The organism is Nocardioides sp. JCM 18998 (assembly GCF_055391535.1).
The window spans coordinates 3,392,338-3,450,008 of sequence record NZ_AP043886.1; the positions used below are offsets into that span (position 1 = coordinate 3,392,338).

Sequence of the window (57,671 nt, forward strand, 5' to 3'; positions counted from 1 at the left end):
CTTCGGCGCGGCGACCTCGCCCTCGCCCGTACGGCCGGAGAGTCGCGTCGAGACGCCGATCAGCACGAACGCGATCGCGGCGAGCACCAGGCCCAGCCAGACCATCGGGTTCCAGACGAAGCCGGTGGCCCAGTCCGAGATCGCGGTGCCGATCCGGCCGAGCAGGCGCAGGGTGTGGGTGAAGTACGCGGCGAGCGGCAGCAGCGTGATCCCGCTCCAGCGGGCCAGCGAGGCCGCACCCTTCGCGCGTGCGCGCGTCCACGTGTAGAGGCCCGACAAGATGGTGAGGGCCAGCGCCAGTGCGCCCCAGGCGACATCGTCCATGCCGCCATCCTCCCACCCGATGGCTGGGCGCGGCTTGATTGAATGGCTGTGTGGAACACCCCGATGCGCGACCGGACGCGAAGCGGCTCCAGGCCCCGGCCTTCCCCGAAGACGACGGCACCACCTCGACGCAGGTCGCGGCTGCACTCGAGGCCTACGGTGCCGACCGCGCCGCGTACCCCCTGGTGCTCGGCGCCCTGCTCGAGAGCCGCCTCCTGGTGCCGGTCGTCGCGGTGCTCGGCGAGGTGGAGTACGACGCGCAGGGTCTCGCGCACGACAAGACCAGCGACATGGCCACCGTCCTGCTCACCGGGGACGACGGCCGCCAGGCGCTGCTGGCCTTCACCTCGATGGAGACGATGGCCGCCTGGCGCCCCGACGCCCGCCCGGTGCCGGTGCCCGCACGCGACGCCGCCCGGGCCGCCGTGCAGGAGCAGGCCGCAGCCGTGGTCGTCGACGTCGCCGGCCCGGTCACCGCCGTGATCGAGGGCGACGACCTCCAGGCGATGTCGCGGGGCTGGCAGCTCACCCGCGTCGGCGACCAGACCGCCTGGATCGCCCCCGCCTGACCGGACGTCGAGCCTGTCGAGACGCACCGACCGCACCCATCGGACGTCGAGCCCGTCGAGAGGCACCGACCGCACGCATCGGACGTCGAGCCTGTCGAGAGGCACCGACCGCACGCATCGGACGTCGAGCCTGTCGAGACGCACCGACCGCACCCATCGGACGTCGAGCCTGTCGAGACGCACCGACCGCACCCATGGGACGTCGAGCCTGTCGAGACGCACCGACCGCACCCATCGGACGTCGAGCCTGTCGAGACGCACCGACCGCACCCATCGGACGTCGAGCCCGTCGAGAGGCACCGACCGCACCCATCGGACGTCGAGCCTGTCGAGACGCACCGACCGCACCCATCGGACGTCGAGCCTGTCGAGACGCACCGACCGCACCCATGGGACGTCGAGCCCGTCGAGACGCACCGACCGCACCCGTTGATTGGGCGCCGGGGGAATGGTCGGGTAGTCTCTCGTGTTGACCGATCAGTCGACATCCGTCGGCTGATCCACAAGCGGAGACAGCAACACCGTTTCCCACCCGCATCGACCAAGGCAACACGGGTCGTCGGGTCCGGTCCAGAAGCAGGATCTCGGAGAGTGTCTGAGTCCTGTCTTCCGGTGTGAGCCGTGGCATTTCAGGTGCGGCTCACAGTGACTGGCTTCCGCTTGGACAAGCGGAAGCCTTTTCTGTTGTCGGGCCAGTGTGCACATGGTCCGAAGACGCCGAGGCCTCCGGACTGACAAACACTGGAGGACACATCAGCACCGAGCTTCGTATCAACGACCGGATCCGGGTACCCGAGGTCCGCCTCGTTGGTCCCAACGGCGAGACCGTCGGCATCGTGCCGACCGGCGACGCACTGCGCCTTGCCCAGGAGGCGGACCTCGACCTCGTCGAGATCGCCCCGATGGGCAAGCCCCCGGTCTGCAAGCTCATGGACTACGGCAAGTTCAAGTACGAGAACGCGCAGAAGGCGCGCGACGCTCGCCGTAACCAGACGAATGTCGTCATCAAGGAGATGAAGCTTCGTCCCAAGATCGACCAGCACGACTATGACACCAAGAAGGGTCACGTCGAGCGGTTCCTCAAGGCTGGCGACAAGGTCAAGATCACGATCATGTTCCGTGGTCGCGAGCAGCACCGCCCCGAGCTGGGCTTCCGCCTCCTGCAGAAGCTCGCCGAGGACGTGCAGGAGATCGGCTTCGTCGAGTCGTCCCCGAAGCAGGACGGCCGCAACATGATCATGGTGCTCGGCCCGCACATCAAGAAGGCTGACGCCAAGGTCGAGCACAACGAGGCCAAGGAGGCGAAGGCCGCCGAGCGCGCCGCCGACGCCGCTCTGGAGCAGGCCGAGCGCGACGCGTCCAAGGCCGGTCGGCCGGTCGCGCAGAAGAAGGAGAAGCGCCGCAACGAGGCGCTCGATCCCGACATCGACCTCTGATACACCCCGAGAACTTCGAGCCCGCACCTCGGGCTTGATCGAGCAAGAAAGAAGAACGAGATGCCGAAGAACAAGTCGCACTCCGGTGCGGGCAAGCGCTTCAAGGTGACCGGCTCCGGCAAGATCCTTCGCGAGAAGGCCGGCAAGCGCCACAACCTTGAGAAGAAGGCCTCCAAGGTCACCCGTCGCATGACCGGCACCGTCGAGGTTGCCGCGAACGACGTCCCGCGCGCCAAGAAGCTGCTGGGTCTCTGATCTTTCCCCCGGGCTGAGGCCCACCAAGTTTTTTTCACGCAAGGAGTACGAAATGGCACGCGTCAAGCGCGCAGTAAACGCCGCCAAGAAGCGCCGCGTCACCCTCGAGCGGGCCTCCGGCTACCGCGGTCAGCGCTCGCGCCTCTACCGCAAGGCCAAGGAGCAGGTCACCCACTCGCTGGTCTACGCCTACAACGACCGCCGGAAGAAGAAGGGCAACTTCCGCTCGCTGTGGATCCAGCGCATCAACGCCGCCGCGCGTGAGCAGGGCCTGACCTACAACCGCTTCATCCAGGGCCTCGGCCTGGCCGGCGTCGAGGTCGACCGCAAGATCCTGGCCGAGCTCGCCGTCAACGACGTGGCCGCGTTCAACGCGCTCGTCGAGGTCGCCAAGAACGCCCTCCCGGCCGACGTCAACGCTCCGGTCAACGCCTGAGTCGTATGACGTCCGTGCCCCTCGCCCCGAGCAACGCTCGGGTGAAGGAGCTCCGGAAGCTGAGCCGCCGCTCGGAGAGATCCGAGCGGCGGCTTTTCCTTGCCGACGGCCCGAAGGCCGTCGAAGGCGCCATCCGTGCTGACGTGTGGCGGGAGCTCTTCGCCACCCCCACCGCCGTGGGGACCTACGCCGACCTGATCGGCGAGCGGGCGGTGACGCTGGTCAGCGACCAGGCGATGGCTGCCATCTCCGACGCCGTCTCGCCCGCGGGCATCACCGCCCTGTGCGACTTCTTCGACGTCGACTGGTCGGTTGTCGCCGGTCCACAGGTCACTTCTCGCGGGTCGAGTGGTCCCCGCCTGGTCGCGATCTGCGCCGACGTGCGCGACCCCGGCAACGCCGGCACCGTGATCCGCTGCGCCGATGCGGCGGGCGCAGATGCGGTCGTGCTGGCCGGCGACGCCGTCGACCTCTACAACCCGAAGACGATCCGTGCGTCGGTGGGCTCGGCCTTCCACCTGCCGATCATCATCGAGCGCGACCCGGCGCAGGCCGTACGGGCGGCGAAGGCCGCCGGTCTGAGCGTGCTCGCGGCCGACATGGACGGCGAGGCGACGATCTTCGACGCGGACGCGCTGCTCGCAAAGCCGACCGCGTGGCTGCTCGGGAACGAGGCCTGGGGACTTCCCGCCGACCTCGCCACCCGGGCCGATCATGTGGTCTCCATCCCGATCTTCGGGCGGGCGGAGAGCCTCAACCTCTCCACCGCAGCCGCCCTCTGCCTCTACGCCAGCGCTCGGGCGCAGCGCGCCTGACCTCCGCGGCCGGGCCGGGTAGGTTGGCGGCATGGACCCGCTGGACGCCCTGCCCGACGGAGTCGTGATCGCCGACGGCGAGGGCCGCGTGCAGGTGGTCAACGAGACAGCACGCCGCATGCTCGGCATCAGCGACGACCCGGTCGGCGCTCGGCTCGACGACGTGCTGGCGCTGCGCGACCAGCGGGACTGCTCCTGGGTCGGCACCAACGATCCGTACGGCGGACTCGGCTCGCGCACCGGTGTGCCGGAGCAGTCCTGGCTGCTGCCCGACGGCACCGAGGTCCTGGTCACCGCCCGGATCAGCCGCGACAAGCAGATCGGTATCGCGATCCGCAGCGGCCGCGGCCGGGCCCGGCTCGACCGGGAGCGCTCGGACCTCGTCGCCACCGTCGCGCACGAGCTGCGCAGCCCCCTGACCGGGGTCAAGGGCTTCGTGCAGGCGCTGCTCAACCGGTGGGACAAGCTCAACGACGAGCAGAAGAAGCTGATGCTCGCCACCGTCCATGCGGACTCCGACCGGCTCTCGCGGCTGATCGCCGAGCTGCTCGACGTGGCCCGGATCGACACCGGCCGGCTGCAGCTCTACCCGCGTCCCAGCGACGCGGAGGCGCTGGTGCACCGGGTCGTCGACTCGGTCCGCGCCAGCACCGCCCGGCCGATCGAATTCACCGTCATCTTGCCGGGCAGCGCGACCGAGATCTTCGTAGACCCCGACAAGTTCACCCAGGTCGTCACGAACCTCGTCGAGAACGCCGTCCGGCACGGCGACGGCATCGTCCGCGTCCAGCTCAAAACCGGCGCGGAGGGGACTGTCCTGCTCATCGTCGACGACGAGGGCGCCGGCATCGCACCCGAGCTGCGCAAGCGGGTCTTCACCAAGTTCTGGAAGGGCGGTGCTCGGGGCGGCTCCGGGCTCGGGCTCTACCTCGTGGGCGGCCTCACCAAGGCGCACGGCGGCACCGTCACCATCGACGACGCACCGGGCGGCGGCGCCAGGATCATCACCGAGTGGCCGACCGAGGACAGGAGACCGGCATGACCGACAAGGACCCGCAGGCGATCCAGAAGTACCTCGCCGACGTCGAGCCCGCCAAGCGCGCCCTGATCGAGCACTACTACGCCCGGCTGGTCGCGATCGTCCCGGACGCGGAGGTCGGCACCAGCTACGCGATGGCCTGCTACCTCTACCAGGGCAAGGGACTCCTGAGCGTGATGGCGACCAACGCCGGGCTCTCCGTGATCCCGTACAGCGGCAACGTCGGGCAGGTGCTGCGTGCCGCGCACGGTGAAGCCGACCTCGATCTCTCCGCGAAGGGCGGCACCATCAAGATCACCGTCGAGCGGCCGTTGCCCGACGAGCTCTTCGACGAGGTCGTCAGGCTACGGGTCGCCGAGCTCGACGCCAAGGCGAAGCCCGACGCCTGAGGTACGCCCGCAGCGGGCCGCGAGCATCGGGCCGCGGCCATCGGCCGCACCGCCTTCTGAGGCTGTCCACCGGCGCAGATTCCGGGCGAAGATGCGCCGGGTCGGCGATCGGGTGCGGGCGGTGGGCGGCAACCGGTTCGCGGCGGACGGCCGCCGCTTCCTAGACTGAGCGCCATGTCCGGCCCGAACTCCGATTACGACCCCGTGGAGGTCACTCCCTTGAAGGCCGAGGAGGTCGAGGGCGCGCGCGATGCCGCTCTGGCCGCGATCGCTGCCGCTGCCGATCTCGAGCAGCTCAAGACCGTCCGTCTCGACCACGTGGGCGACCGCTCCCCGCTGGCCCTGGCCAACCGGGAGATCGGCGCGCTGCCGCCGGCCGCCCGCAAGGAGGCCGGTGCCCGCGTCGGCCAGGCCCGCGGCGCGGTCAACAAGGCGCTCGCCGAGCGTCAGCTGGTGCTCGAGGCCGAGCACGAGGCGCGCATCCTGGTCGAGGAGGCGGTCGACGTGACCCTGCCGACCGACCGGCGCCCGGCCGGCGGCCGGCACCCGCTGACCACCGGCGCCGAGCTAATCGCCGACATCTTCGTCGCGATGGGCTGGGAGGTCGCCGAGGGCCCGGTCATCGAGGCCGAGTGGCTCAACTTCGACGCCCTCAACCTGGGCCCGGACCACCCGGCCCGCACCATGCAGGACACGTTCTGGACCGAGCCGGCCGAGAACCACGTCGTCCTGCGTACGCACACCTCGCCGGTCCAGGCGCGCACCATGCTGACGCGCGGCGTCACCGAGGACGCCCCGATCTACGTGGTCTGCCCCGGTCGCGTCTTCCGCACCGACGAGTACGACGCCACCCACAGCCCGATGTTCCACCAGGTCGAGGGCCTCGCCATCGACGAGGGCATCACGATGGCCCACCTCAAGGGCACCCTGGACCACTTCGCCGGCCAGATGTTCGGCGAGGGCATCACCACCCGGTTCCGCCCGTCGTACTTCCCCTTCACCGAGCCCAGCGCCGAGGTCGACCTGGTCTGCTTCGTCTGCCGCGGGATCGAATCCGAGCACTGCCGCACCTGTCGCGGCGAGGGCTGGATCGAGTGGGGCGGCTGCGGCATGGTCAACCCGCGCGTCCTGCGCGCCTGCGGCATCGACGCCGACCGGTTCTCCGGCTTCGCGTTCGGCATGGGCATCGAGCGGACGCTGATGTTCCGCCACGGCCTGGAGGACCTGCGCACGCTCTTCGAGGGCGATGTCCGTTTCACCACTGCTTTCGGATCGGAGCTCTGAGCGATGAAGGCCCCCGTCTCCTGGATCAAGGAGTACGTCGACCTCCCCGCCGAGGTCACCACCGAGACCCTCACCGACCGGCTCACCGCGCTCGGCCTCAAGCTCGAGGCGATCGAGGCCGCCGGCTCCGGGATCACCGGCCCGCTCGTGATCGGCCGCGTGCTGACCCAGGAGAAGGAGCCGCAGAAGAACGGCAAGGTGATCAACTGGTGCACCGTCGACGTCGGTCCGGAGTTGAACGCCGTCCACGGCACCGGTGAGGCTGATCACGGGGTGGGCATCATCTGCGGCGCGCACAACTTCGGCCCCGGCGACAAGGTCGTCGTGATCCTGCCGGGCGGCGTGTTGCCGGGGAACTTCCAGATCAGTGCGCGCAAGACCTACGGCCACGTGTCCGCCGGCATGATCTGCTCTGCCGCCGAGCTCGGCCTGCCCGACGACCCTTCGACAGGCTCAGGGCACGCCCACGGCATCGTCGTCGTGCCCGAGGACGGGCCGGAGCCGGGCACGGACGCCCGCGACTTCCTCGGCTTCGGCGAGGAGGTCATCGAGTTCGAGATCAACCCGGACCGCGCGTACGCGCTCTCGCTGCGTGGCATCGCCCGCGAGGCGGCCCTCGGATTCGACGGCACGACGTACCGCGACCCCGCGCTGCGCGAGACCCCCGCCGCGAACGCCGACGGCTACCCGGTCGTCGTCGACGACGCGGTCGGTTGCCCCGTCTTCGTCGCCCGTACGGTCACCGGCTTCGACGCCTCTGCGCCGACCCCGGAGTTCATGGCGAAGCGGCTCGAGCAGGCCGGCATGCGCTCGATCTCGCTCGCCGTCGACATCACCAACTACGTGATGCTCGAGACCGGTCGCCCGATCCACGGCTACGACCGCGACAAGCTCCAGGGCGCGATCCGCGTCCGCCGCGCCGCCCCGGGCGAGCAGATGATCACGCTCGACGGTGCCAAGCGCACGCTCTCGACCGAGGACCTGGTCGTCACCGACGACTCCGGCATCATCGGCCTCGGCGGCGTGATGGGCGGCGAGACCACCGAGATGTCGGAGACGACGACCTCGGTGCTGATCGAGGCGGCCCACTGGGAGCCGGTCGCGATGTTCCGCACCGGCAAGCGCCACAAGATCGGCTCGGAGGCCGGCAAGCGCAACGAGCGCGGCGTCGACCCGACGATCTGCGAGGCCGCCGCCGACCGCGTCGTCGAGCTCCTCGTCGAGTTCGGCGGTGCCACGGCCGACGCCGGCGTGACGGTGGTCGGCACCGCACCCGTGCGCCCGTCGATCACCATCGACGCGACCCTGCCCGCCCGACTCAGCGGCATCGACATCCCGGCCGAGCGGGCGATCGAGCACCTGCGCGCCATCGGCGCCGAGGTGGTCGAGTCCTCGGGGGGCGAGCCCACGATCACGGTCACGGCCCCGGCCTGGCGCCCCGACATCAACGACCCGTACGACCTGGTCGAGGAGGTCGTCCGCATCGTCGGCTACGACCAGGTTCCGTCGGTCCTGCCGCGTCGAGCGACCGGTCGCGGCCTGACCCGCAGCCAGGCGCTGCGCCGTCGGGTCGGCCGCACCCTGGCCGGCGGCGGGCTCGTCGAGGTCGTCAGCTTCCCGTTCGTCGGCGACGCCGCCTGGGAGCAGCTCGGCCTGGCCGAGGACGACCCGCGCCGCAACACGGTCAAGCTCGCCAACCCGCTCTCGGCGGAGGCTCCGGCGTACACCACCACGGTGCTGCACGGCCTGCTCGAGGCGGCCGGCCGCAACCTCGGTCGCGGTGCCAACGGCGTCGCGCTCTTCGAGACCCAGATCGTCGCCAAGCCGTCCGAGGCAGGCGCCGCGCCGATCTACGGCGTCGAGCGTCGACCCACCGACGACGAGCTGGCCGCCCTGCTGGCCGCCGTGCCGACCCAGTGGACCGAGCTGGGGGTCGTTCTCGCCGGCGAGTACGAGCGTGGTGGCTGGTGGGGTCAGGGCCGCAACGCCGGCTGGGAGGACGCGCTCGCAACCGTGCGGCGCCTCACCGACGAGCTCGGCGTCGAGATCGCCGTCGAGTCGGCCGCCGTGATGCCGTGGCACCCGGGCCGCTGCGCCACGATCTCCGCGCAGGGCCACCCGACGCCGATCGCTCTGGGGTTCGCCGGTGAGCTGCACCCCAACGTGTGCAAGGCGTACGGCCTGCCCGCGCGCAGCGCCGCCGTCGCGATCGACCTCGACACGCTGATCTCGCTCGCCCCGGCCCGTACGCCCGGACCCGTCTTCTCGACGATGCCGCAGGCGAAGGAGGACGTCGCTCTGCTGGTCGACGCCTCCGTCACCGTCGCCGCCGTCGAGGCAGCGCTGCGCGAGGGCGCCGGCGAGCTGCTGGAGTCGGTCCGGCTCTTCGACGTCTACACCAGCGACCAGCTCGGTGCGGACAAGAAGTCGCTGGCCTTCGCGCTCCGCTTCCGGGCCGCGGACCGCACGCTCACCGCCGAGGAGACGGCCGCCGCCCGCGACGCCGCGGTCGCCCGCGCGACCGAGCTGACCGGCGCCACCCAGCGCGCCTGAGGCCCGGGTCTCGATACGCTCGCTGGCGCTCGCTACTCGACCAACGGACCATCGCTACTCGACCAACGGACCATCCGTGGCCGAGTAGCGAGCGTGAGGAACGAGCGTGGGCGTATCGAGACCTTCGCGCCCGAACTGGCATGATCTCTCCGTGGTTCGGCTGCGTGTCCTCGACGAGGTGACCTGGGACGACCGGTCGGTACCGGGGGAGCGCACCCATGTCCTGCTGCGGGCCCTGGCTGACGCCGGGGCCCGCGGGCTGGGCGAGCAGAGCCTGATCGAGGAGATCTGGCCGGACGAGCAGCCGGCCAACCCGACCAAGGCGCTTCAGGTGGTCGTCTCCCGGGCCCGCTCCGCGACGGCTCCCGAGGCCATCGAGCGGACCGCCACCGGCTACCGGCTGTCCCTGGCGCAGGGCGAGGTGGACGCGTGGGCGCTGCGCCCGGACGCCCTGCGGCTCGCGGCCGAGGGACGGTACGCCGAAGCGCTCCCGCTCCTTCGCGAGCTCGACGCGCCCGACGACGACGCGGTGGAGGCGACGATCCGCGCGATCGCGGCCGTCGAGGGGACCCCCGCCGCGCTCGAGGCCTTCGAGGCTTACCGCGAGCGGCTCGCCGACCGGCTCGGCATCGATCCCGCACCGCGACTCCAGCAGCTCCACCAGGAGCTGCTCGCCCGTGATGCCCCGGTGCGGGCGGGGCTGCGGTTCGACGCCGACGAGATGATCGGCCGCGAGGCCGACGTCGCGGCACTCAGCACCCTGGTCCGCAGCCACCGGGTCGTCTCGATCGTCGGCGCCGGCGGGCTCGGCAAGACCCGGCTCGCCCACCTGATGGGCCGCCTGGCCGAGCAGCCGGTCGTGCACTTCGTCGAGCTGGTCTCGGTCACGAGCAACAGCGGTGTCCCGGTCGAGGTCGCCGACGCGCTCGGCGCGCGCGAGGCGGTCGCCACCCGGCGCGGGCAGATCACCGGCCAGCGCAACGACCCGGTCAGCCGCATCGCCGACCTCATCGGCACGGTGCCGACCCTGCTCATCCTGGACAACTGCGAGCAGGTCGTGGAGGGCGTGGCGGACCTGGTGTCGGCGCTGCTCGCCCGTACGCCCGCCCTCACCGTCCTCACCACCACCCGCATCCCGCTCGGCCTCGCCGCGGAGCGGACCTACCTCCTCCCGGAGCTCAGCACCGCCGACGCCGCCGCGCTGTTCTGCGAGCGCGCCGAGGCGGCGCGGCCCGGTGCCGTGCTCGACCCGGAGCGCGTGACCGCGCTGGTCGGCCGTCTCGACGGCCTGCCGCTCGCCGTCGAGCTCGCCGCGGCGAAGGTCCGGGTGATGAGCGTGCCCGAGATCGAGCGCCGCCTGGAGAACCGGTTCGCGCTGCTGCGCGGCGGTGCCCGCGATGCGCCGGAGCGACACCAGACGCTGCTCGCCGTGATCGACTGGTCCTGGAACCTCCTCACCGAGCCCGAGCGCCTCGCCCTGCGCCGGCTCAGCGTCTTCCGGGACGGCTTCTCCCTCGACGGCGCGAGCGCGATCCTCGCCTCGGGTGATGAGCGCGCCGACTCGCTGGACGCGCTCGACGTCCTCACCGCCCTCATCGACCAGTCGCTGGTGGTCGTGACCGAGGGGGAGACGCTGCGCTACCGGCTCCTGGAGACGGTTCGCGAGTTCGGCCGGATGCAGCTGGTCGACGCCGGCGACGACGTCGAGGCCGGCGAGCACCTGCGGCGGTGGGCGATCACCCTGTGCGCGGGGGCCCGGGCGGCGCTCTTCAGTCCGGCCCAGGTTTCGACGATGGCGCTGCTGCGCTCCGAGGAGGGCAACCTCGTCGAGGGGCTGCGGCACGCTGCCGACATCGCCGACGCCGAGGCGGCCTCGACGATCCTGTCCGCCCTGATCGGCTTCTGGTCGGTCGAGGGCAGCCACCTCAAGGTGCTCAACCTGGCCGTGCCGGTGCTGCCCCTGCTGGCCAAGGGCGAGGTGCCGCCCGAGGCCGAGGACGGCCTGCGCGCCGCGCTGGCCAGCATCCTGTTCACCGGCCGGATTTTCGGCGGCGTCTCGGGTGCCTCGGCCATGGCCGCCGGCCTCGACCGGCTGCGCGAGCTCGGACCGGACTCCGCGGAGGCCCGTACGCGCGCCGTCGTCACCGGCGTGCTCGCCCTGAGCGACGTACCCGAGGACAAGCAGCTGGACGCCCTCGAGGAGATGGCAACGTCGCCGGACCGGCAGCTCGCCCAGTGGGCGGCGATCCTGTCGAGCCAGGCGGCGGAGAACCTCGGCTCGCTGCGCCGGGCGGTCACGATGGCCGAGCGCGCGCTCACCCTCTGCGACGCGGCCGACGGCCCGTGGTCCGAGGGACTGGTCCATGCCCACCTCGCCGGGCTCCTGCTCCAGCAGGGGGAGCGCAGCAGAGCCAAGGCGTACGCCCGCGCGGCGGTCCCCGTGATGGTCGAGCTCGGCGCCATCGAGGACTGGATGCAGACCCAGGCGGCGATCGCGCTGATCGCGATGACCGAAGGCGAGCTTGACGAGGCCGAGAGGATCCTCGACGAGCTGGCCGGCGACGAGCGCTCGGAGTCCGTCTTCGGCGGAGCGATCAGCCAGCTCTGCGGGCGCGCCGAGCTGCTGTTGGCCCAGGGCCGGATCGACGAGGGCCTCGCGGCCTACCGGCATGCCGTACGGCGCCTCTCGGATCGCCCGCTCCCGGGACTGGAGCTGGAGCTGGACGGATTCGAGCCGTGGATCCTCTTCCCACGGGCGGCCTCGCTCGCGGCGCAGTGCCGCTACGGCCACCACGACGAGGCCACGGCCGACCGCGACGCGCTGCTGACCAAGCTCAGCGACCTCATCGGCGGCGACAGCACGCTCGACCATCCGCTCGTCGGGTCGGCGCTCTTCGCACTCGCGGCCTGGGACGCGACCGGGGGTGCCCAGGAACGCGCGGAGCGGATCCTCGCGCTCGCCGCGGAGTTCAGCTTCAACCAGATGCTGCCGAGCCTCACGCCCGACTGGCTGCGTCCGATGCTTACCCGGCCCATCCCGTACGACATCGAGCCCCGCCCCGCGCACGTGCTGCGGGACGAGGCTCGTGCCTTGCTCGGGTCGCTCTGAGGAGCGAGTGCCTCAGACCTTGCGGCTGTAGGACCGGATCGCCAGCGGCGCGAAGACGGCCACGATGGCGACGCAGCCCAGCAGCGCCCAGGCGACGTTGGCGGTGACCTGGCCGTCGTTGATCAGGTCACGCAGCGCGTGGATGACCAGGGTCACCGGGTTGACCGCGACGAAGTGCTGCAGCCAGTCGGGCATGGTGTCCTTCGGCGTGAACGCGTCGGAGAGGAACGTCAGCGGGAACATGATCATCATCCCGATGCCCTGCACCGCCTGCGCCGAGCGGGCGATGGTGCCCAGCCAGGCGAAGATCCACGACAGGGACCAACCCGCGAAGACCACGAGCAACCAGCCGAGCACCACGCCGGTGAAGCCGCCGCCGGGGCGGTAGCCCATCGCGAAGCCGGTGGCGAGCGTCAGGGTCGCCGCGATGCCGTAGCGCAGCACATCGGCCAGCATCGGTCCGGCGAGTGGAGCGATCCGCGACATGGGCAGGGATCGGAAGCGGTCGAAGACCCCCTTCTCCATGTCCTCGCGCATCTGGGTGCCGGTCGCCATGCAGGCCGTCAACGCCGTCTGGGCGAGGATGCCGGGGATCACGATCGGCAGGTAGCTCTTGACCCCACCGGCGACCGCGCCGCCGAAGATGTAGGTGAACATCGCCGTGAACAACAGCGGCTGGATGATCACATCGAAGAACTGCTCGGGGTTGCGGCGCATCTTCTTCAGCGCACGCCACGCCATCGTGAGGCTCTGCGACACCGTCTCGCCGAGGGTGGGGCGTACGGTCAGGTGCTCCTTGGCGACGGCGATGCTGCGCTGGGCGGTCAGGGAGCTCATCGGAGGACCTCCTCGGTCTCGGACTGGTTGTCGGAGGACTGGCCGGTGTCGTGCCCGGTGAGGGCGAGGAACACCTCGTCCAGCGTGGGCTGCTGCACCGAGGCGGAGGTGATGGACACCTTCGCCTCCCGCAGTGCGATCAGCACGTCGGCCGCTTGGTTGGCGTCGGGCAGCGGGACGTTGAGGCCCCCGGCCTCCGGGGTGAGGACCGCGTCGCTGCCCGTCACCCGCTTGACGAGCAGGCCGGCGTCCGCGATCAGGGACTTGTCGGAGAGCCGCAGCTGCAGCGTCGACTCGCCCACGCTGGTCTTGAGGTCCGAAGGCGTGCCCTCGGCGACCTTGCGGCCGCGGTCGATCACAGCGATCCGATCGGCGAGCTGGTCGGCCTCGTCGAGGTACTGAGTGGTGAGCAGGATCGTCGAGCCCTGCGCCACCAGATCGCGGATCGTGTCCCACATCTGGCTGCGGGTGCGCGGGTCGAGACCGGTGGTCGGCTCGTCGAGGAAGATCAGCGGGGGAGAGCTGATCAGCGAGGCGGCCAGGTCGAGGCGGCGGCGCATGCCGCCGGAGTAGTCCTTGATCTGCTTGCCCGCGGCCTCGGTGAGTCCGAAGCGCTCCAGCAGGTCCGTGGCCAGGGCCTTGGACTGCTTGGCGGAGCGGCCGTGGAGCCGGCCGAAGAGCCACAGGTTCTCCGAGCCGGTCAGGTTCTCGTCGACCGAGGCGTACTGCCCGGTGACGCCGACGAGCTGTCGGATCTGGTGGGGGGCCGACGCGACGTCGACGCCGAAGATGGAGGCTCGCCCGCCGTCGATGGGCAGCAGCGTGGCGAGCATGGAGAGCGTGGTGGTCTTGCCGGCGCCGTTGGGGCCGAGCACGCCGAAGACCTCGCCCGGCTTCACGGCCAGGTCGACGCCGTCCACGGCGGTGAAGGCGCCGAAGCGCTTCACCAGGCCGGAGGCCTCGACTGCGAGTTCAGAAGTGGTCATGGCCCTAGCCTGGGGCACACCGGTTTCACGCCGCTTTCACGACATCCTCCGCACGGTTTCACAGCTCGCCCCTCAGGTGTTCGGCGGTCGGATGTGCGCGAGGAACCGCTCGTGGATCGCACGGGCACCCGCCACGTTGATGTCTGCGTCGTCTCGACGGCGCCACAGCCAGGCGTCCACGTCGCCGGCCAGGCCCTCGACGACCACGTCCGGCTCCACTCCGGGGTCGGCGACGACGGCGAGGCCGGGCTCCGCAACGTGCTCCTGACCCTCGGGTGAGGTCCCGGAGAAGTGGCCGAGTCGCACCCAGACCTGCGTGTCCGTGTCGCTCAGGTCCATGCGCACGAGATCGGGGCGCGGGGCGAAGGACCCCCAGGGCGGGATGCCTCCGAAGATCACGGCGAGCGCCTCCTCTACACCGTCGGCGGCGAGCCGCGGGTCCAGCGGGCTCACCACGCCGCAGGCCAGCTCGGCGTCGAGCCGGTGGATGAGGACCTCGTGGGCCTGTCGGCGGTAGATGAACCCGACCGTCTGCTCCTGTGCCCAGGTCCACGCCGCGTCGGCGGGGTCGGCACTCTCCAACGCGGCGACCAGCGCTGCGTGAGCGGCATCGAAACCGGACAGCAGGTCCGCGTAGGCCTGGTCCGACCGCGGCGGCTGCGCGCCCTCAGGCGTCGCCGGCCGCCTCCGCACGACGTCGGACCAGAAGGCCTGAACCCGGGTGAGATGCCAGAGCAGGTCCCCGGCGTCCCAGTCCGGGCACGAGGGCACGCGAGCGGCGGGGTCGCACGAGGTGAGCACGTCGCGGAACCGGGCCGACTCGCGCCGGATATGGTCGAGGTAGGCATCGAAGGGGAGCCGCGTCATGTCGGCGACGCTAGCGATCGCCACCGACAACCGCGAGCGGGTTCCCCGCCCCCCCCTCGCCACATCTACATGCAGGGTTGTGTATAGTCATGCATATGACGAAGGTGCGGGCGGCAGTGGCGGGTGCGAGTGGGTATGCGGGCGGCGAGATCCTCCGCCTGCTGTGCGGCCACCCGGCCGTCGAGATCGGCGCCCTGACCGGTGCGTCCAACGCCGGCCAGCGCCTCGGCGCGCTCCAGCCTCACCTGCTCCCGCTGGCCGACCGGATCATCGAGGAGACCACGATCGAGGTCCTCAGCGGCCACGACGTCGTCTTCCTGGCCCTGCCGCACGGCCAGTCCGGCGCGATCGCCGCCGCGCTGCCCGAGGGCACCGTCGTGATCGACTGCGGCGCCGACTACCGGCTCGCCGATCCCGCGCTGTGGGAGCGGTTCTACGGCACGGAGAACGGTGGGCACGCCGGCACCTGGCCGTACGGCCTGCCCGAGCTGCCGGGCCAGCGCGAGCGGCTCCGGGGCGCGAAGACCATCGCCGTCCCCGGGTGCTACCCGACCGTCTCCTCGCTGACCCTCGCCCCGGCCGTCGCCGCCGGCCTGATCGAGCCCGACGTCGTCGTGGTCGCGGCCTCCGGCACCTCCGGCGCGGGCAAGGCCGCCAAGACGAACCTCCTCGGCAGCGAGGTGATGGGCTCGATGAGCGCGTACGGCGTCGGCGGCGTCCACCGGCACACGCCGGAGATCATCCAGAACCTCTCCGCGCTCACCGACGAGCCTGTCACCGTCAGCTTCACCCCGCTGCTCGCGCCGATGCCTCGCGGCATCCTGGCGACCTGCACCGCCCGGCTCAAGCCGGGCGTGAGCGCCGAGCAGGTGCGCGCCGCGTACGAGAAGGCCTACGCCGACGAGCAGTTCGTCCACCTCCTGCCCGAGGGCCAGTGGCCCCAGACCCAGTCGGTCGCCGGCGCCAACGCCGTCCACCTGCAGGTCACCGTCGACGAGGCGGCGGGCCGCCTGGTCGCCGTCGGCGTCGTCGACAACCTCACCAAGGGCACTGCCGGCGCCGCCGTGCAGTGCATGAACATCGCCCTCGGCCTCGATGAGGCCACCGGCCTGAGCACGATCGGACTCGCCCCGTGACCGAGAACAACGAGATTCCCGTGGAAGACGCGCCGCTGCACTGGAGCGAGCAGACCGTCACCCTGGCCGAGTACCCCGAGAAGCTCGCGATCGTGAAGCTGCCGCCCGGCTCGGAGGTCCCCGCCTGGGCGGAGTCGTCCTCGCTCTTCTCCGTCACCGCCACCGCGTACGAGACGAGCCTGATCTGCGCCGGTCGATCGGTGCCGACCAAGACGCCCTCGATCCACCCGCTCAAGGCGTTCCGCGTCGTCGGACGCATCGAGGAGGGCACCGTCGGCCTGCTCGCGGCGCTGCTCGTGCCGCTGGCCGAGGCCGGCGTCGCCGCCTACCCGTTCTCCACCTACGAGACCGACTGGGTGATGGTCCGCGTCGTCGACGTGGAGAAGGCCTCCGAGGCGTGGCGCGCCCAGGGGCACACCGTCACCACCGCCGTCCCGATCACCAGCGGCAAGCCGGCCCAGCGCAGGAGCGGCGACAAGGGTGAGAAGCCGGTCGGCAAGGCCGCACGCCAGGCTGCTCGCCAGGCCGAGCGCCAGGCGGCTCCCAAGAAGGGCACGCACTGATGAGCATCACCCACCCGAAGGGCTTCGCCGCTGCGGGCGTCACCGCCGGTCTGAAGTCGTCCGGCACGAAGGACCTCGCCCTGGTCGCCAACCAGGGCCCGTCCTTCGCGTCCGCCAGCGTCTTCACCTCCAATCGCTGCCAGGCCAACCCGGTCCTGTGGAGCAAGGAGGTGGTCAAGGACGGCATCGTCAAGGCGGTCGTGCTCAACTCCGGCGGCGCCAACTGCTACACCGGCGCCGAGGGCTTCCAGACCACCCACCTGACCGCCGAGCGGGTCGCCGGGCATCTCGGCATCGGCGCCGGCGACGTGGTCGTCTGCTCCACCGGCCTGATCGGGCTGCTCAACGTCCGCGAGGACCTGCTGGCCGGTGTCGACGCCGCGGCGGCCGCGCTGAGCGCGGAGGGCGGCGACGACGCGGCCCACGCGATCATGACCACCGACACCGTCGCCAAGCAGGTCCACGTGGTCAGCGACGACGGCTCGTGGTCGATCGGCGGGATGGCCAAGGGCGCGGGCATGCTCGCCCCGGCACTGGCCACCATGCTCGTCGTCATCACCACCGACGCCGATCTCACCGCGGCCGAGCTCGACGGGGCGCTGCGCGCGGCGACCCGCGTCAGCTTCGACCGGCTCGACTCCGACGGCTGCATGTCGACCAACGACACCGTCACCCTGATGGCCAGCGGGGCGTCCGGCGTGAAGCCGTCCCTCGAGGAGTTCACCGACAAGCTCAGCGCGGCCTGCACCGACCTGGCCCTGCAGCTCCTGCAGGACGCCGAGGGCGCCGACCACTCGATCGCGATCAGTACGATCAACGCCGCCTCCGAGGACGACGCCGTCGAGGTGTCGCGCTCGGTCGCCCGCTCCAACCTCTTCAAAGCCGCGATCTTCGGCAAGGACCCCAATTGGGGCCGCATCCTGGCCTCGGTCGGCACCACCCAGGCCGCCTTCGACCCGGCCGACCTCGACGTGGCGCTCAACGGCGTCTGGGTCTGCCGGAAGTCGACCCCGGCGGAGGACGCCAGCCGGATCAGCCTCGAGGACCGCGAGGTCACCGTCACGATCGACCTCAAGTCGGGCGATGCCTCGGCCACCGTCTGGACCAACGACCTCACCCACGCCTACGTCCACGAGAACAGCGCCTACAGCTCATGACCAACAGCATCGACACCACGACGTCGACCATCTCGGGCGTGGACACCACCAAGGCGACGACGCTCGCGGCCGCCCTGCCGTGGCTGAAGAAGTACAACGGCAAGGTCATCGTCATCAAGTACGGCGGCAACGCCATGATCGACGACGCCCTCAAGCACGCCTTCGCCGAGGACATCGCCTTCCTGCGCCTGGCCGGCTTCAAGCCGGTCGTGGTGCACGGCGGCGGCCCCCAGATATCGCGGATGCTCGACCGGCTCGGCATCAAGTCGGAGTTCCGCGGCGGGCTGCGCGTCACCACACCCGAGGCGATGGACGTCGTCCGGATGGTCCTGGTCGGCCAGGTCCAGCGCGAGCTCGTCGGCCTGCTCAACCAGCACGGCCCGCTCGCCGTCGGCCTCTCCGGCGAGGACGCCGGGCTCTTCACCGCCAGCCGCACCAACACCATCGTCGACGGCGAGGAGATCGACCTCGGCCTGGTCGGCGAGGTCACCAAGGTCCGCCCCGAGGCGGTGCTCGACATCGTCGAGGCCGGTCGGATCCCGGTCATCTCCAGCGTCGCCCCCGACGAGGCCGGCGTGGCGCACAACGTCAACGCCGACACCGCCGCCGCCGCGCTGGCGGTCGCGCTCGGGGCCGAGAAGCTCCTCGTCCTGACCGACGTGGAGGGCCTCTACCGCGACTACGGCAACTCCGACGACCTCATCCAGGAGATCAGCCCCGAGACCCTCGCCGAGCTGATGCCGTCCCTGGCCAGCGGCATGGTCCCGAAGATGGGCGCCTGCCTGCAGGCCGTCCAGGGCGGTGTCCCGCGTGCCACGGTCGTCGACGGCCGCGAGCCGCACGCCGTCCTCCTCGAGATCTTCACCGACGAAGGCATCGGCACCCAGGTCCTCCCGGGCGTCGACACCAAGCTCCGGAAGGCCCGCTCATGACCCAGACGCAGCACGAGCGCTACCAGCACGCGCTGATGAACACGTTCGGGCCGCCCAAGCTCGTCCTCGCCCGCGGCGAGGGCGCCAAGGTGTGGGACCAGGACGGCAACGCGTACGTCGACCTCCTCGGCGGCATCGCCGTCAACGCCCTCGGCCACGCCCATCCGGCGCTGGTCGAGGCCGTCACCGAGCAGCTCTCCACGCTCGGCCACATCTCCAACTTCTTCGCCTCCGGCCCGCAGATCGGCCTGGCCGAGAAGCTGCTCGAGCTCGTCGCCGCAGGTGGCGTCGAGACGCAGGGCAAGGTCTTCTTCACCAACTCCGGCACCGAGGCCAACGAGGCGGCGTTCAAGCTGACCCGTCGCACGGGGCGCACCCACCTGGTCGCGATGAAGGGCTCGTTCCACGGCCGCACGATGGGCGCCCTCGCGCTCACCTCGAAGGAGGCCTACCGGGCTCCGTTCGAGCCGCTGCCCGGTGACGTCACCTTCGTCGACTACGGCGACGCCGACGCGCTTGCGGCCGCGGTCACCGACCGGACCGCCGCGATCGTGATCGAGCCGCTGCAGGGCGAGGCCGGCGTGGTCGTCCCGCCCGCGGGCTTCCTGGCCGCGGCCCGGGAGATCGCCGACCGGAGCGGCGCGCTGCTCTGGTTCGACGAGGTCCAGACCGGCATGGGCCGTACGGGCGCGTGGTTCGCGTTCCAGCAGGCCGGGGTCACCCCCGACGTCATCACCCTGGCCAAGGGCCTGGGCGGCGGCTTCCCGATCGGCGCCTGCCTCGGGCTCGGTGCGGCGGCCGACCTGCTCCAGCCGGGCAACCACGGCACCACGTACGGCGGCAACCCGCCGGCGTGTGCGGCCGCGCTCGCCGTGATCAGCACGATCGAGGCCGAGGGCCTGCTCGCGCGGGCCACCGTGCTCGGCCAGAGGATCCGCGACGGCGTCGCCGCCGACCCGAGGGTCACCGAGACCACCGGCGACGGCCTGCTCATCGGCATCGTCACCACCGTCGACACCGCCAAGATCGCTGCCGCGGCGCTCGAGCGCGGCTTCATCCTCAACAACGCCACGCCGGAGCGGGTCCGGCTCGCACCGCCGCTCGTGCTGACCGACGAGGACGCCGAGGCGTTCCTCGCCGCCTGGCCCTCGATCCTCGACGCAGCGGAGGCCGCCGCATGACCAGCACGCCCCGCTCGTTCCTGCGCGACGACGACCTGACCCCTGCCGAGCAGGCCCAGGTCCTCGATCTGGCGATCGCGCTCAAGGCCGACCCGTACGGCCCCAAGCCGCTCGCCGGTCCGCGCACCGTCGCGACGATCTACGACAAGCCGACCCTGCGCACGCAGGCGTCCTTCTCGGCCGGGATCTCCGAGCTCGGCGGCCACTCGATGCTGGTCGACGGCGGCCTGGCCGGCATCGGCGTGCGCGAGTCGGTCGCCGACGTCGCCCGGGTCCTCGGCCGCCAGGCCAGCATGATCGTGTGGCGTACCTACGCCCAGGCCAAGCTGGACGAGATGGCGGAGCACTCCGGCGTGCCGGTGGTCAACGCGCTCACCGACGAGTTCCACCCGTGCCAGCTCCTCGCCGACCTGCTCACGATCCGTGAGCACAAGGGCGCCCTGGCGGGGCTCACCGCCGCCTTCCTCGGCGACGCCGCCTGCAACATGGGCAACTCGTGGGCGCTGGCCGGTGCCACGGCGGGCATGCACGTCCGCTTCGGTGCCCCCGAGCACGCCGCTCCGGACGCGGAGGTCCTGGCCACCGCGGCGAGCATCGGCGAGACCACCGGCGGCTCGGTCGCGGTCTTCACCGATCCGGCGCAGGCCGTGGCCGACGCCGACGTCGTGGTCACCGACACCTGGGTCAGCATGGGCAAGGAGGACGAGGCCGCCGCGCGGATCGCCGTCTTCTCCGCCTACGCCCTCACCGAGGAGCTCGTCGCCCGGGCCCGGCCCGGCGCCATCGTGATGCACTGCCTGCCCGCCTACCGCGGCAAGGAGATCGCGGCCGAGGTGATCGACGGTCCGCAGAGCGTCGTGTGGGACGAGGCCGAGAACCGTCGCCACGCCCAGAAGGCGATCATCACGTTCCTCATGGAGCGCAGCCTCGTCGAGGCGAACGCCCGATGACGGAGTGGGGGCGATGAGCGAGCAGGCCGTCCGACCGGCGACCAAGAACGCCCGCCACCAGCTGATCGTCGACCTGATCTGGAACAACGAGGTCCACTCCCAGATCGAGCTCGGCGACCTGCTGGCGAGCAACGGCGTCAAGGTCACCCAGGCCACGCTCTCGCGCGATCTCGTCGAGCTCGACGCGGTCAAGGTCCGGACGCCCTCGGGCGCGCTGGTCTACGCCCTGCCCGCGGAGGGCGGCGATCGGCGCCCGGTCAGCGCGGGGGAGTCCGCCGCCGCCCGCACCCGCCTCGCCAAGCTCTGCGCCGAGCTGCTCGCCAGCGCCGACTCCAGTGCCAACCTGGTCGTGCTCCGCACGCCGCCGGGCGCTGCCCAGTTCCTGGCCAGCGCCATCGACAAGGCAGAGTTTCCCGAGATCCTCGGGACCATCGCCGGGGACGACACCGTCATGGTGATCTCCCGTGACCCGGAGGGGGGAGAGGACCTGGTCCACCGGTTCCTCGCCCTCGCTCACCACAGCACCAGCACAGAACACCCGGAAGAGGAAGCATGAGCAAGGTCCTGACCTCCCTGCCCCAGGGCGAGCGCGTCGGCATCGCGTTCTCCGGAGGCCTCGACACCTCCGTCGCCGTTGCCTGGATGCGCTCGAAGGGCGCGATCCCGTGCACCTACACCGCCGACATCGGCCAGCCCGACGAGCCGGACATCGCCGGCGTCCCGGACCGGGCGAAGCAGTACGGCGCCGAGATCGCCCGTGCGGTCGACATCAAGCCCCAGCTGGTCGAGGAGGGGCTCGCCGCCCTGGCCTGCGGCGCCTTCCACATCCGCTCGGGTGCCAAGGCGTACTTCAACACCACGCCGCTGGGCCGCGCCGTCACCGGCACCATGCTGGTGCGCGCGATGCAGGCCGACGACGTCAACATCTGGGGCGACGGGTCGACCTACAAGGGCAACGACATCGAGCGGTTCTACCGCTACGGCCTGATGGCCAACCCCGAGTTGCGGATCTACAAGCCCTGGCTCGACACGGCGTTCGTCACCGAGCTGGGTGGCCGTCACGAGATGAGCGAGTGGCTCCTCGCCAACGGCCTGCCCTACCGCGACGCGACCGAGAAGGCCTACTCGACCGACGCCAACATCTGGGGCGCCACCCACGAGGCCAAGACCCTCGAGCACCTGGACGTGTCCCTCGAGACCGTCGAGCCGATCATGGGCGTGAAGTTCTGGGACGCCTCGGTCGCGATCGAGTCCGAGGACGTCGCCATCACTTTCGAGGCCGGTCGCCCGGTCGCGATCAACGGCAAGCGCTACGACGACGCCGTCGCCCTGGTCCTCGAGGCCAACAGGATCGGTGGGCGGCACGGTCTCGGCATGTCCGACCAGATCGAGAACCGGATCATCGAGGCCAAGTCGCGCGGCATCTACGAGGCGCCGGGCATGGCGCTGCTGTTCGCCGCCTACGAGCGGCTGCTCAACGCCATCCACAACGAGGACACGCTCGCGAACTACCACAACGAGGGCCGCAAGCTCGGCCGCCTGCTGTACGAGGGCCGCTGGCTCGACCCGCAGTCGCTGATGCTGCGCGAGTCGATCCAGCGCTGGATCGCCTCGCTGGTCACCGGCACCGTCACCCTGCGCCTTCGTCGCGGTGACGACTACACCATCCTCAAGACCGACGGCGAGCACTTCTCCTACCACCCGGAGAAGCTGTCGATGGAGCGCGTCGAGAACGCCGCGTTCGGCCCGACCGACCGGATCGGCCAGCTGACCATGCGCAACCTCGACATCGCCGACTCGCGGGCCAAGCTGGAGCTCTACGCCGCCCAGCCGCTCGACCAGGGCACCGTCCTGGTCGAGCACGGCACGCTCTTCGGCGAGCTCCCTGCGGGCGGCTTCGACCAGATCGCCGCCACCACGGAGGTCGACGCCGACACCGAGGCCGTCGTCGACGAGGTCGCCATGGAGTCGGGCACCGACTGATGGGCGAGCTTCAGGGGACCAACGAGGGCAAGCTCTGGGGCGGCCGGTTCGCCGGCGGTCCCAGCCCCGAGCTCGAGCGGCTCTCCCGCTCGACCCACTTCGACTGGCGCCTCGGCCTCTACGACCTTGCCGGCTCGCACGCGCACGCCAAGGCACTGGGTGCCGCGGGTCTGCTGACCGCGGAGGAGGAGCTCGAGCTGCACCGCGGTCTCGACGTGCTCGCCACGAAGTGGAGCTCCGGCGAGCTGCGCCCGGCGGAGTCCGATGAGGACGTCCACGGCGCCCTCGAGCGCCTGCTCATCGAGGAGGTCGGCCCGGAGGTCGGTGGCAAGCTCCGTGCCGGCCGCTCGCGCAACGACCAGATCGCCACCCTGTTCCGCTCCTACCTGCTGGACCACGGCCGCGTGGTCAGCGGGCTGGTGCTCGACCTGGTCGAGGCGCTCGCCGGGCAGGCCGAGAAGCACCTCGACGGCACGAACGGTGCGGCGTTGATGCCCGGTCGCACGCACCTCCAGCACGCGCAGCCGGTGCTGCTCTCGCATCACCTGATGGCGCACGGCTGGGCGCTGCTGCGCGACGTCCAGCGTCTCGCCGACTGGCGGGCGCGGGTGGAGTGCGACTCCCCGTACGGCTCGGGCGCTCTGGCCGGTCAGAGCCTCGGGCTCGATCCGGAGCTGGTCGCCCGGGAGCTGGGCTTCACCGGATCGACGGCCAACTCGATCGACGGCACCGCGTCGCGCGACTTCGTCGCCGAGTTCGCGTTCGTCTGCGCCCAGATCGGCGTCGACATCAGCCGGATCGCCGAGGAGATCATCCTGTGGGCGACCAAGGAGTTCGACTTCGTCACCCTGCACGACTCCTGGTCCACGGGATCCTCGATCATGCCGCAGAAGAAGAACCCGGACATCTCCGAGCTCGCCCGCGGCAAGGCCGGTCGCCTGATCGGCAACCTGACCGGCCTGCTGGGCACGCTCAAGGCCCTTCCGCTCGCGTACAACCGCGATCTCCAGGAGGACAAGGAGCCGGTCTTCGACTCGGTCGACACGCTCGAGGTGCTGCTGCCGGCCTTCACCGGCCAGGTCGCGACGCTGGTGTACAACACCGAACGGATGGCCGACCTCGCCCCGCAGGGCTTCTCCCTGGCGACCGACATCGCTGAGTGGCTGGTCCGTGAGGGCACGCCGTTCCGGATCGCGCACGAGGTCGCTGGCGCCTGCGTCCGGGCGGCCGAGGCCAAGGGCACCGAGCTCGACGGACTCAGCGACGAGGAGTTCGCCGCGATCTCGCCGGCGCTGACGCCGCAGGTGCGGCTCGTGCTGACGGCGGAGGGCTCGGTCGCGTCCCGCAGCGGACGCGGGGGCACCGCACCCGAGCGCGTACGCGAGCAGCTGGACGAGCTGCGCGCGAGGGTCGCCGGGCTGCGCGGCTGAGCATGTCTGACCTCGAGGAGGCGTTGGCGGGACCTGTCGAACAGGTCGCGCCACGCCTCCTCGGCGCATTTCTGAGACACGCGGGTGTCACCGTCCGGCTGACCGAGGTGGAGGCGTACGCGGGAGAGTCCGATCCCGGATCGCACGGCTACCGGGGGATGACCGCACGCAACGCCGTGATGTTCGGCCCGCCGGCCCGGCTCTACTGCTACTTCACCTACGGCATGCACGTCTGCGCCAACGTCGTCGCGGGGAGCGAGGGGACCTCGAGCGGGATCCTCCTGCGCGCCGGCGAGGTGATCGACGGGATCGACCTCGCCCGCACCCGCCGGCTCGGAGCGCGTGAGCGTGACCTGGCCCGCGGCCCCGCGCGGCTGTGCCGGGCCCTCGACATCCGGCTCGACCTGAACGGCACCGACCTCCGTACGGGGGAGCCGGTGTCGCTCCGTCTTCAGGAGCCGGTCGCGGACGTCGCCCGCGGGCCTCGTGTCGGGCTCCGCGGCGCGCCAGAGCGGCCGTGGCGATTCTGGATCGCCGGGGACCCGACGGTCTCGCCCTACCGGCCGGCGAAGGCTCGTTGACGCTTCGATTTGGCCTCCCGGACGCCCGTGCGTAGTGTTCTCCATGTCGCCGCGAGCGACACCCGATCCCAAGGCCGCAAGGCAAAGAGACCAGGGTGAAGCGCGCTCAGACACCGGCCTCATCCGGCCCGCAAAACTGAGTCAGACACCAAGTTGACTCCGAAGATGCAGGCCGGTAAGTTTGGTCGGGTTGCCCCGCAGCGAGGCCGAGAGGCTGAGCACGGTGCGCGTGTGATTCTTGAGAACTCAACAGTGTGTCAAATAGTCGACGAATTAATTTTGTTGTGCCCCGTTGAATCTTTGGGTTTGACGGATACGAACATGATTCTGACAAGAGATTGTCGGGGTTTGTTTTGTTGCAGGCATCTCTTCTTGCTCGGCTGCTCTTTTTGGGTGGTTGGGTGTTTGTTTTTTGATGGAGAGTTTGATCCTGGCTCAGGACGAACGCTGGCGGCGTGCTTAACACATGCAAGTCGAGCGGAAAGGCCTTTCGGGGTACTCGAGCGGCGAACGGGTGAGTAACACGTGAGTAATCTGCCCTGGACTCTGGGATAGCCACCGGAAACGGTGATTAATACCGGATATGACACATCTTCGCATGGGGGTGTGTGGAAACTTTTTTGGGTCCAGGATGTGCTCGCGGCCTATCAGCTTGTTGGTGGGGTAATGGCCTACCAAGGCTTCGACGGGTAGCCGGCCTGAGAGGGTGACCGGCCACACTGGGACTGAGACACGGCCCAGACTCCTACGGGAGGCAGCAGTGGGGAATATTGGACAATGGGCGGAAGCCTGATCCAGCAACGCCGCGTGAGGGATGACGGCCTTCGGGTTGTAAACCTCTTTCAGTGCAGACGAAGCGCAAGTGACGGTATGCACAGAAGAAGGACCGGCCAACTACGTGCCAGCAGCCGCGGTAATACGTAGGGTCCGAGCGTTGTCCGGAATTATTGGGCGTAAAGGGCTCGTAGGCGGTTTGTTGCGTCGGGAGTGAAAACCAGGTGCTTAACACCTGGCCTGCTTTCGATACGGGCAGACTAGAGGCATTCAGGGGAGAACGGAATTCCTGGTGTAGCGGTGAAATGCGCAGATATCAGGAGGAACACCGGTGGCGAAGGCGGTTCTCTGGGAATGTTCTGACGCTGAGGAGCGAAAGTGTGGGGAGCGAACAGGATTAGATACCCTGGTAGTCCACACCGTAAACGTTGGGCGCTAGGTGTGGGGCCTATTCCATGGGTTCCGTGCCGCAGCTAACGCATTAAGCGCCCCGCCTGGGGAGTACGGCCGCAAGGCTAAAACTCAAAGGAATTGACGGGGGCCCGCACAAGCGGCGGAGCATGCGGATTAATTCGATGCAACGCGAAGAACCTTACCTGGGTTCAACTACTACCGGAAAGCGCTAGAGATAGTGCCCCTTTTTGTCGGTAGATAGGTGGTGCATGGCTGTCGTCAGCTCGTGTCGTGAGATGTTGGGTTAAGTCCCGCAACGAGCGCAACCCTCGTCCTATGTTGCCAGCAATTCGGTTGGGGACTCATAGGAGACTGCCGGGGTCAACTCGGAGGAAGGTGGGGATGACGTCAAGTCATCATGCCCCTTATGTCCAGGGCTTCACGCATGCTACAATGGCCGGTACAAAGGGCTGCGATCCCGTGAGGGGGAGCGAATCCCAAAAAGCCGGTCTCAGTTCGGATTGGGGTCTGCAACTCGACCCCATGAAGTCGGAGTCGCTAGTAATCGCAGATCAGCAACGCTGCGGTGAATACGTTCCCGGGCCTTGTACACACCGCCCGTCACGTCACGAAAGTCGGCAACACCCGAAGCCGGTGGCCTAACCCCTTGTGGGAGGGAGCTGTCGAAGGTGGGGCTGGCGATTGGGACGAAGTCGTAACAAGGTAGCCGTACCGGAAGGTGCGGCTGGATCACCTCCTTTCTAAGGAGTCAGTCAGCCATGATGTCCAGGACAACTGTGTCTTGGCGATGGTGCTGCTCGCTAGTGGAATCGTCGATGAAGGGCCCGGTCGGGTTGGTGTTCGATGTCAGTACTGCCTCTTCGGGGGCGTGGAACCTCATCGTGCACCGGTGGACAGGGGAGTTTTGGCACACTGTTGGGCTTTGAGGAATCACACTCCTCTGGCCTGTTGGCTCGCCGTGACCGTTGGTTGCGGGGTTCGGGTTCACGGGTGGCCTCTTTCGCTCGAGCCTGGTGCGGTTGTACCGGGGGAGAGGGTTGGTGGGTGTGGTGGTTGATAGTTGGATAGTGGACGCGAGCATCTTATGAGTGCCGCCGTGCAAGCCTTTCGTACTTCACCAGGTACGGGTGGTGGCGGTGCTTTAGTCTTTGTAGTTTATTGCCTTTGATTTGAGTTTTGCTTGATGAGGCGATGGATGCCGGTTTGTTGTCGGTGTTTGTTGTTTTTGTTGAGTGTTTGTTTGGCAAGCTATGAGGGGCACATGGTGGATGCCTTGGCATCAAGAGCCGATGAAGGACGTGCGAGCCTGCGTTAAGCCCTGGGGAGTTGGCAACGGAGCGTTGATCCGGGGGTGTCCGAATGGGGGAACCCAGCACGAGTCATGTCGTGTTACCGCATCCTGAATGTATAGGGATGTTGGAGGGAACGCCGGGAAGTGAAACATCTCAGTACCGGTAGGAAGAGAAAACAATAGTGATTCCGTGAGTAGTGGCGAGCGAAAGCGGATCAGGCTAAACCAGTTACGTGTGATACCCGGCAGGGGTTGCGTGGTTGGGGTTGTGGGAGCCTTCTCCTGGGTCTGCCGGCCTGGGGCACAGTAAGAAATCCGTGTTGAATGCGAAGTCGTTGGGAAGCGGCGCCGTAGAGGGTGAGAGTCCCGTAGTGGTAAGACACGGACTGTGGAGGTGCATCCCAAGTAACACGCTACTCCTGGAATGGCGTGTGAATCTGGCAGGACCACCTGTTAAGCCTAAATACTTCTTGATGACCGATAGCGGACAAGTACCGTGAGGGAAAGGTGAAAAGTACCCCTGGCGGGGAGTGAAATAGTACCTGAAACCGTGTGCCTACAATCCGTCAGAGCCTTTCGGGGTGATGGCGTGCCTTTTGAAGAATGAGCCTGCGAGTTAGTGGTGTGTGGCGAGGTTAACCCGTGTGGGGTAGTCGTAGCGAAAGCGAGTCCGAATAGGGCGTTTTAGTCGCATGCTCTAGACCCGAAGCGAAGTGATCTATCCATGGGCAGGTTGAAGCGCCGGTAAGACGGCGTGGAGGACCGAACCCACTTCAGTTGAAAATGGAGGGGATGACCTGTGGATAGGGGTGAAAGGCCAATCAAACTTCGTGATAGCTGGTTCTCCCCGAAATGCATTTAGGTGCAGCGTTGCGTGTTTCTTGCATCAGGTAGAGCACTGGATAGCCGATGGGCCCGACCAGGTTACTGACGTTAGCCAAACTCCGAATGGGTGTAAGTGAGAGCGCAGCAGTGAGACAGTGGGGGATAAGCTCCATTGTCGAGAGGGAAACAGCCCAGACCATCAGCTAAGGCCCCTAAGCGGCGGCTAAGTGGAAAAGGATGTGGAGTCGCAGTGACAACCAGGAGGTTGGCTTGGAAGCAGCCACCCTTGAAAGAGTGCGTAATAGCTCACTGGTCAAGTGATTCCGCGCCGACAATGTAGCGGGGCTCAAGCCGCCCGCCGAAGCTATGGCACTCCAGACTTGGTCTGGGGTGGGTAGGGGAGCGTCGTGTATGCGGTGAAGCGGCAGAGTGATCTGGCCGTGGAGTTTACACGAGTGAGAATGCAGGCATGAGTAGCGAATGATGAGTGAGAAACTCATCCGCCGGATGATCAAGGGTTCCAGGGTCAAGCTAATCTGCCCTGGGTAAGTCGGGACCTAAGGCGAGGCCGACAGGCGTAGTCGATGGACAACCAGTTGATATTCTGGTACCGGCGAAGAAGCGCCCATGCTGAGGCGCGTGATGCTAAGTGCCCGAAACACCGCGACCAACCCTTCGGGGGCGGCGTGTGTGCGTAGCGCATGACCCGAGCGTGTAGTAGGTAAGCGATGGGGTGACGCAGGAAGGTAGTCGATCCGGCGCGATGGTTGTCGCCGGCTAAGGATGTAGGACGTGACGTAGGCAAATCCGCGTTGCATTAAGTCTGAGATCTGATGGGGACCCTTTGGGGGAAGTCGATGATCCTATGCTGTCGAGAAAAACCTCTAGCGAGCTTCGAGCCGCCCGTACCCCAAACCGACTCAGGTGATCAGGTAGAGAATACCAAGGCGATCGAGTGAACCATGGTTAAGGAACTCGGCAAAATGCCCCCGTAACTTCGGGAGAAGGGGGGCCGGATCCGTGAACCACCTTGCGTGGGGAAGCGGTGATGGCCGCAGAGACCAGGCCCAAGCGACTGTTTACTAAAAACACAGGTCCGTGCGAAGTTGTAAGACGATGTATACGGACTGACTCCTGCCCGGTGCTGGAAGGTTAAGGGGACCGGTTAGACAGCAATGTCGAAGCTGAGAACTTAAGCCCCAGTAAACGGCGGTGGTAACTATAACCATCCTAAGGTAGCGAAATTCCTTGTCGGGTAAGTTCCGACCTGCACGAATGGAGTAACGACTTGGGCGCTGTCTCAACCGTGGACTCGGCGAAATTGCACTACGAGTAAAGATGCTCGTTACGCGCAGAAGGACGGAAAGACCCCGGGACCTTTACTATAGTTTGGTATTGGTGTTTGGTTCGGCTTGTGTAGGATAGGTGGGAGACTGTGAAGTCCATACGCCAGTATGGGTGGAGTCATCGTTGAAATACCACTCTGGTCGTACTAGATGTCTAACCTAGGACCGTGATCCGGTTCAGGGACAGTGCCTGATGGGTAGTTTAACTGGGGCGGTTGCCTCCTAAAATGTAACGGAGGCGCTCAAAGGTTCCCTCAGCCTGGTTGGTAATCAGGTGTTGAGTGTAAGTGCACAAGGGAGCTTGACTGTGAGACAGACATGTCGAGCAGGGACGAAAGTCGGAACTAGTGATCCGGTGTCGGCATGTGGAAGCGGCATCGCTCAACGGATAAAAGGTACCCCGGGGATAACAGGCTGATCTTCCCCAAGAGTCCATATCGACGGGATGGTTTGGCACCTCGATGTCGGCTCGTCGCATCCTGGGGCTGGAGTAGGTCCCAAGGGTTGGGCTGTTCGCCCATTAAAGCGGCACGCGAGCTGGGTTTAGAACGTCGTGAGACAGTTCGGTCCCTATCCTCTGCGCGCGTAGGAAACTTGAGAAAGGCTGTCCCTAGTACGAGAGGACCGGGATGGACGAACCTCTGGTGTGCCAGTTGTACCGCCAGGTGCATGGCTGGTTGGCTACGTTCGGAAGTGATAACCGCTGAACGCATCTAAGCGGGAAGCATGTTTCAAGATGAGGTTTCCCACCCTTATTGGGTTAAGGCTCCCTATAGACGATGGGGTTGATAGGCCAGAAGTGTACAACCGTGAGGTAGAGCTGACTGGTACTAATAGGCCGAGGGCTTGCCTTACAAATGCTCAACAAAACCAACAAACGCAATCTGAACTGCGCAAAGAAGTGTTCGCGTCCACGAACCAACATTGATACCACTTGAACTGAATAGTGGCAGACGATGTAACCACAGAGTTTTCCCCACTGGCCGCAATCGGCAGAGTGTGGGGTCTAGGGTTACGGCGGTCATAGCGTAGGGGAAACACCCGGTCCCATCCCGAACCCGGAAGTTAAGCCCTACAGCGCCGATGGTACTGCAACCGGGAGGTTGTGGGAGAGTAGGACGCCGCCGGACAATCATTGTGGTCGAGGCCCCCATCAGGACACTGTTCTGATGGGGGCCTCCCGCATTTAGCGACGATTTCAGTCCTGATCTGGCCACTTTCGTTGCACATCGCAGCCGTACAGTCGCGCTCTCCACAGGCTCGTCCTCTGCGCTCACGTGCCGCGCCGCGAGCGGTGACGCTGAGTTCCGGAGGTGATGCCAGATGGGCGCACGACGGACCAAGGAGCCGACTGACGGCTCGACCGAGACCACCGGCATGTCGGTTGTCGCGGCGAACGAGGTTCATCTGATCGGCCGGCTCTCGGCGGCTGCGGAGCTGCGCACCCTGCCGAGCGAGGCGGTGATGTGCACGTTCATGGTCATCGTCGACCGGCTGGATTCCGATCTGCGCTCCAGGCAGCGCGTCGACGTGCTCGGGTGCGTCGCCTGGACGCCTCGGCTCCGACGCCAGGTGACGGCGTGGTCGGAGGGCGACGTCGTCGAGATCGAGGGTGCACTGCGCAAGCGCTTCTTCCGCACGAGCGGGGGAGCGACCGGCTCGCGGGTCGAGGTGGAGGTGCGGTCGGCGCGCCGAGTGAAGCGCGTGGCAGCATGACGGCATGCTGAAGCCGACCGACCGCGCGCTCTGCGAGCAGTACGACCTGGCCATGCTCGACCTCGACGGTGTCGTCTACATCGGCGGCCACGCTGTTCCCGGCGCAGCCGCGGGGATCGCCTCGGCGCGCGAGCGCGGGATGAAGGTCGCCTTCGTGACCAACAACGCCGCACGTCCGCCCGCGACGGTCGCCGAGCACCTGCGGGAGCTGTCGATCGACGCCGGCACCGACGACGTGGTCAACTCCGCCCAGGCCACTGCCGGTCTCCTCCGCGACCGGTTCGGCGAGGGCGCACGGATCGCGTACCTCGGTGCTTCCGGACTGGAGGAGGCGCTCCGGGATGCCGGTCTCGTGCCGGTCGGCGTCGAGGACGAAGCGGACGCCGCCGCCACCGGATACGGGCCGGACGTGGTGTGGCGGGACATCATGCGACTCGCCACCCGGATCAAGACCGGGCTCCCATGGATCGCGAGCAACACGGACGGCAGCATTCCGACGCCGTACGGAACGGCTCCCGGGCACGGGGTCTTCGTCGACATGATCGCCCGGTTCGCGGAGGTGACGCCGACAGTCGCCGGCAAGCCGGAGCCGCCGCTGCTGCACGAGACCATCCGCCGCGTCGGCGGCGATCGCCCGCTGATGGTCGGCGACCGACTCGACACCGACATCGCCGGCGGCGCCGCTGTCGAGGTGGACACCTTGCTGGTGATGACCGGCGTGACCGGTCTGCAGGAGCTCGTCGGGGCCACTGCCGACCTGCGACCTACCTACATCGCCGCCGATCTCGGCGGCCTCCTCGTCAGCCATCCCGCTGTCGACGCCCGCGCCGGGCGGTGCGAGCTCGGAGGCTGGCACGCGGCGATCGAGGACGACGGCGTCCTCGAGGTGGGCGGCTCCGGCTCCGTCGACGACTGGTGGCGCATCGTCGCCGCGCTCTCCTGGTCCTGGGCCGACGAGCGTGGCAGCGCGCCGGACGTGGGCCGCCTGACCCCTCCCCGGTAACCTCTGCGCCATGAGTGAGCAGGTTCCTGAGCGCACCGGCATCGCCGCCGTGGACGCGGCGGTGGACGCCGTCGATGCGCTCGTGGATGCCCCGGTGGCCGAGCACGTCGCGGTCTTCTCGACCGCGCACGACGTACTGCGGCGCGCCCTCGACGCCGAGCCGGAGGCCTGAGCAGACGTGCCCCGTCGACTCCGCCTCGACGCCGAGCTGGTCCGCCGCAACCTCGCCCGTTCGCGGGAGCAGGCGAGCGAGCTGATCGCCGCCGGTCGCGTGACGGTGGCCGGCGCCCGCGCCACCAAACCGGCTACCGGCGTCACCACCGACGTCGCCATCGTCGTACGGGAGGACCCGAACGACCCCGACTACGCATCCCGCGGAGGCCACAAGCTCGCCGGCGCCCTCGAGGCGTTCGCGGAGCTCGGCCTCAGCGTCGAGGGACGCCGCTGCCTCGACGCCGGCGCCTCGACGGGAGGCTTCACCGATGTCCTGCTGCGGCGCGGGGCGCGTCAGGTGGTCGCCGTGGACGTCGGATACGGGCAGCTGGTCTGGCGCCTCCAGCAGGATCCACGCGTGGTCGTCCACGACCGGACGAACGTGCGGGAGCTGACCACCGAGATGATCGGCGGATCCGTCGATGTCGTCGTCGGCGACCTCTCCTTCATCTCGCTCGAGCTCGTCCTGGACGCCCTGCTCGGCGTCACCGCCCCGGACGGCGACCTGGCGCTGATGGTCAAGCCGCAGTTCGAAGTGGGCAAGGACCGGGTCGGCCGGGGCGGCGTCGTTCGCGACGCGGCGCTGCGCGCCGAAGCCGTGAGCACGGTGGCCGCGGCTGCCGCTGCGCGCGGCTGGGGCGCCCGAGCGGTCACGACCAGCCCGCTGCCGGGCCCCTCGGGCAACATCGAGTACTTCCTGTGGCTGCGCAAGGCGGAGCCCGTGATCACCCCCGACGAGATCGAGGCTGCCGTCCGCGCCAACGTCGGACTGTCGGTGACGGATGAGAGGGTGGATCCGTGAGTGAGAGTGCGCCCGTGGACACGGGGGAGCGACGCATCCTGATGCTGGCCCACACGGGCCGCGAGGAGGCGCGACAGGTCGCGCTCGCGTGCCTGAAGGCGCTGATCACCCACGGCATCACCGTTCGGATGCTCAACACCGAGGTGGCGGAGCTCGAGCTCGACGCCACCACCGCCGGCCTGGAGGTCGCCGAGTCGAGCGAGGACGCCGGGGTCGGTTGCGAGCTCGCCCTCGTGATCGGGGGCGACGGCACGATCCTGCGGGCCGCCGAGGTCACCCACGGCAGCGGCACGCCCGTGCTCGGGGTCAACCTCGGCCACGTCGGCTTCCTCGCCGAGGCCGAGGTGGAGGACGTCGAGTCCACCATCGAGGCGATCGTCGCACGCCGCTACACCGCGGAGGACCGGCTCACCCTGGACGTACGGGTCCTGCACGGCGGCGACGAGGTCTTCCGTACGTTCGCCGTGAACGAGGCCAGCGTCGAGAAGGCGGCCCGCGAGCGGATGCTCGAGGTCGTCGTCGAGATCGACGGCCGCCCGCTCTCGCGGTGGGGCTGTGACGGCGTGGTCTGCGCGACCCCGACCGGCTCCACCGCCTACAACTTCAGCGCCGGCGGCCCGGTCGTGTGGCCCGGTGTCGAGGCGCTCCTGATGGTGCCCATCAGCGCGCACGCGCTCTTCGCCCGCCCGATGGTGGTGGCGCCGACCTCGACGTTCGCCATCGAGGTGATGGCGACAGCCGCCGGCACCGGCGTGCTGTGGTGCGACGGGCGTCGTGCCGTCGACCTGCCACAGGGCGCGCGGATCGAGGTGACACGAGGTGCGGAGCCGGTCCGGCTGGTCCGGTTGCATGCCGCCCCCTTCACCGACCGCCTGGTGGCCAAGTTCGGGCTCTCGGTCGAGGGCTGGCGCGGCGCCAGTGAACGACGCGGCGATCGCCGCGTGGAGTACGGACAGGACGGGACTGACTGATGTTGGAGGAGCTGCGGATCAGCTCGCTCGGCGTGATCGACTCCTCGACGCTCGAGCTCGGTCCGGGACTGACCGTCATCACCGGTGAGACCGGTGCCGGCAAGACCATGATCGTGACGGCGCTCGGGTTGCTCCTGGGCGGCCGCGCCGACGCCGGAGCGGTACGGCGCGGTGCGAAGACCGCCCGCGTCGAGGGCGTCGTCGACGCGCGTTCGCTGCCCGACTTCGTCACCGCGACCGACGAGGCCGGCGGTGAGGCCGAGGATGGTCGTGTCCTGCTCGCGCGCACCGTCGCCGCCGAGGGTCGCTCCCGTGCCTTCGCCGGTGGCGCAGCCGTGCCGATCTCCACGCTCGGAGAGCTCGCCGCGCCGCTCGTGGCGGTCCACGGCCAGTCCGACCAGCATCGTCTGCTGCAGCCGCGCGCCCAGCGCGAGGCGCTCGACCGCTTCGGTGGCGCGGAGGTCGAGGCCCTGCTCGCCTCCTATCGCGACGCCTATCGCCGCCTCGGGGCGATCGAGACCGAGCTCGACGAGGTGCGCGGCAACGCCCGCGAGCGGGCCCGCGAGGCCGATCTGCTGCGCTTCGGGCTCGACGAGATCGAGGCCGTGACGCCGACCGCCGGGGAGGACGACGCCCTCGCCGCCGAGGAGAACCGTCTCGGGTTCGCCGACACCCTGCGCACCGCCGCCGAGCAGGCCCGTGAGGCGCTCTCCAGCGAGGAGGGCGGGCCCGATGCCCTCGGCGCCACCTCCGCTGCGCGCAGGCTCCTCGACGGCGTCCGCGAGCACGACAAGGAGGCGGCCGCCCTCGCGGACCGGCTCGCGGAGATCACCTACCTGCTCTCCGACCTCGCTGCCGACGTCGCCTCCTACGCGAGCGCGATCGACACCGACCCGACCCGGCTCGCCGCGGTCTCCGAGCGCCGCGCCGCGCTGACCGCGCTCACCCGGAAGTACGGCGACACCATCGACGAGGTGCTGGCCTGGTCCGAGACGTCCGCGCGTCGGCTGCTCGACCTCGACGGCACCGACGAGCGGATCGAGGCGCTCGCTCAGGAGCGGGCCGACCTGCGACGCGACCTCGGCGTGCAGGCCGCCGCGCTGAGTGCCGCGCGGACCGCGGCCGCCACCAAGCTGGCCGAGGAGGTCACCGCCGAGCTCGGGCTGCTCTCGATGCCGCACGCCCGACTCACCATCGATGTCCGCCAGCACGACGGCGGCGACGGCGTTCCCGGCGGGCGCGAGCCGCTGGAGGTCGCCGGGCGTCTGCTGCGCTTCGGCTCCTCCGGCGTGGATGAGGTCGAGCTCCTGCTTGCCGCGAACACCGGCTCGGAGGCCCGTCCGCTCGGCAAGGGCGCCTCCGGCGGTGAGCTCTCCCGCGTGATGCTCGCCCTCGAGGTGGCACTTGCGGGCACCAGCCCTGTCCCGACCTTCGTCTTCGACGAGGTCGACGCGGGCGTGGGCGGCGCCGCCGCGGTGGAGATCGGGCGCCGGCTCGCCCGGCTCGCGCGTACGGCCCAGGTCCTGGTCGTCACCCACCTCCCGCAGGTGGCCGCCTACGCCGACACGCACGTCGCGGTCGAGAAGGCCAGCGACGGCAGCGTCACCACCTCGGGTCTCACCGTCCTCGACGACACCGCCCGCGAGCGGGAGCTCTCCCGGATGCTCGCCGGCATGGCCGAGTCCGACACCGCCCTGGCGCACGCCCGGGAGCTGCTCGACGTAGCCCGTACGTCCCGCGCCGAGCGCTGACCCTCCCGCCGCTCCGGCGCACGCACGAGCGATGCAGTGGCCCGACGCAGTGGCCCGACGCCGTGAACCGACGCAGTGGCCACCCGACACACCCGACCCGCGACGTCCGCTGACGGGCATGACCCGGATGTGAGGATTGCTCGGTCATGAAGCTGCGTACCAGGACCGAGTTCCCCACCCTTCCCGGCCTCGCCGGCACCCTGCGTGTCGGTCGGCCCACCCGTTCGCTGCTGGCGCGCCTGCGCCCCGGTGATGTCGCGGTGATCGACCACGTCGACCTCGACCGCGCGACCGCCCAGCGGATGCTGGACGCGGGCGTGGTGGCCGTGATCAACGCCCAGCCGATCTCCTCGGGGCGATTCCCCAACCAGGGCCCACAGCTCTTGATCGACTCCGGCATCCTGCTGCTCGACAGCATCGGTGAGGGCGGCTTCGGCGCGCTCGGCGACGGCCGGGCCGCCCGGATCGAGCGCGGCATCGTCTACGACGGCGAGCAGCGACTCACCACCGGCCGCGTCGTCGACGCCGAGGTGATCGCCGCCCAGATGGCCGACGCCCGCGCCGGCATGGCCTCCCAGCTGCAGACCCTGACCCACACCAGCACCGAGCTGATCCGCCGCGAGGAGGACGTGCTGCTGCACGGCGTCGGCCTGCCGGCGTTGGACGCCCGGCTCCGCGGCCGGGCCGTGCTGGTCGTCGCCGACAGCGGGCGGACGGCCGCTCAGCTGCGTGGCATGCGCAGCTTCCTGCGCGAGCAGAGTCCCGCCGTGGTCGCCACCGCGCCGGCTGTCGCCGCCGTCCGGGCCGCCGGGCTGCGTCCCGATGTGATCGTCGTCGGCGCCGGGGAGGAGCTCCCGGACGCGAAGTCGCTGCGCGCCGCCAAGGACGTCGTCCTGTGCGGCACCGGCACCGCCCACGACGACAGCCTCGCCCGTCTCGGCACCGCACCCCACCGGGTGCTCAGCAGTCTCGGCTCCCGCGAGATCGCCGTGCTCACCGCCCACGCCCACGACCCGCGGGTGATCATCGGGGCGGGTCTCGGCACCGACCTGGCCGACGCCCTGGACCACGACCGCGACGGCGCCGCCGGCGCATACCTCAGCCGGCTCGCAGCCGGCCCGCAGCTCGTCGACGCCAGTGCCGTCCCGACGCTCTACTCCGGCAGACTCCGACTCCACCACGTCCTGCTGGCGCTGCTGATCTGCATCCTGGTCGTCGGTGCCGCGATCGCCACCACGGACGTGGGACACGACTGGCTCCGCACCGGACTCGACCACGTGGGCATCGACCGGACGGGAGGCGACCGATGATCCGCCGCGCCCTCGTACCCCTCATCGCGGTGTGCGCCGCACTCGGCGTCGGCATCGCCCTCGGCGGCGGCCCGCTCAGTGACAGCAGCAACGCCGAGACGGCGGCCTCGACGAGCGGCAAGACCCACGACGACCTGGTCGCCCAGGCCCGGGCCGGCCAGAAGCTCGCCGCGGCCACCGCGCCGATGCTGCTCAGCGGCAAGCTGAGCGGCAAGCAGGTCACGATCGTGGCCCTGCCCGGCGCTCCGACAGCGGTCGTCGACGGACTCGCCGGCCAGGTGAGCGCGGCCGGCGGCACGGTGGCCAGCACCATCCACGTCACCGCTACGGCCGTCGAGCCGGCCAACAAGTCGCTGGTCGACACCCTCGGCGCCCAGATGGCGACCCAGGTCGAGGGCATCGTCGACCCCGCCCAGCCGCCGTACGTGCGCCTCGGCCAGCTCGTCGGCGGCGCGGTGGCGACCACGGGCACCGCAGCCGCCCCGAGCGCCGACCAGGGCACCACGCTGGCCACCCTGGCCGAGTCGAAGCTGGTCACGATGGCCGGCGATGAGAAGCCCAGCGCCGCGCAGCCGACGGTCCAGAGCACCGCGCCGCTGCTCCTGCTGGTCCTCGGGGAGCACGTCGACCCCACGATCCTGGCGGGCATCGTGCAGGGCACCGCGACCCGCGCGCACGGCGTCGTGGTCGCCGGCAGCACCGGCTCGGGCCTGCGAGGCGACCTCAAGCGCCTGCGCGGTCACGACTTCGGTGACCAGGCCGGCGCCGTCGCGACCGTCGACGGCGACGAGACGAACGTCGGCCAGGTCGGCACCGTCCTCGCGCTCGTGCGACAGATCACCGGCGGAGGCGGTGCTTTTGGCGCGTCAGGAATCGATGGAGTGGCCCCGCTCGGATAGGATCAAGGTCCATGAAGTCGGGCGCCCAGACCAAGCATGTTTTCGTCACAGGAGGCGTCGCCTCCTCTCTCGGCAAGGGCCTGACGGCGAGCAGCCTCGGCCGACTGCTCCGCTCGCGTGGCCTCCGCGTCACGATGCAGAAGCTCGATCCCTACCTCAACGTGGATCCGGGCACGATGAATCCGTTCCAGCACGGCGAGGTCTTCGTCACCGAGGACGGCGCCGAGACCGATCTGGACATCGGCCACTACGAGCGCTTCCTCGACGTCGACCTGGTCGGCAACGCCAACGTCACGACCGGTCAGGTCTACTCCAACGTGATCGCCAAGGAGCGTCGCGGCGAGTACCTGGGTGAGACCGTGCAGGTCATCCCGCACATCACCAACGAGATCGTCGACCGGATCCTGGCGATGCACGGCGATGAGATCGACGTCTGCATCACCGAGATCGGCGGTACCGTCGGCGACATCGAGTCCCAGCCCTTCCTGGAGGCCGCCCGGCAGGTCCGTCAGCGGATCGGCCGCGACAACGTCTTCTTCGTCCACGTCAGCCTGGTCCCGTACATCGGCCCGTCCAAGGAGCTGAAGACCAAGCCGACCCAGCACTCGGTGATGGCGCTGCGCCAGATCGGCATCCAGCCCGATGCCATCGTGTGCCGCGCCGACCGCGAGCTGCCCGAGGGCATCAAGCGCAAGATCGCGCTGATGTGCGACGTCGACGAGGAGGCCGTGGTCACCGCGGCCGACGCCCCGTCGATCTACGACATCCCGAAGGTGCTGCACCGCGAGGGCCTCGACGCGTACGTCGTGCGCAAGCTCGACCTGCCGTTCCGCGACGTCGACTGGTCCATCTGGGACGACCTGCTCCGCAAGGTCCACCACCCCAAGGAGGAGGTCACCGTCGGCCTGGTCGGCAAGTACATCGACCTCCCCGACGCCTACCTCTCGGTCGTCGAGGCGCTGCGCGCCGGCGGCTTCGGCAACGAGGCCAAGGTCAACATCCGCTGGATCGCCTCGGACCTGTGCGACACCCCGGAGGGCGCCCACCGCCAGCTCGCCGACGTGGACGCGGTCTGCGTCCCGGGCGGCTTCGGCATCCGCGGCCTGGAGGGCAAGCTCGGTGCCCTGACCTACACCCGCGCCCACGGCATCCCGACCCTCGGCCTGTGCCTGGGCCTGCAGTCGATGGTGATCGAGTACTCCCGCAACGTCCTCGGCCTGGCCAAGGCGGCCTCCACCGAGTTCGACCCGGGCACCCCGGAGCCGGTCATCGCGACCATCGAGGAGCAGAAGGCGTACGTCGAGGGCGCCGGCGACCTGGGCGGCACGATGCGGCTCGGCTCGCAGCCGGCCGACCTGGCCAAGGGCTCCATCGCGGCCGAGGTCTACGGCTCGACCCGCGTCGAGGAGCGTCACCGTCACCGCTACGAGGTCAACAACGACTACGTCGCCCGCCTGACCGAGGCCGGCCTGGTCATCTCCGGCACCAACCCGGACAACGGTCTGGTCGAGTTCGTCGAGCTGCCGCGCGACGTGCACCCCTACTACATCGCGACCCAGGCCCACCCGGAGCTCAAGTCCCGCCCGACCCGCCCGCACCCCCTCTTCAAGGGCCTGGTCGCCGCCGCGATCGCGCGCCAGAAGGAGCAGCGCTTCGACATCGACGAGTCGAAGCTGCACCGCGAGCCGGAGCACGACGCTCCGGTCGAGGCCGCCGTCGCCGCTGCTGAGTGATGACGGCACCGAACGACCGGGTACGCGACGCCCCGCAGCAGTGGCCCGTCGCCTCCTCCGTCGACCTGCACCGTGACGACTGGGTGATGGCGCTGCGGCGCGACTTCCTCCAGGACCGTGACGGCGAGAGCACCTTCGCCCGGCTCGTGATGGAGCACCCCGGGGCCGCGGTCGTCGTCGCGCTCGACGACCAGCACCGCGTGCTCTGCCTCAAGCAGTACCGGCACGCGGCCGGGATGCGCTTCGTCGAGCTGCCCGCCGGGCTGCTCGACGGCGTGGACGAGGAGCCCCTCGACGTCGCCAAGCGCGAGCTGCAGGAGGAGGGCTCGTACGCGGCCGCGACGTGGCGGCCGCTGACCGTCGCGTACTCCTCGCCCGGGCTGATCGCGGAGAAGATCCACTACTTCCTCGCCACCGACCTCACCGCCGTCGACCGCGGCGGCTTCGTGCTCGAGCACGAGGAGGCCGACATGGAGCTGCTGTGGGTGCCGTTCGACGAGCTGCACGCGGCGGTTCTCGCCGGGGACGTGACCGACGGACCACTTCTCATCGCGGTTCTGATGGTGCGGGCGCTCGGACTGGCGTAAGACTGAGGCATGACCACGATCGGTGTGCCGAAGGAAGTCAAGAACCACGAGTACCGCGTCGCGATCACGCCCATCGGCGTTCACGAGCTGGTCGCCCACGGCCACGAGGTGGTCATCGAACAGGGGGCCGGTCTCGGCTCCTCCGTCCCCGACGAGGAGTACCTCGCGGCCGGCGCACGGCTCCTGACGGGCGCCGACGAGGTCTGGGGGAGCGCGGACGTCGTGCTCAAGGTCAAGGAGCCGATCAAGGAGGAGTACCACCGGCTCCGGCCCGGCCTGACGCTCTTCACCTACCTCCACCTGGCCGCCGACCCGGCGCTGACCCGCGAGCTGCTCGACAAGCAGGTCACCGCCATCGCGTACGAGACGGTGCAGCTGCCGTCGGGCGCGCTGCCGCTGCTCTACCCGATGTCCGAGGTCGCCGGCTGTCTCGCCCCGCAGGTCGGCGCCTACTGGCTGATGCGGGCCCAGGGTGGGCGCGGCGTGCTGATGGGCGGCGTCGGCGGCGTCGCGAGCGCCAAGGTCGTCATCATCGGTGCCGGCGTCTCGGGCCAGAACGCCGCCAACATCGCGCTCGGGATGGGCGCCGACGTCACCCTGCTCGACACCGACCTGGACAAGCTGCGGATGTCGTTCTGGCGCTACAACAACCGGGTACACGGCCTGGTCTCCTCACGGCTCGCGCTCGAGGAGCAGGTCAAGCAGGCCGACCTCGTCATCGGCGCCGTGCTGATCCCGGGCGCCGCCGCCCCGAAGCTGGTCAGCAACGCGCTGGTCGCGCAGATGAAGCCGGGCTCGGTGCTCGTCGACATCGCGATCGACCAGGGCGGCTGCTTCGAGGACTCGCGTCCGACCACGCACGCGGACCCGACGTACCCGGTGCACAACTCCACGTTCTACTGTGTCGCCAACATGCCTGGCGCCGTCCCGAACACCTCGACCTACGCCCTCACCAACGCGACCCTCCCGTACGTCGTCGCGCTGGCTGACCGGGGCTGGCAGGGCGCGTGCCGAGCCGACGGCAGCCTCGCCCTCGGGCTCAACGCGCACGCCGGACAGCTCACCAACGCCCCGGTCGGCGCCGCGGTGGGCATCGACGCGGTCCCGCTCGAAAGCGTGCTCTCCTGACCCCGACCATCGCTCCGAGCACCGCCGTCCGCACCTATCTCGACCATCTGTCGGTCGAGCGCGGCCTGGCGGAGAACACGCTCGCCTCCTACCGGCGCGACCTGCGCCGCTACCTCGCCTACCTGGAGGCCGTCGGGATCGCCGACCTGTCGGGGGTCTCGGAGGCGACGGTGACGGAGTTCCTGGCCCGGCTGCGCGAGGGCGACGCCGAGCATCAGCCGCTCTCCGCGACGTCGGCCGCGCGCACCGTGGTGGCCGTCCGCGGCTTCCACCGGTTCGCGCTCGCCGACGGCATGGTCGCGCTCGACCCCGCCGGGTCCGTACGCCCGCCGCGGCCCGCGAAGCGGCTGCCGAAGGCGCTGCCCCTCTCCGACGTCGAGGCGATCCTGGAGGCGTCCGGGGAGCCGGAGACGCCGCTGACCCTGCGGGACCGGGCGCTGCTGGAGGTGCTGTACGGCACCGGCGCCCGCATCTCCGAGGCGGTCGGGCTCGACGTCGACGACCTCGACCTGCCGCCGGGGGAGCCCGGTGGCACGGTGCTGCTGCGCGGCAAGGGCGGCAAGGATCGGCTGGTGCCGCTCGGGTCCTACGCCCGTACGGCCGTCGAGGCCTACCTCGGCCGGTCGCGCCCGGGGCTCGTCTCCGCGAAGACGCCGGCCGGCGCGCTCTTCCTCAACTCCCGTGGCGGACGGCTCTCGCGCCAGTCGGCCTGGACGGTGCTCGTCCGGGCCGCGGACAGGGCCGGCGTCACCGCGGACGTCTCGCCGCACACCCTGCGACACTCCTTCGCGACCCACCTGCTGGACGGTGGCGCGGACGTACGCGTCGTGCAGGAGCTGCTCGGCCATGCGTCGGTGACGACGACGCAGATCTACACCCTGGTGACCGTCGACAACCTCCGCGAGGTCTTCGCGACCGCCCATCCCCGGGCCAGATAAGCGGGCTAGATAAGGCAGTGATGACCACCCCCTCTTGGATCCCGTCGGTCGGCGCCGACGCCGACACCGTCTACGAGGCGATCTCGACGTACGCCTCGGGCCGCGGCCTCGACCTCTACCCGCACCAGGACGAGGCGATCATCGAGCTCCTCGGTGGCGCCAACGTGGTGCTGGCGACCCCGACCGGCTCGGGCAAGTCCCTCGTCGCGATCGGCGCCCACGCGGCGGCACTGGCCAGCGATCGGGTCAGCTTCTACACCGCGCCGATCAAGGCGCTGGTGAGTGAGAAGTTCTTCGACCTGTGCGCCGTCTTCGGCGCGGACAACGTCGGCATGCTGACCGGCGACGCGTCGGTCAACGCCGACGCCCCGATCATCGCCTGCACCGCCGAGGTGCTGGCCAACATCGCTTTGCGCGAGGGCTCGCGGGCCGACATCGGGCTGGTCATCATGGACGAGTTCCACTACTACGGCGAGCCCGACCGCGGCTGGGCCTGGCAGGTGCCGCTGCTGGAGCTGCCGCAGGCGCAGTTCCTGCTGATGTCGGCCACGCTGGGTGACACCCGCGAGCTGCGCGAGGACCTGACCCGGCGCAACGGTCGCGAGTCGGTGCTGGTCGACCAGGCTGAGCGCCCGGTCCCGCTGAGCTTCGAGTGGCGGATGACCCACCTGCCCGAGACGCTCGAGGAGCTGGTCACCACCGGCCAGGCACCGGTCTACGTCGTGCACTTCACCCAGGCCGCCGCCGTCGAGCACGGCACCGGCCTGCTCAACGCCTCCTGGATCACGCCGCCGGACAAGGACGCCCTGGCCGAGCGGCTCGCGGACGTACGGTTCGCGGCCGGCTTCGGCAAGACCCTGGGCAAGCTGCTGCGCAAGGGCATCGGCGTGCACCACGCCGGCATGCTGCCGCGCTACCGCCGGCTCGTCGAGCAGCTCGCCCAGGCCGGGCTGCTCCGGGTCATCTGCGGTACCGACACCCTCGGCGTCGGCATCAACGTCCCGATCCGTACGGTCCTCTTCACCGGTCTGGCGAAGTTCGACGGCCGGCGACAGCGGATCCTGCGCACGCGTGAGTTCCTGCAGATCGCCGGGCGCGCCGGGCGCGCGGGCTACGACACGGCCGGCTTCGTGGTCGTGCAGGCGCCCGAGCACATCATCGACAACGAGAAGGCCAAGGCGAAGGCAGCCGAGCGTCAGGCGGCGGGCAAGAAGAACTCCAAGGCCCAGCTCAAGAAGGCACCCGACGGCGCGGTGGTCTGGAACGAGGCCGCCTTCACCCGCCTCGTGGAGGGTCAGCCCGAGCCGCTGCAGAGCCGGATGAAGGTCGACAACGCGATGCTCCTCAACGTCGTCGCGCGCGACGAGGACGCCTTCACCGTGATGCGACGGCTGCTGACGGACAACCACGAGTCCCGCCGCGAGCAGCTGCGGCTGTCCCGCCGAGCGCTGCGGTTGGCCCGTTCGCTGGTCTCCTCGGGCATCCTCACCCGACTGGACGTGCCGGACGGGGACGGGCGGCGCTACATCCTGACCGAGGACCTGCCGGCCGACTTCGCCCTCAACCAGCCGCTGGCGCACTTCGCCCTCGCCGCGCTGGAGACGCTCGACCCGGACTCCGCCGAGCACACCGTCGAGGTGCTCTCGGTGATCGAGGCGGTCCTCGAGCCGCCGCGCCAGCTGCTGTTGGCCCAGCAGTTCGCCGCCCGCGGCAAGGCCGTCGAGGAGATGAAGGCCGACGGCATCGAGTACGAGGAACGGATGGAGCTGCTCGAGGAGATCACCTGGCCGAAGCCGCTGGGCGAGCGGCTCGAGGCGCTCTACGAGGTCTACCGCGGCGGCCACCCGTGGCTGCCGGAGGACGCGCTCGACCCGAAGTCGGTGGTCCGTGAGATGTACGAGAACGGGATGAGCTTCACCGACATCGTCGGCCGCTACCAGCTCGCGCGGTCCGAGGGCCTGGTGCTGCGCTACCTGACCGATGCGTACCGGACGCTGTCCCACACCCTGCCCGCCGCGGTCGTCACGCCGGAGCTCGAGGACCTCATCGCCTGGCTGGGGGAGACGGTTCGGCAGACCGACTCCTCGCTGCTCGACGAGTGGGAGGCCCTCAACGACCCGGCGCACGTGCGCTCCGACGTCGCCCACCACGCCCCGCCGCCCCCGCCGCGCGCGCTCTCGCAGCAGGGGCGCGCCTTCGAGGTGATGGTCCGCAACGCGATGTGGGCCCGCGTCGACGCCGTCGCCCGCGACGACCTCGACGCCCTGATGGCGCTCGAGCGGGCCGCGGCCGACCGCACCGACCCGCCCGGCGAGGTCGTGATGAAGCGGACCGTCTGGGACGACGCGCTCGAGGAGTACTACACCGAGCACAAGTCCGTCGGCACGACCGGCGACGCGCGGAGCCCGAAGATGCTCGCCACCCGCGACGAGACGTCGGACGGCGTCCGCCTGCGGCACGTCACCCAGACGCTCGCCGACCCGGCCGAGCACCACGACTGGGTGATCGAGGCGGTCATCGACCTCGACGCGACCGACGACACCGGTGAGCTCGTCCTGCGCACCGAGGCGATGCGCCGGCTGTGATGGAACCTCGAGGGCGCCTGGCGGCGTCCTCGAGGTATGCGCATCCTCTCGCTCGGGCTCGCGCTGGTGGTGGTACTCACCGGCTGCGCCCGGCCCTGGCACGCCGCCGGGCCGGATCGGGTCGCGGGTGGGGACGCGGGCTGGACGGCGGTCACCGGCTCGCCGCTGACCGCGCGTGACGATCCCGTCATCGCCTACGTCGCCGGTGAGGTGGTGCTCGTCGGCGGATACGCCGGCCAGCCGTGCCCACCGGGTGCCGACTGCGCGCTCACCCGCCCGCCCGAGCGCGACGGCGCCGCCTACTCGCCGACCACCGGCGCCTGGCGGCGCATCGCCGAGGCTCCTCGGCCGCTGGCGGCCCCCGCGCTCTCCGCCACGGTGGGGGATCGGCTCTACGTGCTCGCCGCTCGTGCGCTCCTCGCCTGGGACAGCAGCGACGACTCCTGGCGGACCCGTGCCGTACCGGGACGCGGCTGGATCTCCGGGCTCGTCGCCGACGGCAAGCGGCTGGTGCTGGCGTCCGCCTCCGACGAGCGTGCGGTGCGCCCCGACCTGGTCTTCGACACCGCGACCCAGCGCTGGTCGACGCTGCCGGCCAACCCGCTGACGCCCTCGTACGACCGGGTGATCACCGCGGCGCCCGCCGGTCTGGTGCTCACCGGGTCGGCGATCGACGACGCCGGTGACCCGGTCGACCCGTCACTGGTGCACGCGGCGGTGCTGGCTCCGGGCGCGACGCAGTGGCGGGAGCTGCCGATCACCGGTCAGCTCGGGAGCGGGCCGTGGAGCTGGACCGGAACGCGGCTGGTCGACGCCACCCTGGGTGGTGCCGACGGCGGCCAGGTGAACGGCTACGGCCGCACGATCCCGTACGGCGGGCGGCTCGATCCGTCGACCGGCGCCTGGGCCCCGCTTCCCGACGCGCCGGACGAGCTCGCCGGCGGCTGGTCGGTCTACGCGGCGGCGGGGGAGCTGATCGCCAGCGGCGGCTGGCTCTACGACGACGACACCGCCACCTGGGCCCGGGTCCCGACACCCGAGTACGCACCCCAACAGGCCGGCCCTGCGGTCTGGGCCGGCCCCGATCTCTTCGTCTACGGCGGCGGCACGTGGCACGGCAGCTCTTTCGAGCGGTCCACCACGGCATGGCTGCTCCATCCGTAGTCCGCGGCTGCGGCACCCTCATGCGCGCTCACGGCCCCGCGTCGGCCGTGCCGGAGGGCCGAGTCGGCCGTGCCGGAGGGCCGAGTCGCGCACTAGGCTCCACCGCATGAGCGATGTCGAGGTGCGCCACAACCCGGACGAGACCCGCTATGAGGCCTGGCTCGACGGCGAGCTCGCCGGGATCGCCGTCTACGGCATGGGCCCGAAGACGGTGGTCTTCCTCCACACCGAGGTCGACGAGAGGTTCGGCGGCCGTGGCGTCGGCGGCGCACTCGCGAAGGGCGCGCTGGACGACGTCCGGGCCGGCGGCACGTACGACATCGTCCCGCTGTGCCCGTTCATCAAGGCCTACATCGAGAAGCACCCCGAGTACGCGGACCTCGTGCATCGCGGCTGAGCGGGCGCGAATCCCCCAGACGAGGCATGCGCGCCCGCCTCGTCGAAGAGTCTCCTGGGAGCAGCAGGCATCGACGCCCTGCGCCGAGACAGGAGCACGCGATGCGCCCACGCACCTCCGCACGCCGCCGACCCGCCGCGATCCTCATCCGGGGCCTCACCGTGGGCCTCGCGCTGGGTCTGGCCGTGGGTCTGGCCGTGGGTCTGGCCGTGGGTCTCGCGTCGCCTCGCGACAGCGCCGCGGCACTCGCGGCTACCCGCGATCGTGCTGCGACGTCGACTCCAGCCGGGGCGCGGGTGCCGCTCACCACGGTGGAGGTCGTCGTCCGCGGGTGTGACGAGTGCACCGTGCAGGCGGCCCGCTACGTTCCGAGCGACGGCACCGACTGGTGGTGGTCGGGATCGCGTCATGTCGGGTCCGACCACCGGGTCGCCTTCACCGTGCCGGCCGGCTTCACCGCAGGGCTGACCTTCGACGTCGACGCGCCATGGCACGGCAGCGACGACGTGGCCTCGGTGATGGTCGCGCGCTACCAGGGCCTCGCGGTCGGGGCGCCGGTGAGCGCGGCGCGGGCCGCCGCCGCTCGTCGCGGTGCCGCCTGCTGGGCGGGGACCTCGGCGCGCCGGGCGCGGATCGTCATGCGCGTGGCCCGCTTCCGGTCCACCACCGTGACCGGAGCCCCGACGTGGCATCCCCGGGCGTGGGCGGTGCGTGGGCTGGCGACCATCCCTCCGATGGGTCGCGCGTGGAACGGCGCTCTCGGCACCCAGAGCGTCTACCCCTGCGGGCCGCCGGCCCGACACACGGCCCCGCACCCCGCACGGCATCCAGCAGCGCACACCCTGCGTCCGAGCGCGCGGACGACCCTCACCTTCCGGGTGCCGCACTGTGACGGGTGCCGGTTGAGCCTGACTCAGTGGTTGAGCGTGCACCGGCCGCCGTGGCTCGGTCCGCAGCGGGCCGTACGGCACGGCCGAGCCACCTTCACGATCAGCTCGGCCCACACCGCCGGCATGGAGGTCGGCGTCACGGCGCCCTGGCAGGGCGCACTCGGCTATCAGACCGTGGCGGTGCTGCGCTACGGGAGCAGCCGGCCCGGACAGCATCTCGGCCTGGCGGCGGCACGCAGACAGACCCAGGGCGCGGTCTGCTGGGCCGGGACGGCGGCGGCCCGCAGCACGGTGACGCTCAGCGTGCGCCGGGTGCTCGTCCGTGCGCTCGACGGCCATCGGGTTCCTGGGGTCCTGGCATGGGCCCCGACCCAGCAGCGGACCTGGGATCCGATCCTGCCGGTCCGGGCGGGGGTGTACGGGTCGGAGGAGGCGACCGTGTGCACGCGCCCCGGGGCCGCACCCGGGTTGTCCCGGGAGCGAGCGCGGTCCTAGAGTCGCCTGCAGCGGGATATGTCGACATATCCCCGCACCGAACCGCCCGGGCACACCCGGTTGGCCAGTCCCGCAGAAGCAGGAGCATCCGTGTCCGACGCGTTGCCGTTCGAGTCGCCCATCGCCGAGCAGCTCGGCCCCACCGGCCGCCCGCTGCCCGTCTTCCCGGAGCCGGAGCGTCTGGAGAGTCACGGTCCGGCGCGCGTGATCGCGCTCTGCAACCAGAAGGGCGGCGTCGGCAAGACGACCACCACGATCAGCCTGGGCGCGGCGCTGGCCGAGCTCGGCCGCAAGGTGCTGCTCATCGACTTCGATCCGCAGGGCTCGATGTCGGTCGGCCTCGGCCTCAACCCCAACGAGATCGAGATGGGCACCTATCAGCTGCTGATGGACCCGAGCGTCTCCTTCGACGACGTCGTGGTGAAGACCAACGTCGACGGCGTCGACCTGCTGCCGGCCAACATCGACCTGTCGGCCGCCGAGATCCAGCTGGTCCACGAGGTCGGGCGCGAACAGGTCCTGACCAGCAAGCTGCACCCGATCCTGGGCCGCTACGACGTCATCCTGATCGACTGCCAGCCCTCGCTCGGCCTGCTCACCGTCAACGCGCTCACCGCCTCCGACGGCGTCATCATCCCGCTGGAGTGCGAGTACTTCGCCCTGCGCGGCGTCGCGCTGCTCAAGGACACCATCGAGAAGGTCAGGAGCCGGCTCAACCCGCGCCTGACCATCGACGGCCTGCTCGGCACGATGTACGACGGCCGCACCCTGCACAGCCGTGAGGTGATGGAGACCCTCGTCGCCGGCTGGGGCGAGACGGTCTTCCACACCGTCATCCGCCGCACCGTGAAGTTCTCCGACGCCACCGTCGTGGGCGAGCCGATCACCACGTACGCCTCGACCTCGCCGGGTGCCGAGTCCTACCGCCAGCTGGCCAAGGAGGTGCTCGCCCGGTGGCAGCGCGGCGCATGAGGGTGCCGGGTGCGGATGACATCTTCCGTGCCACCGTCGCCGCGCCCAGCGAGCCGGCCGCGGAGCCTGCGCCCGTGACCACGGCGGGGTCGAAGCAGGCGACCGCGAAGGCGTCTGCGAAGAGCGCCCGCAGCACGTCCGGTCGGGTCCGGCACGACGAGAAGATGACGGTCTACGTCACCTCCGACGAGCTGCTCGAGTTGGAGCACGCCCGCCTCACCCTGCGCAGCAAGCACGGCGTCGCGCTCGACCGCGGCCGCCTGGTCCGCGAGGCGATCGCGATGGCGCTCGCCGACCTCGAGGCCCACGGCGAGCAGAGCGTCCTCGTACGCCGTCTCGCCGAACCCTCCGAGCAGGGATGAGTCTCGCCACGGACCTCGCCCCCGAGCCCGGCGAGGAGTCGCGCCAGGGCGCGGACTCCTTCGCCGTCCGGCTGAGCAACTTCGAAGGTCCCTTCGACCTGCTGCTCAGCCTCATCGCCAAGCACAAGCTCGACATCACCGAGATCGCGCTGGCCCAGGTCACCGATGAGTTCATCGCCTACGTGAGAGCCCGACGGGCTCGAACACCGGAGGGCGAGCAGTGGGACCTCGAGCAGACCTCGAGCTTCCTGCTGGTCGCGGCCACCCTGCTCGACCTCAAGGCCGCCCGGCTGCTGCCGCAGGGCGACGTCGAGGACGAGGAGGACCTGGCGCTACTGGAGGCGCGCGACCTGCTCTTCGCGCGGCTGCTGCAGTACCGGGCGTTCAAGCAGGTCGCCGGCGTGCTCTCGACCCGCCTGGCCAACGAGACCCTGCGCCACCCGCGGGCCGTCGGACTCGAGGAGCGCTACGCCAGCCTCCTGCCCGAGGTGCTCATCGGCATCGGGCTGGAGCAGTTCGCCGCGCTGGCCGCCAAGGCGCTGGCCCCCAAGCCCGGCCCGCCCGAGCTGACCCTGCACCACATCCACGCGCCGGCGGTGAGCGTGCGCGAGCAGGCCGGCATCGTCGTCGACCGGCTGCGGCACGCGGGCACCATGACGTTCCGGGCGTTGTGCGGCGACTCGCCCGACACGCTGACCACCGTAGCCCGCTTCCTCAGCCTGCTCGAGCTGTTCCGCGAAGGTGTGATCGCCTTCGACCAGGTCTCACCGCTGGGGGAGCTGACCGTGCGCTGGACCGGCGATCACGGCGAGCTCGGCAGTGCTGACATCGATCTTGATGACCTGATCCATGACGAGTTCGACGGGCAGCCCGCTGCTGCCGAGCAGGAGAGCACCGATGAATGACGACGCTGAGCCGTCCGGCACCGAGGTGAGCGCCGACGCACGGGCAGGCCTCCCGCTGCGACCCGCCCTGGAGGCGGTGCTGATGGTCGCCGACCAGCCGCTCGCGCCCACCGCGCTGGCCACCGCTGTCGACCACCCGATCGCCGAGGTCGAGGCCGCGCTGGCGGACCTCGCCCGTGAGTACACCGAACAGGGTCGTGGCTTCGAGCTGCGCAACGTCGCCGGCGGGTGGCGCTACTACACCCGCGAGGAGTACGCCGCCGTCGTCGAGGGCTTCGTGCTGGAGGGCCAGCAGGCGCGTCTGACCCAGGCCGCCCTGGAGACCCTCGCCGTGGTCGCCTACCGCCAGCCGGTGTCCCGCGCGCGGGTGAGCGCGATCCGCGGTGTGAACGTGGACGGCGTGATGCGTACGCTTCTGGCCCGAGGGCTGGTCGAGGAGGCCGGACAGGATCCCGACACCGGGGCCCACCTCTACCGGACGACGAGCTACTTCCTCGAGCGGATCGGCGTGACCGGGCTCGACGAGCTGCCCGAGCTGGCGCCGTACCTGCCCGACATGGACGACCTCGAGGACGAGCTGGCCGAGATGACCAGCTCGCCGAGCGCCGCCGCCCCACCCGACGTGCACGAGCAGCAGGACCAGCAGCAGGAGCAGACGAATGATTGAGCGCACCGACCTCCCCCTCGACGAGGAGGGCCTGATCCGCATCCAGAAGCTGCTCGCGCTGGCCGGGGTCGCCAGCCGCCGCCGCAGCGAGGAGCTCATGCTCGACGGCCTGGTCGAGATCAACGGCGAGGTCGTCACGCGCCTCGGCACCAAGGTCGACCCCGCGCGCGACCTGATCCGCGTCGACGGCAAGCGACTGCCCCCGATCAGCGAGAAGGTCTACCTCGCCTTCAACAAGCCCGCCGGTGTCACCTCCACGATGAGCGACCCGCACGCTGCGCGCACGCTCGAGGAGTTCGTGGCCGAGCGCCCCGAGCGGCTCTTCAACGTCGGGCGGCTCGACGTCGAGACCACCGGCCTGCTCTTCCTCACCAACGACGGCGACTTCGCGCAGAAGGTCGCGCACCCGTCGTTCGAGATCATGAAGACGTACGTCGCCGAGGTCGAGGGCCAGCTCTTCCCGCGCCACGTCAAGCAGCTCCTCGAGGGCGTGACCCTCGAGGACGGGCCGGTCGAGGTCAACGCCGCCAAGATCCTGCGGGCGACCGACGCCAAGTCGATCATCGAGCTCACCATCCACGACGGCCGCAACCGGATCGTGCGCCGCCTGCTCGCCGAGATCGGCCACCCGGTGCGGCAGCTGACCCGCATCCAGATCGGGCCGGTGAAGCTGGGCACTCTGCGCCCGGGCCAGATGCGCGAGCTCACCAACGACGAGCTCGGCGACATGCTGGACTCCGCCGAGCTCTGATCCCGGCAGCGTGGGCCATCGCCGCACCCACTAATCTTCGGTGGGTACGTGAGAGGCGAGGAGAAGAACGTGGCAGTGCGTGCGATACGAGGCGCGACCCAGCTCGAGGCCGACGAGCGCGAGCACCTGCTCGAGCGCGTGACCGAGCTGGTCACCGAGATGATGACGGTCAACGGCCTGACCACCGACGACTTCATCTCGATCATCTTCACCTCGACCGAGGACCTCGTCTCGGAGTTCCCCGCCTACGCCGCCCGCCAGCTCGGCTTCTCCGAGGTCCCGCTGATGTGCGCCCGCGAGCTCGAGATCTCCGGCTCGATGCCCCGCGTCGTACGACTGATGGCCCACGTCGAGACCGATCTGCCGCGCGCCGAGGTCACCCACGTCTACCTGCACGGCGCCGCGAACCTGCGCCGCGACCTGACCAAGGTCAAGTCGGTCCCGGATGCCTGATGCCGCTCCGGTGGCGGGTCGGCTCCACGATCGGCTGACCGGGCCGATCGAGATCATCGGGACCGGCCTGCTCGGCACCTCGATCGCCCTCGCCTGCAGCCAGGCGGGTCTCGAGGTGCTGCTCACCGACGCCTCGCCCGAGCACGTCCGTACGGCCAGCGGCCTCGGCGCCGGCCGCCCGCGCGTCCGGGGCGACCGGCCGCAGCTCATCGTCGTCGCCGTGCCGCCGGCCTACCTCGGCCGGCTGATCGGCGACGCGTTGACGTTCAACCCCGACGCGATCGTCACCGATGTCGGCAGCGTGAAGAGCGCGCCCCTCGCGGAGGTCGAGGCCATCGCCGGTGTGGATCGCTATGTCGGCAGCCACCCGATGGCCGGCACGGAGCGATCCGGCCCGCTCGCCGGCAACGCCGCCCTGTTCGACGGCCGCCCGTGGGCGATCACGCCGCACGCCACCACCCGGCCCGAAGCCACCGAGCTCGTCGAGCAGCTGGCGCTGCTGTGCGGCGCGGTCCCCCTCCGGATGGACCCCGCCGAGCACGACCGCGCCGTTGCCCGGATCTCGCACGTGCCACACCTGATGGCCGTGCTGGTCGCCGGCCGCCTGCCCGGTGCACCGGCCGGCCACCTGGCCCTGTCGGGTCCCGGCGTGCGCGACGTGACGCGGGTCGCCGGGGGAGACCCGGAGCTCTACAGCCAGATCGTCACCGGCAACGCCGGCGCCGTCGTCGACCTCCTCGGCGAGATCCGCGGCCAGCTCGACGAACTCATCGCGGCGATCAGCACCGGAGACCGCGGCACCCTCGCCGGGCTGCTCGAGCGCGGCCAGCAGGGCACCCAGGCGATCCCGGGCAAGCACGGCGGACCGCTCAGTCCGACCACGGCGGTCTTCGTCGCCGTCGCGGACGAGCCCGGCGGCCTGGCCCGGCTCTTCGCCGACGCGGGCGCCAGCGGCGTCAACATCGAGGACGTCAGGATCGAGCACGAGCTCGGCCGTCCGGCCGGTCTGGTCGAGCTGGTCGTCGCGGAGGGCAGCGCCGAGCAGCTCCGCACGGCGCTGGAATCCCGGGGATGGGTCGTCCACCGGTAAGGTTCGGCGTTGTGAGCACGGCGGAGAACATCACTGGGAAGTCCCTCGTCATCGCCGTCGACGGCACCTCCGGCTCGGGCAAGTCCAGCACCTCGCGCGGTGCGGCCGCCCGGCTCGGGCTGCGCTACCTCGACACCGGCGCGATGTATCGCGCCATGACCTGGTGGATGCTCGCCCACGACGTCGACGTCTTCGACGCCGCAGCGGTCGCCGCGCGCGTCGCAGAGCCGGTCATCACCTCGGGCACCGAGCCGCTCTGCCCGACGATCGCGCTCGACGGACAGGACGTGGCCGAGGCGATCCGCAGCGAGCGGGTCAACGCGCACGTGTCGCCGGTCGCCACCGTCCCCCAGGTCCGCGCACGTCTCATCGCCCTGCAGCAGGCCGAGATCGAGAAGACCCTCGCCGCCGGTGTCGGCATCGTCGTCGAGGGCCGCGACATCGGCACGGTGGTGTGGCCACAGGCCGAGGTCAAGCTCTACGTCACCGCCGACCCGGCTGCGCGGGCGGCACGCCGCGCCCTCGAGGAGGGCGGTACGGACGCCGCGGCGGTCCAGGCCTCGCTGGAGAACCGCGACCGGATCGACTCGACCCAGGGCGGCCTGGCCGTGCCCGCGGGTGCGACCCATCTCGACACCACGCCGTACACCCTCGATGAGGTGATCGCGCAGGTCGTCGCCCTCGCAGAGCGGGCCATGACCGCGCGGGCGACATGAGCGAGCGCAGCGAGCTCATCATCGGACGCTGCGTCTCTGGCGCCTGGTGCGCGCACGGAGCGAAGCGAGTACGTGCATGAGCCCCGGGCTGCCCGACACGAGCCGAGTCCGGGCGCCGCGCCGGTGGTGGCTGTACAACTTCCGCTGGTTCGGGCGCTGGGCGATCCGGCGCCGCTTCCGGGTGATGCTGCACGGCACCGAGAACGTGCCCGTCACCGGTCCGGTGATCTTCGCGTCCAACCACGTCGGTGTCATCGACGGGCCGATGCTGGCGATCTTCGCGCCACGCCCCGCGCACGCGCTCACCAAGCACGACATGTTCCGGGGACTCGGCGGCCCGTTCTTCACCGCCGTCGGTCAGATCTCGCTGGACCGGCGCACCGCCGACCCGGGTGCGATCAAGGCGTGCGTGAGAGTGCTGCGCGACGGTCACGCCGTCGGCATCTACCCCGAGGGCACGCGCGGAGCGGGGGAGTACGGCGAGTACCACCACGGCGCCGCCTACCTCGCCATGGTCACCGGCGCCCCGGTCATCCCGGTGACGATGCTGGGCAGCCGCGATCCCGGTGGATCGCGCGGCTCGCTGCCACACAAGGGTGCCCGGATCGAGATGGTCTTCGGCGAGCCGTGGCGCACCGACCAGGTCGCCTGGCCGCGTCGGCGGGAACACGTACGACACGTGTCGGCGTTCCTGCGTGAACACCTGCTGGCCCAGCTCGATGCCGCCCGGGCGCTGACCGGGCGGGAGCTCCCCGGCCCGCTTCCCGTGGCCTCGCCCGATCCCTACCCGCCGATGGACGCCACCGACGGCGCCTACGCAGACGCAGACGCAGCACCAACCACGGTCCTCGACCAAGGAGCATCATGAGTGACATGACCGACCAGCCGGACGCCTTCGCAGGCGACGGCTACACCTTCGGCGAGGACGACGAGCACTTCGGCCCGACGCCGGTGCTGGCCGTCGTCGGCCGCCCCAACGTCGGCAAGTCCTCGCTGGTCAACCGCATCATCGGGCGCCGCGAGGCCGTGGTGGAGGACGTCCCCGGTGTGACCCGCGACCGGGTCTCCTACGACGCCGACTGGAACGGCCGTGCATTCACGATCGTCGACACCGGCGGCTGGTCCTCGGACGCCAAGGGGATGGCACTGCGCATCGCCGAGCAGGCCGAGCTGGCGATCAGCCTCGCCGACGCCGTCCTCTTCGTGGTGGACGGCAAGGTCGGCATCACCGACGAGGACGAGGCGGTCGTCCGGGTCCTGCGCAAGGCCAAGAAGCCCGTCGTCCTCGCGGCGAACAAGGTCGACGACCAGCGCACCGAGGCCGAGGCCGCCACCCTGTGGAACCTCGGTCTGGGCGAGCCGCACCCCGTCTCGGCCCTGCACGGTCGCGGCTCCGGTGACCTGCTCGACGCGGTGCTCTCCGCACTGCCCGAGCTGCCGCCGATGCCGGAGGGTCGTGAGATCGGTGGCCCGCGGCGGATCGCACTGGTCGGGCGGCCCAACGTCGGCAAGTCCTCGCTGCTCAACCAGCTGGCGGGCGAGACCCGCGTCGTGGTCGACAACGTCGCCGGCACCACCGTCGACCCGGTCGACGAGCTGGTCGAGCTGGGCGGGCGCACCTGGAAGTTCATCGACACCGCCGGCATCCGCAAGCGGGTCAAGGAGGCCTCGGGTCACGAGTACTACGCCTCCCTGCGGACGACCACCGCCATCGACCGCGCCGAGGTCGCGGTCCTCGTCCTCGACGCCGAGCAGAACATCGCCGAGCAGGACGTCCGCATCCTGCAGACCGTTCGCGAGGCCGGCCGCGCCCTCGTGATCGTCTTCAACAAGTGGGATCTCGTCGACGAGGAGCGCCGCTACTACCTGGAGAAGGAGATCGAGCGCGAGCTCGTCCAGGTGCAGTGGGCCCCGCGGCTCAACCTGACCGCTCGCACGGGCTGGCACATCGACCGGCTCGTGCCGGCGATCGACCGCGCGCTGGAGGGCTGGGAGACCCGGATCGGCACCGGTGCCCTCAATACGTTCCTCGGCAAGCTCGTCGCCGAGCATCCGCACCCGGTCCGTGGCGGCAAGCAGCCGAAGGTCCTGTTCGGCACCCAGGCCACCACCGCGCCGCCGACCTTCATCCTGTTCACGTCGGGCAAGCTCGACGCGGCGTACGAGCGCTTCATCGAGCGTCGTCTGCGCGAGGAGTTCGGCTTCGTCGGCACCCCGATCGTGCTCCAGCAGCGCGTCCGGGAGAAGCGCAAGCGCAACGCCTGAGAACGAGATGCCAGAGCGCCCCTCCGACCGTGGGAACACGGTCGGAGGGGCGTTGTGTCGTCGCCGGGTCGGGACGCCGTCAGTCGCGTGACATCGCCGCGTGGAAGTCGCGCTCGCGGTCGACGTAGTGGTCCTCGCCGATGTTGATCTCGACGACCTTGATCAGCGCGCCGACGAGGGCGTTCGGCGATTCGTACTCCTTCGACACCGGATCCCCGCTGTCGCGTCCGACGCTGAGGCCCTCGCCACAGAGCGCGAAGTGGCCCGGCTGCGTCTTCCACGGCCCCTTCGCCACCGCCTGGTCGTCGACGTAGAGGGTCGCCGTCCCGATCGCCTCGCCGTGGTCGCCGTGGCTCTCCTTGACGAACTCCGCGCCGAGCACGTGACGACCGGCGGTGACTCCCTCGGGCGCGGAGAGGACCTGCTCGGGCGGGATCCCCAGGAAGTTGTTCACGTACCACAGCTTGCCGTCCTTGAGGAACAGCGAGTGGCCGCCGAAGCGTGCCCCGTTGGCCAGCAGCACGCCGGTGGCGTGCTCGTCGGTGATCTCGACGTCGGCGAGGATCTTGAACGAGCGTCCACGGATCTCGGCGGCGGCGAACTCAGGGACCGGCGAGGTGTTCGGGTAGTAGCGGTAGACGCCCCCAGCGGGGATGTCGGCGACGGGCTGGGCCTTGACCAGATCCGCCAGCGAGCGGTTGTCCAGCGGGAGCACGTCGTACTTGCCGGCCTCGACGTACCAGAGGTTGACCAGCTCCTTGACCTTGTCGGGGTGCTGATCGGCCAGGTCGTGCGCCTCGGCCCGGTCGACCTCGGAGTGGTAGAGCTCCCAGGTGTCGTTGACCAGGTCCTCGGCCGTCCCGCCCTGCTGGGGCGCGCGCTGGGCGACGACGTGCCAGCCGTCGTGCCACAGCGCCCGGGTGCCCATCATCTCGTAGTACTGGACGTGCTTCTGCGTCGGGCCGTCGGCCTCGAAGGTGTACTTCATCGAGACGCCCGGCAGCGGTGTCTGCTCGTACCCGAGCACCTGCTCGGGCATCTCGATGCCGGCACACTCCAGGATGGTCGGCACGATGTCGACGGCGTGGTGGTACTGGTTGCGCACCTCGCCACGAGACGCGATGCCGGCGGGCCAGGAGATCACGAGCGGGTCGGCGACGCCGCCCTGGTAGGTGTAGCGCTTGAACATCTTGAAGGGTGTCGAGAACGCCGTCGCCCAGCCGGTCGGGTAGTGGTTGTACGTGTCGGGTGAGCCGAGCTGGTCGATCATCGCGACGTTCTGCTCGAGATCCTCGGGGTAGGCGTTGAAGAACTTGTTCTCGTTGACGGTCCCGACCGGGCTGCCCTCGCCCGAGGCGCCGTTGTCGGCGCAGTACATCACGACGGTGTTCTCCAGCTGCCCGGTCTCCTCGAGGAACTCGATGATCCGGCCGACCTGGGCATCGG

General features: G+C 69.9%; 51 protein-coding genes and 3 rRNA genes (2 of these 54 only partly in view). 49 read left to right on the forward strand and 5 right to left on the reverse strand.

Annotated elements, in window-relative coordinates; all coding sequences use genetic code 11:
- Window positions 1–324, reverse strand: partial view of a hypothetical protein gene (locus ACZ5L9_RS16010; protein WP_464529314.1) — the 5' portion only. Its footprint begins 108 nt before the window's first position; only the first 324 of its 432 coding nucleotides appear in the window; it begins with the start codon at window positions 322–324; the stop codon falls past the left edge of the window.
- A 50-nt stretch (window positions 325–374) separates the two neighbouring features.
- Here ACZ5L9_RS16010 and ACZ5L9_RS16015 point away from each other — a divergent pair, with 50 nt between their 5' ends.
- From ACZ5L9_RS16015 to ACZ5L9_RS16060, 10 genes are all read left to right on the forward strand, one after another.
- Entirely contained in the window at window positions 375–893 is a 519-nt protein-coding gene (locus ACZ5L9_RS16015; RefSeq protein WP_464529316.1) for an SseB family protein, read from the forward strand.
- A 695-nt stretch (window positions 894–1,588) separates the two neighbouring features.
- Window positions 1,589–2,329 (forward strand): translation initiation factor IF-3, encoded by a 741-nt coding sequence (gene infC / locus ACZ5L9_RS16020; RefSeq protein ID WP_464536893.1) that lies wholly within the window; start codon window positions 1,589–1,591, stop codon window positions 2,327–2,329.
- A gap of 60 nt (window positions 2,330–2,389) precedes the next feature.
- Complete coding sequence (gene rpmI, locus ACZ5L9_RS16025; RefSeq protein ID WP_464529320.1) at window positions 2,390–2,584, forward strand: 50S ribosomal protein L35; 195 nt, start codon at window positions 2,390–2,392, stop codon at window positions 2,582–2,584.
- A 52-nt stretch (window positions 2,585–2,636) separates the two neighbouring features.
- Complete coding sequence (gene rplT / locus ACZ5L9_RS16030) at window positions 2,637–3,020, forward strand: 50S ribosomal protein L20 (RefSeq protein WP_464529323.1); 384 nt, start codon at window positions 2,637–2,639, stop codon at window positions 3,018–3,020.
- A gap of 5 nt (window positions 3,021–3,025) precedes the next feature.
- Complete coding sequence (locus ACZ5L9_RS16035; RefSeq protein WP_464529325.1) at window positions 3,026–3,835, forward strand: TrmH family RNA methyltransferase; 810 nt, start codon at window positions 3,026–3,028, stop codon at window positions 3,833–3,835.
- Between the two features lie 31 nt (window positions 3,836–3,866).
- Window positions 3,867–4,877 (forward strand): sensor histidine kinase, encoded by a 1,011-nt coding sequence (locus ACZ5L9_RS16040; protein WP_464529328.1) that lies wholly within the window; start codon window positions 3,867–3,869, stop codon window positions 4,875–4,877.
- Entirely contained in the window at window positions 4,874–5,263 is a 390-nt protein-coding gene (locus ACZ5L9_RS16045; protein ID WP_464529332.1) for an iron chaperone, read from the forward strand. The genes ACZ5L9_RS16040 and ACZ5L9_RS16045 overlap by 4 nt, the downstream gene beginning before the upstream one ends.
- A gap of 174 nt (window positions 5,264–5,437) precedes the next feature.
- Complete coding sequence (gene pheS, locus ACZ5L9_RS16050; RefSeq protein ID WP_464529336.1) at window positions 5,438–6,547, forward strand: phenylalanine--tRNA ligase subunit alpha; 1,110 nt, start codon at window positions 5,438–5,440, stop codon at window positions 6,545–6,547.
- A gap of 3 nt (window positions 6,548–6,550) precedes the next feature.
- Entirely contained in the window at window positions 6,551–9,100 is a 2,550-nt protein-coding gene (gene pheT / locus ACZ5L9_RS16055; protein WP_464529338.1) for a phenylalanine--tRNA ligase subunit beta, read from the forward strand.
- Between the two features lie 151 nt (window positions 9,101–9,251).
- On the forward strand, window positions 9,252–12,209 hold the full coding sequence (locus ACZ5L9_RS16060) for an ATP-binding protein (RefSeq protein WP_464529341.1): 2,958 nt from the start codon (window positions 9,252–9,254) through the stop codon (window positions 12,207–12,209).
- A 12-nt stretch (window positions 12,210–12,221) separates the two neighbouring features.
- Here ACZ5L9_RS16060 and ACZ5L9_RS16065 read toward each other — a convergent pair whose 3' ends face one another.
- From ACZ5L9_RS16065 to ACZ5L9_RS16075, 3 genes are all read right to left on the reverse strand, one after another.
- Window positions 12,222–13,046, reverse strand: a complete 825-nt coding sequence (locus ACZ5L9_RS16065; protein ID WP_464529343.1) for an ABC transporter permease — start codon at window positions 13,044–13,046, stop codon at window positions 12,222–12,224.
- A complete protein-coding gene (locus tag ACZ5L9_RS16070; RefSeq protein WP_464529346.1) occupies window positions 13,043–14,032 on the reverse strand; it encodes an ATP-binding cassette domain-containing protein in 990 nt (329 codons plus the stop codon). Before ACZ5L9_RS16070 ends, ACZ5L9_RS16065 begins: the two co-directional genes overlap by 4 nt.
- Window positions 14,033–14,104: 72 nt before the next feature.
- Entirely contained in the window at window positions 14,105–14,899 is a 795-nt protein-coding gene (locus ACZ5L9_RS16075) for a maleylpyruvate isomerase family mycothiol-dependent enzyme (protein ID WP_464529348.1), read from the reverse strand.
- A gap of 89 nt (window positions 14,900–14,988) precedes the next feature.
- Between ACZ5L9_RS16075 and argC the strand changes: the two genes are divergently transcribed.
- The 39 genes from argC to der all read left to right on the forward strand — a co-directional run bounded on the left by argC (window position 14,989) and on the right by der (window position 56,225).
- Window positions 14,989–16,035, forward strand: a complete 1,047-nt coding sequence (gene argC / locus ACZ5L9_RS16080) for an N-acetyl-gamma-glutamyl-phosphate reductase (protein ID WP_464529351.1) — start codon at window positions 14,989–14,991, stop codon at window positions 16,033–16,035.
- Window positions 16,032–16,598 (forward strand): ACT domain-containing protein, encoded by a 567-nt coding sequence (locus ACZ5L9_RS16085; RefSeq protein ID WP_464529353.1) that lies wholly within the window; start codon window positions 16,032–16,034, stop codon window positions 16,596–16,598. The genes argC and ACZ5L9_RS16085 overlap by 4 nt, the downstream gene beginning before the upstream one ends.
- Window positions 16,598–17,755, forward strand: coding sequence for a bifunctional glutamate N-acetyltransferase/amino-acid acetyltransferase ArgJ (gene argJ, locus ACZ5L9_RS16090; protein WP_464529355.1), 1,158 nt, complete (start codon window positions 16,598–16,600; stop codon window positions 17,753–17,755). The genes ACZ5L9_RS16085 and argJ overlap by 1 nt, the downstream gene beginning before the upstream one ends.
- The gene (argB, locus tag ACZ5L9_RS16095) at window positions 17,752–18,687 is read left to right on the forward strand and encodes an acetylglutamate kinase (RefSeq protein WP_464529358.1); all 936 of its coding nucleotides are present in this window, start codon (window positions 17,752–17,754) and stop codon (window positions 18,685–18,687) included. The genes argJ and argB overlap by 4 nt, the downstream gene beginning before the upstream one ends.
- Entirely contained in the window at window positions 18,684–19,868 is a 1,185-nt protein-coding gene (locus ACZ5L9_RS16100; protein WP_464529361.1) for an acetylornithine transaminase, read from the forward strand. The genes argB and ACZ5L9_RS16100 overlap by 4 nt, the downstream gene beginning before the upstream one ends.
- On the forward strand, window positions 19,865–20,818 hold the full coding sequence (gene argF / locus ACZ5L9_RS16105) for an ornithine carbamoyltransferase (RefSeq protein ID WP_464529363.1): 954 nt from the start codon (window positions 19,865–19,867) through the stop codon (window positions 20,816–20,818). The genes ACZ5L9_RS16100 and argF overlap by 4 nt, the downstream gene beginning before the upstream one ends.
- A gap of 13 nt (window positions 20,819–20,831) precedes the next feature.
- Entirely contained in the window at window positions 20,832–21,374 is a 543-nt protein-coding gene (locus tag ACZ5L9_RS16110; protein ID WP_464529367.1) for an arginine repressor, read from the forward strand.
- Window positions 21,371–22,801, forward strand: a complete 1,431-nt coding sequence (argG, locus tag ACZ5L9_RS16115; protein ID WP_464529369.1) for an argininosuccinate synthase — start codon at window positions 21,371–21,373, stop codon at window positions 22,799–22,801. Before ACZ5L9_RS16110 ends, argG begins: the two co-directional genes overlap by 4 nt.
- A complete protein-coding gene (gene argH, locus ACZ5L9_RS16120) occupies window positions 22,801–24,231 on the forward strand; it encodes an argininosuccinate lyase (RefSeq protein WP_464529371.1) in 1,431 nt (476 codons plus the stop codon). Before argG ends, argH begins: the two co-directional genes overlap by 1 nt.
- A 2-nt stretch (window positions 24,232–24,233) precedes the next feature.
- A complete protein-coding gene (locus ACZ5L9_RS16125; protein ID WP_464529374.1) occupies window positions 24,234–24,812 on the forward strand; it encodes a DNA-3-methyladenine glycosylase in 579 nt (192 codons plus the stop codon).
- Between the two features lie 412 nt (window positions 24,813–25,224).
- Window positions 25,225–26,740 (forward strand): 16S ribosomal RNA (locus tag ACZ5L9_RS16130).
- 501 nt (window positions 26,741–27,241) lie between these two features.
- Window positions 27,242–30,316: ribosomal RNA gene (locus ACZ5L9_RS16135) — 23S ribosomal RNA — on the forward strand.
- Between the two features lie 159 nt (window positions 30,317–30,475).
- Window positions 30,476–30,592: ribosomal RNA gene (gene rrf / locus ACZ5L9_RS16140) — 5S ribosomal RNA — on the forward strand.
- The 16S, 23S and 5S rRNA genes sit together here, the layout of an rRNA operon.
- A gap of 193 nt (window positions 30,593–30,785) precedes the next feature.
- Entirely contained in the window at window positions 30,786–31,178 is a 393-nt protein-coding gene (locus ACZ5L9_RS16145; RefSeq protein WP_464529377.1) for a single-stranded DNA-binding protein, read from the forward strand.
- A gap of 4 nt (window positions 31,179–31,182) precedes the next feature.
- On the forward strand, window positions 31,183–32,181 hold the full coding sequence (locus ACZ5L9_RS16150) for an HAD-IIA family hydrolase (RefSeq protein ID WP_464529379.1): 999 nt from the start codon (window positions 31,183–31,185) through the stop codon (window positions 32,179–32,181).
- A 10-nt stretch (window positions 32,182–32,191) separates the two neighbouring features.
- Window positions 32,192–32,353 (forward strand): hypothetical protein, encoded by a 162-nt coding sequence (locus ACZ5L9_RS16155; protein WP_464529381.1) that lies wholly within the window; start codon window positions 32,192–32,194, stop codon window positions 32,351–32,353.
- Window positions 32,354–32,359: 6 nt separating this feature from the next.
- Window positions 32,360–33,196, forward strand: a complete 837-nt coding sequence (locus ACZ5L9_RS16160; RefSeq protein WP_464529385.1) for a TlyA family RNA methyltransferase — start codon at window positions 32,360–32,362, stop codon at window positions 33,194–33,196.
- A complete protein-coding gene (locus ACZ5L9_RS16165; protein WP_464529387.1) occupies window positions 33,193–34,167 on the forward strand; it encodes an NAD kinase in 975 nt (324 codons plus the stop codon). Before ACZ5L9_RS16160 ends, ACZ5L9_RS16165 begins: the two co-directional genes overlap by 4 nt.
- Window positions 34,167–35,918 (forward strand): DNA repair protein RecN, encoded by a 1,752-nt coding sequence (recN, locus tag ACZ5L9_RS16170; protein WP_464529391.1) that lies wholly within the window; start codon window positions 34,167–34,169, stop codon window positions 35,916–35,918. Before ACZ5L9_RS16165 ends, recN begins: the two co-directional genes overlap by 1 nt.
- Window positions 35,919–36,064: 146 nt before the next feature.
- Window positions 36,065–37,228, forward strand: a complete 1,164-nt coding sequence (gene steA / locus ACZ5L9_RS16175) for a putative cytokinetic ring protein SteA (RefSeq protein ID WP_464529394.1) — start codon at window positions 36,065–36,067, stop codon at window positions 37,226–37,228.
- Entirely contained in the window at window positions 37,225–38,127 is a 903-nt protein-coding gene (locus ACZ5L9_RS16180) for a copper transporter (RefSeq protein ID WP_464529396.1), read from the forward strand. Before steA ends, ACZ5L9_RS16180 begins: the two co-directional genes overlap by 4 nt.
- An 11-nt stretch (window positions 38,128–38,138) precedes the next feature.
- Window positions 38,139–39,860 carry a CTP synthase gene (locus tag ACZ5L9_RS16185; RefSeq protein ID WP_464529398.1) on the forward strand — a complete coding sequence of 574 codons (1,722 nt, stop codon included), beginning with the start codon at window positions 38,139–38,141 and terminating at the stop codon, window positions 39,858–39,860.
- Window positions 39,860–40,447 carry an NUDIX domain-containing protein gene (locus tag ACZ5L9_RS16190; protein WP_464529400.1) on the forward strand — a complete coding sequence of 196 codons (588 nt, stop codon included), beginning with the start codon at window positions 39,860–39,862 and terminating at the stop codon, window positions 40,445–40,447. The genes ACZ5L9_RS16185 and ACZ5L9_RS16190 overlap by 1 nt, the downstream gene beginning before the upstream one ends.
- A 9-nt stretch (window positions 40,448–40,456) precedes the next feature.
- Window positions 40,457–41,575, forward strand: a complete 1,119-nt coding sequence (gene ald, locus ACZ5L9_RS16195; RefSeq protein ID WP_464529405.1) for an alanine dehydrogenase — start codon at window positions 40,457–40,459, stop codon at window positions 41,573–41,575.
- Complete coding sequence (gene xerD / locus ACZ5L9_RS16200) at window positions 41,572–42,513, forward strand: site-specific tyrosine recombinase XerD (RefSeq protein WP_464536895.1); 942 nt, start codon at window positions 41,572–41,574, stop codon at window positions 42,511–42,513. The genes ald and xerD overlap by 4 nt, the downstream gene beginning before the upstream one ends.
- A gap of 20 nt (window positions 42,514–42,533) precedes the next feature.
- The gene (locus ACZ5L9_RS16205; protein WP_464529408.1) at window positions 42,534–45,098 is read left to right on the forward strand and encodes a DEAD/DEAH box helicase; all 2,565 of its coding nucleotides are present in this window, start codon (window positions 42,534–42,536) and stop codon (window positions 45,096–45,098) included.
- A 36-nt stretch (window positions 45,099–45,134) separates the two neighbouring features.
- Window positions 45,135–46,262: a Kelch repeat-containing protein gene (locus ACZ5L9_RS16210; RefSeq protein ID WP_464529412.1), complete on the forward strand. Its 1,128-nt coding sequence runs from the start codon at window positions 45,135–45,137 to the stop codon at window positions 46,260–46,262.
- Window positions 46,263–46,368: 106 nt separating this feature from the next.
- The gene (locus ACZ5L9_RS16215) at window positions 46,369–46,659 is read left to right on the forward strand and encodes a GNAT family N-acetyltransferase (protein ID WP_464529417.1); all 291 of its coding nucleotides are present in this window, start codon (window positions 46,369–46,371) and stop codon (window positions 46,657–46,659) included.
- A gap of 101 nt (window positions 46,660–46,760) precedes the next feature.
- Window positions 46,761–48,044, forward strand: a complete 1,284-nt coding sequence (locus ACZ5L9_RS16220; RefSeq protein ID WP_464529422.1) for a hypothetical protein — start codon at window positions 46,761–46,763, stop codon at window positions 48,042–48,044.
- Window positions 48,045–48,134: 90 nt separating this feature from the next.
- Window positions 48,135–49,016 carry a ParA family protein gene (locus tag ACZ5L9_RS16225; RefSeq protein WP_464529425.1) on the forward strand — a complete coding sequence of 294 codons (882 nt, stop codon included), beginning with the start codon at window positions 48,135–48,137 and terminating at the stop codon, window positions 49,014–49,016.
- Entirely contained in the window at window positions 48,998–49,378 is a 381-nt protein-coding gene (locus ACZ5L9_RS16230) for a hypothetical protein (protein ID WP_464529427.1), read from the forward strand. Before ACZ5L9_RS16225 ends, ACZ5L9_RS16230 begins: the two co-directional genes overlap by 19 nt.
- Entirely contained in the window at window positions 49,375–50,283 is a 909-nt protein-coding gene (locus ACZ5L9_RS16235) for a segregation and condensation protein A (RefSeq protein ID WP_464529431.1), read from the forward strand. The genes ACZ5L9_RS16230 and ACZ5L9_RS16235 overlap by 4 nt, the downstream gene beginning before the upstream one ends.
- On the forward strand, window positions 50,276–50,950 hold the full coding sequence (gene scpB / locus ACZ5L9_RS16240; RefSeq protein WP_464529434.1) for an SMC-Scp complex subunit ScpB: 675 nt from the start codon (window positions 50,276–50,278) through the stop codon (window positions 50,948–50,950). The genes ACZ5L9_RS16235 and scpB overlap by 8 nt, the downstream gene beginning before the upstream one ends.
- Complete coding sequence (locus ACZ5L9_RS16245) at window positions 50,943–51,701, forward strand: pseudouridine synthase (protein WP_464529439.1); 759 nt, start codon at window positions 50,943–50,945, stop codon at window positions 51,699–51,701. The genes scpB and ACZ5L9_RS16245 overlap by 8 nt, the downstream gene beginning before the upstream one ends.
- Window positions 51,702–51,776: 75 nt before the next feature.
- The gene (aroH, locus tag ACZ5L9_RS16250; RefSeq protein WP_464529441.1) at window positions 51,777–52,154 is read left to right on the forward strand and encodes a chorismate mutase; all 378 of its coding nucleotides are present in this window, start codon (window positions 51,777–51,779) and stop codon (window positions 52,152–52,154) included.
- The gene (locus ACZ5L9_RS16255; protein WP_464529445.1) at window positions 52,147–53,244 is read left to right on the forward strand and encodes a prephenate dehydrogenase; all 1,098 of its coding nucleotides are present in this window, start codon (window positions 52,147–52,149) and stop codon (window positions 53,242–53,244) included. The genes aroH and ACZ5L9_RS16255 overlap by 8 nt, the downstream gene beginning before the upstream one ends.
- Before the next feature lie 11 nt (window positions 53,245–53,255).
- Window positions 53,256–53,960 carry a (d)CMP kinase gene (cmk, locus tag ACZ5L9_RS16260; RefSeq protein WP_464529449.1) on the forward strand — a complete coding sequence of 235 codons (705 nt, stop codon included), beginning with the start codon at window positions 53,256–53,258 and terminating at the stop codon, window positions 53,958–53,960.
- Window positions 53,961–54,036: 76 nt separating this feature from the next.
- Entirely contained in the window at window positions 54,037–54,828 is a 792-nt protein-coding gene (locus ACZ5L9_RS16265; RefSeq protein WP_464529452.1) for a lysophospholipid acyltransferase family protein, read from the forward strand.
- Window positions 54,829–54,833: 5 nt separating this feature from the next.
- On the forward strand, window positions 54,834–56,225 hold the full coding sequence (gene der, locus ACZ5L9_RS16270; RefSeq protein ID WP_464536896.1) for a ribosome biogenesis GTPase Der: 1,392 nt from the start codon (window positions 54,834–54,836) through the stop codon (window positions 56,223–56,225).
- A gap of 79 nt (window positions 56,226–56,304) precedes the next feature.
- Here the strand turns inward: der and ACZ5L9_RS16275 are convergent, their stop codons facing one another.
- Window positions 56,305–57,671 carry the 3' portion of an arylsulfatase gene (locus tag ACZ5L9_RS16275; RefSeq protein WP_464529455.1) on the reverse strand. 985 nt of this gene lie beyond the right edge of the window, so only the last 1,367 of its 2,352 coding nucleotides appear in the window; its start codon lies off the right edge, out of view; the stop codon is at window positions 56,305–56,307.

Bases quoted from the DNA above. Each gene is read 5' to 3' on its own strand.
- rpmI (WP_464529320.1), top strand. From the start codon at position 2,390: ATGCCGAAGAACAAGTCGCACTCCGGTGCGGGCAAGCGCTTCAAGGTG.
- rplT (WP_464529323.1), top strand. From the start codon at position 2,637: ATGGCACGCGTCAAGCGCGCAGTAAACGCCGCCAAGAAGCGCCGCGTC.
- ACZ5L9_RS16035 (WP_464529325.1), top strand. From the start codon at position 3,026: ATGACGTCCGTGCCCCTCGCCCCGAGCAACGCTCGGGTGAAGGAGCTC.
- ACZ5L9_RS16040 (WP_464529328.1), top strand. From the start codon at position 3,867: ATGGACCCGCTGGACGCCCTGCCCGACGGAGTCGTGATCGCCGACGGC.
- ACZ5L9_RS16045 (WP_464529332.1), top strand. From the start codon at position 4,874: ATGACCGACAAGGACCCGCAGGCGATCCAGAAGTACCTCGCCGACGTC.
- pheS (WP_464529336.1), top strand. From the start codon at position 5,438: ATGTCCGGCCCGAACTCCGATTACGACCCCGTGGAGGTCACTCCCTTG.
- pheT (WP_464529338.1), top strand. From the start codon at position 6,551: ATGAAGGCCCCCGTCTCCTGGATCAAGGAGTACGTCGACCTCCCCGCC.
- ACZ5L9_RS16065 (WP_464529343.1), bottom strand. From the start codon at position 13,046: ATGAGCTCCCTGACCGCCCAGCGCAGCATCGCCGTCGCCAAGGAGCAC.
- ACZ5L9_RS16070 (WP_464529346.1), bottom strand. From the start codon at position 14,032: ATGACCACTTCTGAACTCGCAGTCGAGGCCTCCGGCCTGGTGAAGCGC.
- ACZ5L9_RS16075 (WP_464529348.1), bottom strand. From the start codon at position 14,899: ATGACGCGGCTCCCCTTCGATGCCTACCTCGACCATATCCGGCGCGAG.
- argC (WP_464529351.1), top strand. From the start codon at position 14,989: ATGCATATGACGAAGGTGCGGGCGGCAGTGGCGGGTGCGAGTGGGTAT.
- argJ (WP_464529355.1), top strand. From the start codon at position 16,598: ATGAGCATCACCCACCCGAAGGGCTTCGCCGCTGCGGGCGTCACCGCC.
- argB (WP_464529358.1), top strand. From the start codon at position 17,752: ATGACCAACAGCATCGACACCACGACGTCGACCATCTCGGGCGTGGAC.
- ACZ5L9_RS16100 (WP_464529361.1), top strand. From the start codon at position 18,684: ATGACCCAGACGCAGCACGAGCGCTACCAGCACGCGCTGATGAACACG.
- argF (WP_464529363.1), top strand. From the start codon at position 19,865: ATGACCAGCACGCCCCGCTCGTTCCTGCGCGACGACGACCTGACCCCT.
- ACZ5L9_RS16110 (WP_464529367.1), top strand. From the start codon at position 20,832: ATGAGCGAGCAGGCCGTCCGACCGGCGACCAAGAACGCCCGCCACCAG.
- argG (WP_464529369.1), top strand. From the start codon at position 21,371: ATGAGCAAGGTCCTGACCTCCCTGCCCCAGGGCGAGCGCGTCGGCATC.
- argH (WP_464529371.1), top strand. From the start codon at position 22,801: ATGGGCGAGCTTCAGGGGACCAACGAGGGCAAGCTCTGGGGCGGCCGG.
- ACZ5L9_RS16125 (WP_464529374.1), top strand. From the start codon at position 24,234: ATGTCTGACCTCGAGGAGGCGTTGGCGGGACCTGTCGAACAGGTCGCG.
- ACZ5L9_RS16145 (WP_464529377.1), top strand. From the start codon at position 30,786: ATGGGCGCACGACGGACCAAGGAGCCGACTGACGGCTCGACCGAGACC.
- ACZ5L9_RS16150 (WP_464529379.1), top strand. From the start codon at position 31,183: ATGCTGAAGCCGACCGACCGCGCGCTCTGCGAGCAGTACGACCTGGCC.
- ACZ5L9_RS16155 (WP_464529381.1), top strand. From the start codon at position 32,192: ATGAGTGAGCAGGTTCCTGAGCGCACCGGCATCGCCGCCGTGGACGCG.
- recN (WP_464529391.1), top strand. From the start codon at position 34,167: ATGTTGGAGGAGCTGCGGATCAGCTCGCTCGGCGTGATCGACTCCTCG.
- steA (WP_464529394.1), top strand. From the start codon at position 36,065: ATGAAGCTGCGTACCAGGACCGAGTTCCCCACCCTTCCCGGCCTCGCC.
- ACZ5L9_RS16180 (WP_464529396.1), top strand. From the start codon at position 37,225: ATGATCCGCCGCGCCCTCGTACCCCTCATCGCGGTGTGCGCCGCACTC.
- ACZ5L9_RS16185 (WP_464529398.1), top strand. From the start codon at position 38,139: ATGAAGTCGGGCGCCCAGACCAAGCATGTTTTCGTCACAGGAGGCGTC.
- ACZ5L9_RS16190 (WP_464529400.1), top strand. From the start codon at position 39,860: ATGACGGCACCGAACGACCGGGTACGCGACGCCCCGCAGCAGTGGCCC.
- ald (WP_464529405.1), top strand. From the start codon at position 40,457: ATGACCACGATCGGTGTGCCGAAGGAAGTCAAGAACCACGAGTACCGC.
- ACZ5L9_RS16205 (WP_464529408.1), top strand. From the start codon at position 42,534: ATGACCACCCCCTCTTGGATCCCGTCGGTCGGCGCCGACGCCGACACC.
- ACZ5L9_RS16210 (WP_464529412.1), top strand. From the start codon at position 45,135: ATGCGCATCCTCTCGCTCGGGCTCGCGCTGGTGGTGGTACTCACCGGC.
- ACZ5L9_RS16215 (WP_464529417.1), top strand. From the start codon at position 46,369: ATGAGCGATGTCGAGGTGCGCCACAACCCGGACGAGACCCGCTATGAG.
- ACZ5L9_RS16220 (WP_464529422.1), top strand. From the start codon at position 46,761: ATGCGCCCACGCACCTCCGCACGCCGCCGACCCGCCGCGATCCTCATC.
- ACZ5L9_RS16235 (WP_464529431.1), top strand. From the start codon at position 49,375: ATGAGTCTCGCCACGGACCTCGCCCCCGAGCCCGGCGAGGAGTCGCGC.
- scpB (WP_464529434.1), top strand. From the start codon at position 50,276: ATGAATGACGACGCTGAGCCGTCCGGCACCGAGGTGAGCGCCGACGCA.
- ACZ5L9_RS16245 (WP_464529439.1), top strand. From the start codon at position 50,943: ATGATTGAGCGCACCGACCTCCCCCTCGACGAGGAGGGCCTGATCCGC.
- ACZ5L9_RS16255 (WP_464529445.1), top strand. From the start codon at position 52,147: ATGCCTGATGCCGCTCCGGTGGCGGGTCGGCTCCACGATCGGCTGACC.
- ACZ5L9_RS16265 (WP_464529452.1), top strand. From the start codon at position 54,037: ATGAGCCCCGGGCTGCCCGACACGAGCCGAGTCCGGGCGCCGCGCCGG.
- der (WP_464536896.1), top strand. From the start codon at position 54,834: ATGACCGACCAGCCGGACGCCTTCGCAGGCGACGGCTACACCTTCGGC.